Source organism: Burkholderia sp. Bp9012 (assembly GCF_003853825.1).
In the GTDB taxonomy this organism is placed as follows: Bacteria; Pseudomonadota; Gammaproteobacteria; order Burkholderiales; family Burkholderiaceae; genus Burkholderia; species Burkholderia diffusa.
The window spans coordinates 1-57,671 of record NZ_QTQA01000008.1 but is presented as its reverse complement, the minus strand read 5'-3'; the positions used below and the strand labels follow the sequence as shown (position 1 = coordinate 57,671).

The window sequence follows — 57,671 nt, the reverse complement described above, 5'->3', positions numbered from 1 at the left end:
CTGACTCGCTCCATCCTTTCCGCCGCTGCATTCTCGCTTGCCGCCTGTGCGACCGCGCCGTCGATCGCGCAGGACAACCAGGGCAACGACGCGGGCAACGCTGCATTCGCCGAGACCGGTGCACAGGGCCGCCCGGTCAAGGTCATGATCATCACGATGTTCGGTCCGGAAGGCCAGGCATGGCTTGACCGGCTCGGCCCGTGGCGCGACATCACCGTGCCCGGCCTGTCGCCCGACTATCCGGCCGTTCACTGCAACAAGCAGGACGTGTGCGTGGTGACGACCGGCATGGGCTATGCGAACGCCTCCGCGACGATCATGGCGCTCACGTTCTCGCAGCGCTTCGACCTGCGCCGCACGTATTTCCTCGTGTCGGGCATCGCGGGCGTCGACCCCGCGCAAGGCACGGTCGGTTCCGCCGCATGGTCGAGATATCTGGTCGACTTCAGCCTGCAGTGGGAGCTCGATGCGCGCGAGATTCCGGCCGGCTGGAACACCGGCTTTCTCGGCATCAATACCAAGAGCCCGAACGACAAGCCGCCGCTCGACTACCGCACCGAAGTATTCCAGCTCAACCCGCAGCTGACGGACGCCGCCTATGCGCTGTCGCGCAACGTCGTGCTTGCCGACAGCGCGCAGGCCCAGGCCGCGCGCGCGAAGTTCACGTATGCGCCGGCGAACCGGCCGCCGACGGTGATCCAGTGCGACACCTCATCGGGCAATACGTGGTTCTCGGGCACGCTGATCGGCGAGCGCGCGCGTCAGTGGACGAAGATCCTCACCGACGGCAAGGGCACCTACTGTATGACCGCGCAGGAAGACAACGCGACGTATGAAGCGCTCAAACGCGCGGCGAGCGTGAAGCGGGTCGACCTGTCGCGCGTCGCGGTGCTGCGCACGGGCTCCGATTTCGACCGGCCGTATGCGGGGCAGACGAGCGCGGACAACCTGCTGAACTACGCGGACCAGGGCGGCTTCGCGCCGGCGACCGAAAACCTGTATCGCGCCGGCAACCCGCTCGTGCAGGACATCGTTACGCACTGGGGCGAATGGCGCGACGGTGTGCCGCGCCGTTGACGGCCGGACGCTGTCGACGGGACGTCGGCGCGACGGTCAATGCGATTGCGGCGTGGAACGGAACGGCGTCCACACCGGCGTGGTGTCGTCCCAATGATCGAGCGGCGAAGGAAGTTGATCGTTCATCACAGACTCCTGCAACTAACTGACTAATCGAGTGTTCGACGGCGGTATCGCGACGCCGCGCGGCGGATCATCCGCTGCGCGGCGTTGCACGTTGACCGACGTTTAGCGGCCCCCGCCTGCGAGCTGGTTGCTTTCCGGCATCGAGCGATACGGGCCTTCCGCGAGTTCGAGCCCTTGCGGATACGAATTCGCCTTGCGCAGCCAGGCCAGCGTGCCGTCGCGGCGAGCCTGCACGACTTCGGCGCTGACTTCGGCGCGCGTGCGCGGGCCGTTGTTGTGCTGCGTGTACCACGACGTGTTGCCGTAGTCGCCGGCGTGCGGGGTGTTCGTATCGGCGAAGGCCGGTGCGGACACGGCGAGTGCGAGGGCAACGGCGGAGAGAAGATGGCGGCGGTTCATGACGTAACTCCTGTGTTGGTCGGAGTTGGCGCCTGAGCGCTCGCTCCGGCCCCGTCAAACGGGGCTGTTCGATGCGCATCGGGGTGCGCGACAGGGTTTACTCTAGGTATCTGTTCGGACGCGATAAATGCGGCAGACGCGAATTGATTTGTCGTGTTCGAGGAACAATCGCGATTCGCAATGTCGTCAGGGTGACGTCGAAATCGCCCGCAGCCGCCTGCAGCGGGCCTCGCGGCGGTATGCCGCCGCTCGCGCGATGGCGTGCGCGGACGATTGCCGCACGCGGCGCAAAGGTCTGATGCGGATTCGGAAAAGGCGAGGTGCGCGGCGAGGAAGGTGGCACGAAGGTGACACCGAAGCGGCACGAAGGCGGCACGAAGGCGGGACGGCGCGCGGGCCGGACAGCCCGCGCGCCGCGGTTCAGGCGATTACGCGACCCACTCGTTGATGACCGGCGTGTCGAGCGCCGGTGCACGCTCGGCTTCCTCGAACGTGCGCTTGCTGCACGTCGCGTCGAGGCTGCCCTTGCCGCTCAGCAGCGGGCAGCGGTCGAACACTTCGGCGATCCAGTCGACGAACACGCGCACCTTCGGCGACAGGTGCCGGCTGTGCGGATACACGACCGAGATCGGCATCGGCAGCGGTTTCAGGCCGGGCAGCACTTCCTTGAGCCGGCCGTCGCGCAGGTGCGGCAGCACCATGAACAACGGCGGCTGGATCAGGCCGAAGCCTTCGAGCCCGCAGGTCACGTACGCATCGGCGTCGTTGACCGACACGATCGAGTTCATCTTGACCTCGACTTCCTTGCCGTCCGTGAGGAAGGTCCAGTCGATCGTGCGGCCCGTGCGGCTCGAGAAGTAGTTGACGGCCCTGTGGTCGCTCAGGTCCTCGATCGCTTGCGGCTCGCCGTGCTTCTCGAGATACGCGGGCGACGCCACCGACACGCATTCGAACAGGCCGACGCGGCGCGCGACGAGCGACGAGTCCTGCAGCGCACCGACGCGGATCACGCAGTCGACGCCTTCCTGCAGCAGGTCGACCGGTCGGTCGGACAGGCCGAGCTGCAGGTCGATGTCCGGATAGCGCGTGTGGAATTCGCACAGCGACGGGATCACGAGCAGCCGCCCGATCGAGCCCGGCATGTCGATACGCAACTTTCCGTGCGGCTTCCGGTTGTTGTTCTGGAAGCTCGCTTCGGTTTCCTCGACATCGGCGAGGATCCGCACGCAGCGTTCGTAGTATGCGGCGCCGTCGGGCGTCAGCGACAGCCGGCGCGTGGTCCGGTGCATCAGGCGCACGCCGAGGAATGCTTCGAGATTCTGGATGATCGTCGTGACGGACGCCCGCGGCAGGCTGAGCGTTTCTGCTGCCTTGGTGAAGCTGCTCGTATCGACGACGCGCGTAAACACCTGCATGGCCTGAAGCCGGTCCATCACAACCTCCGCAATCTAATTTGCCGCCGGAACAACAAGGCTGCGCCGCTTTGTAGGCGGAGCAGCCTGGGATTGTTCGGGGGTGTTGAATTGTGTTGCCGGATTATAGGCATTTATCCCGATGTCTGCCGGACCCAGAATTCGTTCCATCTCGAAATGGATGCTGCATCGTCATGGACGCTTCTGAATTCAGCAAATTCCTGAAAGCCGCATTGCCTGCCGAAGCCAGAGCCGGCGCGGCATTGACGGTCGCTGAGGTGGAAATCCCCGGCTACGCGCAGGACATCGTTCTGCGCCTCTACCGCCGCCCGGACAAGACCGGGCTGCCAGTAGTGCTTTATTTCCACGGCGGCGGTTTCGTGCGCGGCACGCTCGACGACGCCGACTTCGCCGCGCGCTTTTTAGCAGAACGCTTACCAGCTCTCGTAGTGTCGGTCGATTATTCGCTCGCGCCGGCCTTTCCTTTTCCGGCCGCGCCGGAGGATGCGTATCGCGCCGCCGTATGGGCCGCGACGCGCGCCCGCGCGTTCGGCGGCAATCCGAAGAAGATCGGCGTCGCGGGGCACGACGCGGGCGGCCAGCTCGCGAACTGCCTCGCGTTCATCGCGCGCGATCGCGGTGAAGTGTCGATCGCCGCGCAGGCGCTGTTCGGGCCGATGCTCGACCCGAGCATGACGCGCATCGGCGACGCCGAACGCCTTTCGTCGGACATCACCGCGCGCGAATGCGCGGCCTGTTATCGCGCCTATCTGCCGCAGGCGGCGCAGCGCATGCACCCGTACGCGGCACCGCTCGAATCGGTGCGCCTCGCGGGCCTGCCGCCTACGCTCGTCGTCACCGCGCAGAACGACGTGCTGCACGTCGAAGCGGAGAAATATGCGGGCTGCCTGATTTCATCGGGCGTGCTCACGCAGGTGATCCGCTACCCGGACGTCACGCACGCGGCGCTCGCGATGCACGAAGCCGCGCTCGAGGAAGCAGTGCGCTTCTTCCAGTGCCGCTTCCAGGCGCGCCAGCCGAATCGTTCCGAATAACCACACCAATCCACGCTTATTGGAGATCCACATGGCCATCCTACGCACCTCCCGTTCCCGAATCGCGACAGCGGCGATCGTGACGCTCGCCGTCGTCGGCCTCGGCACGTTCGGCGCGATGCGCGTGAACGCGAACGCACCCGAGAAAGCGGCGGCGCCGCTGCCGGAAGTCGACGTCGCGACCGTCGTGCCGCAGACCGTCACTGATTGGCAAAGCTATTCGGGCCGCCTCGAGGCGGTCGAGAAAGTCGACGTGCGCCCGCAGGTGTCGGGCACGATCGTCGCGGTGAACTTCAAGGACGGCGCGCTCGTGAAGAAGGGCGACGTGCTGTTCGTGATCGACCCGCGCCCGTATCAGGCCGAAACCGACCGCGCGGCCGCGCAGCTCGCCGCAGCGCAGGCCCGCAACGGCTACGCGCAGAGCGACTGGCAGCGCGCGCAGCGGCTGATCGGCGACAACGCGATCGCGAAGCGCGACTACGACGAGAAGCAGAACGCCGCGCGCGAGGCGAGCGCGAACCTGAAGGCCGCCGAAGCCGCGCTGGAAACGGCGCGCATCAACCTTGGCTATACGCGCATCACCGCACCTGTGTCGGGCCGCGTGTCGCGCGCGGAAATCACGCTCGGCAACGTCGTGTCGGCCGGTGCATCGGCCGCGCCGCTGACGACGCTGGTGTCGGTGTCGCCGATCTACGCATCGTTCGACGCGGACGAGCAGACCTACCTGCAATACATCAACGGCGCGCGTAACGGCCGCAAGGTGCCGGTCGAGCTCGGCCTCGCGAATGAAACCGGCTACTCGCGCAGCGGCGAGATCGACTCGGTCGACAACCGGCTCGACACGTCGTCCGGCACGATCCGCGTGCGCGCGCGTTTCGACAACGCGGACGGCGCGCTCGTCCCGGGCCTCTACGCACGCGTGAAGGTGGGCGGCAGCGCGCCGCACCAGGCACTGCTCGTCGACGACGCGGCGATCAACACCGACCAGGACAAGAAGTTCGTGTTCGTCGTCGACCAGCAGGGCCGCGTGTCGTATCGCGAAGTGCAGCAGGGCCTGCAGCACGGCAACCGGCGCGTGATCGTGAGCGGCCTGTCCGCCGGCGACCGCGTGATCGTGAACGGTACGCAGCGCGTGCGGCCGGGCGAGCAGGTGAAACCGCACATGGTCCCGATGACGGGCGGCGATGCGCCGTCCGCGCCGCTCGCGGATAACGCGAAGCCGGCCGCACCGGCGAAGGCGGAATCGTAAGCGGCCCGCCGCTACGGTTTCCGCGTTCAACCAGACAGAGCCACACATGAACATTTCCAAATTCTTTATCGACCGGCCGATCTTTGCAGGAGTCCTATCGGTGATCATCCTGCTCGGCGGGGTGATCGCGATGTTCCTGCTGCCGATTTCGGAATATCCGGAAGTCGTGCCGCCTTCCGTGATCGTGAAGGCGCAGTACCCCGGCGCCAACCCGAAAGTGATCGCCGAGACGGTCGCGTCGCCGCTCGAGGAGCAGATCAACGGCGTCGAGGACATGCTCTACATGCAGTCGCAGGCGAACAGCGACGGCAACATGACGATCACCGTCACGTTCAAGCTGGGCACCGATCCGGACAAGGCCACGCAGCTCGTGCAGAACCGCGTGAACCAGGCGCTGCCGCGCCTGCCGGAAGACGTGCAGCGGCTCGGCATCACGACGGTGAAGAGCTCGCCGACGCTGACGATGGTGGTCCACCTGATCTCGCCGGACAACCGCTACGACATGACCTACCTGCGCAACTACGCGCTGATCAACGTGAAGGATCGCCTGTCGCGGATCCAGGGCGTCGGTCAGGTGCAGCTGTGGGGCTCGGGCGACTATGCGATGCGCGTGTGGCTCGATCCGCAGAAGGTCGCGCAGCGCGGGCTGTCCGCCGAGGACGTCGTGCAGGCGATCCGCGAGCAGAACGTGCAGGTCGCGGCCGGCGTGATCGGCGCGTCGCCGTCGCTGCCCGGCACGCCGCTGCAGCTGTCGGTGAACGCGCGCGGCCGTCTGCAGACGGAAGACGAGTTCGGCGACATCGTCGTGAAGACGACGCCGGACGGCGGCGTCACGCATCTGCGCGATATTGCACGCATCGAACTGGATGCGTCCGAGTACGGGCTTCGCTCGCTGCTCGACAACAAGCCGGCCGTCGCGATGGCGATCAACCAGTCGCCGGGCGCGAACTCGCTGCAGATCTCCGACGAAGTGCGCAAGACGATGGCCGAGCTGAAGCAGGACATGCCGGCCGGCGTCGACTACAAGATCGTCTATGACCCGACGCAGTTCGTGCGCTCGTCGATCAAGGCCGTGGTGCACACGCTGCTCGAAGCGATCGCGCTGGTCGTGCTCGTCGTGATCGTGTTCCTGCAGACCTGGCGCGCATCGCTCATTCCGCTGATCGCGGTGCCGGTGTCGATCATCGGCACGTTCTCGCTGCTGCTTGGTTTCGGTTATTCGATCAACGCGCTGTCGCTGTTCGGGATGGTGCTCGCGATCGGTATCGTGGTCGACGATGCGATCGTGGTCGTCGAGAACGTCGAGCGCAACATCGAAAGCGGGATGAACGCGCGGCAGGCGACCTACAAGGCGATGCAGGAAGTGAGCGGGCCGATCATCGCGATCGCGCTGACGCTCGTCGCCGTGTTCGTGCCGCTCGCGTTCATGTCGGGCCTGACCGGCCAGTTCTACAAGCAGTTCGCGATGACGATCGCGATCTCGACGGTGATCTCGGCGTTCAACTCGCTGACGCTGTCGCCGGCGCTGTCCGCGATCCTGCTGAAGGGCCATGGGGACAAGGAGGACTGGCTCACGCGCGTGATGAACCGCGTGCTCGGCGGCTTCTTCAAGCGCTTCAACAAGGTGTTCCATCGCGGCGCGGAGAACTACGGCCGTGGCGTGCGCGGCGTGCTGTCGCGCAAGACGCTGATGCTCGGCGTATACCTCGTGCTGGTGGGCGCGACCGTGCTCGTGTCGAAGATCGTGCCGGGCGGCTTCGTGCCCGCGCAGGACAAGGAATACCTGATCGCGTTCGCGCAGCTGCCGAACGGCGCGTCGCTCGATCGCACCGAGAAGGTGATCCGCGACATGGGCTCGATCGCGCTGAAGCAGCCGGGCGTCGAGAGCGCGGTCGCGTTCCCGGGGCTGTCGGTGAACGGCTTCACGAACAGCTCGAGCGCGGGCATCGTGTTCGTCACGCTGAAGCCGTTCTCGGAGCGGCACGGCAAGGCGCTGTCGGCCGGTGCGATCGCGGGTGCGCTGAACCAGCAGTACGGTGCGATCAAGGACTCGTTCGTCGCGGTGTTCCCGCCGCCGCCGGTGCTCGGCCTCGGCACGCTCGGCGGGTTCAAGATGCAGATCGAGGATCGCGGCGCGGTCGGCTACGCGAAGCTGTCGGATGCGACCAACGACTTCATCAAGCGCGCGCAGCAGGCGCCGGAACTCGGCCCGCTGTTCACGAGCTACCAGATCAACGTGCCGCAGCTCAACGTCGACCTCGATCGCGTGAAGGCGAAGCAGCTCGGCGTGCCGGTCACCGACGTGTTCAACACGATGCAGGTGTATCTCGGCTCGCTGTACGTGAACGACTTCAACCGCTTCGGGCGTGTGTACCAGGTACGCGTGCAGGCCGATGCGCCGTTCCGCCAGCGCGCGGACGACATCCTGCAGCTGAAGACGCGCAACGACCGTGGCGAGATGGTGCCGCTGTCGTCGCTCGTCACGGTGACGCCGACGTTCGGTCCGGAAATGGTCGTGCGCTACAACGGCTACACGGCGGCCGACATCAACGGCGGCCCGGCGCCGGGCTTCTCGTCGGGTCAGGCGCAGGCCGCGATCGAGCGCATCGCGCATGAAACGCTGCCGCGTGGCGTGCGGTTCGAATGGACCGACCTCACGTACCAGCAGATTCTTGCTGGCGATTCAGCGATGTATGTGTTCCCGATCAGCGTGCTGCTCGTGTTCCTCGTGCTCGCCGCACTGTATGAAAGCCTGACGCTGCCGCTCGCGGTGATCCTGATCGTGCCGATGAGCATTCTGTCGGCGCTGACGGGCGTGTGGCTCACGCAGGGCGACAACAACATCTTCACGCAGATCGGCTTGATGGTGCTGGTGGGGTTGTCGGCGAAGAACGCGATCCTGATCGTCGAATTCGCACGCGAACTGGAGCATGACGGCAGGACGCCGCTCGAGGCCGCGATCGAGGCCAGCCGGCTGCGGCTGCGCCCGATCCTGATGACGTCGATCGCGTTCATCATGGGCGTCGTGCCACTCGTCATGTCGACGGGCGCGGGCTCCGAGATGCGGCATGCGATGGGTGTCGCGGTGTTCTTCGGGATGCTCGGCGTGACGCTGTTCGGGCTGATGCTGACGCCGGTGTTCTACGTCGTGCTGCGTACGCTCGCGGGCGGCAAGATCCACGTCGCGGGCAAGGACTCGGCCGGTTACGGCGTGACGGCCCCGGGCGTGCCGGCATCGGATGCTTGAGGAAAACAAGATGGACAACATGCACAACACGAATGGCCTGATGCGCTTCGCGAAGGTGGCGGCCGCGAGCACCCTGCTCGCGACGCTGCTCGCCGCGTGCGCGGTGGGGCCCGACTACAAGCGCCCGGACGTGTCGACGCCCGCGGCGTTCAAGGAAGCGCCGACGCTCGCGGCCGGCGAACAGGCCGGCACGTGGAAGACCGCCGAACCGGCGGACGGCGAGCATCGCGGCGAATGGTGGAAGGTGTTCGGCGATCCGGTGCTCGACTCGCTCGAGTCGCAGGCGCTCGCCGCGAACCAGAACCTGAAGGCCGCGGCGGCGCGAGTCGAGGAAGCGCGCGCGGCGACCCGCACCGCGCGCTCGCAGTGGTTCCCGCAGGTCGGCGCCGGGTTCGGGCCGACGCGGGAAGGACTGTCGTCGGCGTCGCAGTTCCAGCCGCAGGGCACGGGCCCGACCAACGCGACGCTGTGGCGCGCGCAAGGCACGGTGTCGTACGAGGCCGACCTGTTCGGCCGCGTGAGCCGCAACGTCGAGGCGTCGCGTGCCGACCAGGCGCAGAGCGAAGCGCTGTTCCGTTCGGTGCAGCTCGCGCTGCAGGCGGACGTCGCGCAGAACTACTTCGAACTGCGCCAGCTCGACGCGGATCAGGACCTGTACCGCCGCACGGTCGAACTGCGCGACCAGGCGCTGAAGCTCGTGCAGCGCCGCTTCAACGAAGGCGACATCAGCGAGCTCGACGTGTCGCGCGCGAAGAACGAACTGGCGAGCGCGCAGGCCGATGCGGTCGGCGTCGCGCGCCGGCGCGCGGCGTCCGAGCATGCGCTCGCGATCCTGCTCGGCAAGGCGCCCGCGGACTTCGCGTTCAAGGAGACGCCGATCGTGCCGGTCGCGGTGAAGGTCCCCGCGGGCCTGCCGTCCGCGCTGCTCGAACGCCGCCCGGACGTGTCGGCTGCGGAACGCGCGATGGCGGCCGCGAACGCGCGGATCGGTCTCGCGAAGTCGGCGTATTTCCCGAAGCTCGATATCACGGGCGCGTTCGGCTATGAAGCGTCGACGCTCGGCAACCTGTTCCTGTGGTCGAGCCGCACGTTCCTGCTCGGGCCGTTCGCCGGCACCGCGCTGACGCTGCCGCTGTTCGACGGCGGGCGCCGTGCGGCCGGCGTGCAGCAGGCGCGCGCGCAGTATGACGAGCAGGTCGCGAACTACCGGCAGCAGGTGCTCGTCGCGTTCCGCGAGGTCGAGGACAATCTCGCCGATCTGCGTCTGCTCGACGACCAGATTCGCGCGCAGGATGCGGCCGTCAATGCGTCGCGTCGTGCGGCGACACTGTCGCGTACGCAGTATCAGGAAGGCGAGGTCGCGTATCTCGACGTGATCGACAGCGAGCGGTCGGTGTTGCAGTCGCAATTGCAGGCGAACCAGCTGACCGGTGCGCAGGCCGTGTCGACCGTCAACCTGATCCGCGCGCTCGGCGGCGGGTGGGGCGCGGCGCCGACGGCGGTCGGCGATGCGGCGACGGCCAAGCAGGAAGTCGCCGTGCGTTGAGGCGTCGGTGCGCGTGGCGGTTCGCCATGCGTCACCGAAACCGGTGTTTGGTCGACGATCGAAAAAAACGATCCGCGGCGACGCGGATCGGTCGATCAACGGGGCAACGACGATGCGTTGATTGCAACTAACGGTCGAGCCGCCGCGCGTTGACCCACGGTGCGGCGATGATTCGCCGCACCGTTCAGCTGCGACTGTCTTCAGCCCGCAGCGCCCGCACCAGTTCGCTGGCCGCCTTGCCGAGCCCCGTGTGCTTCGGCCGGCGCAGGTACACGGGCAGCCGCAGCCCGTTGCGGATGTTCGCGAACACGAGCGGCGCCAGTTCGCCGTCGGCGACATACCGGCCGATCACCGAGTCGGGCAGGTTCGCCCAGCCGTGCCCGGCCTTCACGAGCGCGATCGCGGTGGCCATGTCCGTCACCTTCCACGTGCGGTTGCCGATCACGGGGCGCACGTCGGTGAGCGGCCGATCCGGGTCCGCAATCACGATCTGCCGGAATCCCGACAGCCGCTCGATCGCCTCGGGATGCGCGGCTTCGGCGATCGTCGGATGACCGGGCGCGGCGACGGCGATCAGCGTTTCGGTCCACAGCGCGTGGATCTGTTCCTGCGGATGAAGATCGAGCCCGCCGTACGCGACGCAGAGATCGACCGCGCCGCGATGCAATGCGTCGACGATCGCGTCCTGCGGCGCGGTGACGATGCTGATCGCGAGCGCCGGATATTTTGCGGCGACGGCGGTGAGTGCGCGCGCAACGGGCGCGCCGTCGAGCTCCGCCGCGAGGCCGAGCCGCAGCGTGTCCTCGACGCCTTCCGACAGATGCTGCGCATGCGCGCGCAATGCCTGCAACCGTTCGGCGATCGACCGCGCATCGGGCAGCAGCGCGGCCATCGCGGCCGTCGGCGTCGGCTCGCGCGTGCCGCGGTCGAACAGCACGAGGTCCAGCTCGGCCTCGAGGTTCGCGATCGCCATGCTGACCGCCGACGGCGTGCGGCCGAGCGCGCGCGCGGCCGCCGAGAACGAGCCCTTGTCGATGATCGTCAGCAGCATGTCGATATGGTCGCTGGTCAGCATCGGCGGCCTCCTGTCAGAAAAATTGAAAGGACCTGACTTTTGCGGGCGAAGTGCCCGCTGTAGTCTCGCCACCTCGTTCGACAGGAAGGTGGTGGGTCATGCAAGGATGGAAGAGACGCATAGTCTACGTCGTGATGTTCGAGGTGCTCGGCATCCTCGTCGCGTCGTCGGTGCTCGGCATGCTGAGCGGCGCGAGCGCGCCGACGAGCGGCCTGCTCGGCGTGATGATCTCGACGACGGGCGTCATCGTCAATTTTCTGTACAACCTGGGATTCGAGGCGTGGGAGCGGCGGCGTGCGGAAACGACGCGCACCGTCGCGCGGCGCGTCGTGCATGCGATCGGTTTTCAGGTCGCGCTGGTGACGTTCCTGATCCCGCTGATCGCGTGGTGGCTCGACGTGTCGCTGCTGCAGGCGTTCCTGTACGACGCGGTGCTGATCGTGTTTTTTCCGATCTTCACGTTCGCGTACAACTGGTCGTTCGACAGCGTGTTCGGGTTGCCTGATGCGGTGACGCGCAAGCCCGAACCGATCATGTGACGCCGAGGCGGACGAAGCGATGCGATGCAGGCAGTCCGCATCGCATCGCTTCGAATGAGAAAGGGGAGCCGCGGGCGGCGCGCATGCCGCCCACGAGCGTTACGCGGCGACGAACTCGTGCACGTAACGGTTGAACACCGCGGGGCTGGCCGCGTTCATCCCGTGCGACGCACCGGCGACGGTCTGCCGTTGCGCAGCGCCGATCCACTGCGACAGCGTGTCGACGTTGTTGCGGAACATCTTCGGGCTGCGCTGGCCGTCGATCAGCAGCGTGCGGCACGCGATGTCCGACGCCGTGTGCTGCGAATACGCGGGCAGCGGATCCTGAAGCTGCTTCGGCAGCGTACTCGCGTTGTCGATCGCCATCGTGCGAAAGCGCGACGTGCTCTTCTTCCATGCGCCGGGCAGGCTGACCGAATCGACGAACATCTCGAGGCCGGCTTCGACTTCGCCTTGCCCGATCAGGTTCACGGCCTTCGTGCGCAGTGCGATCGCGGCGGCCGGCAGCGCGGCTTCGCGCACGCCCGGCTGCTGCAGCGGGCCGCCCGGGTCGGCGAGCGTGAGTGTGTCGACGAGCTGCGGATGCTGGCGGGCGACGTTGAACGCGACGCTGCCGCCTCGCGAGTGGCCGACGAGATGCACGGGACCGAGGTCGAGTGCGTCGATGAATTCGGCGAGTTCGTCGACGTGGTTCTGCCAGTTGAAGTCATCCTGGATGCCCGCTTCGACGGCCGGCCAGTAGTGGCTGAGGCTCGGCGCGATGCAGCGGTAGTGGGCCGACAGCGACGCGAGTTGCGGATCCCAGTAACGGTAGTCGCACAACGATCCGTGGACGAACACCATCGGCGCGCCGCTCCCCCGCTCGACATACGGCAGGCTGATGCCCGACGAAAGCGTCGCAAATTGCAGGTCGGGGTTCGCGAGCACCGACGGCTCGATTCGCATGTTCATGACTGAAAACTCAATGGGTGCGTCATCACGTCGCAACTATGCCTCACGGCAAGCTGCAAGGAAAACGCATAATTTTCATCGTCACGATCAATTTTATTGATGGCTGGGCTGAAAACCCTTGTCGCAGCGTGGGGATGTGTCGGATCTTTTAATCGTATGACGATTGATTGCGCGGCTGAAAGCACGTGCCGACGCCTGCGCACGCGCGCATCGGAACGGGGAAAAGCGGGGGGAAGGGCCGCCGAATGCGGCCCGCGCGTTACCGCACCGCCAGCGCGGGCGCGGTCTGAAGCTCGACGGGAAGATCGTTGTCGGCGGCGAACTGCATCGCGAAGTCGAACGCGTCGGCGCATACGTCGCGCAATTCGTCCGACACGAACAGGCATTTGACGCCGCCGTCGACGATCGGCATCGCGAGTCGCGACAGCGCGCAGGGATAGCCGGGCCGCCGCTCGCCGACGAACAGCGTGATGACGCCCGCGAGCCGTTCGGGCCAGTCGCTCGGGCGGAAGGTCTTCTGCGCGCGCGTGACGCCGCGGATCAGGTGGCCGCGGGTTTGGCCAATGAGGCGGCCGTGTTCGGTGATGTCGATGCGATCCATGCCGGTGTGCGTATCCTCGTTCGCGTCACTCGCCGCCGTCGGCAGCCGCGTCGCCGCGCGCGGGAATCCGCAGGTTGCGCAGCTTGTGATAAAGCGTCTTCTTCGGCATGCCGAGCGCGACGCTTGCGTCCGCCACGTTGCCGTGGTGACGCTGCAGCGCGTCCTCGATCAGCATCCGCTCGAAATACGCCATCTGCTCGGCAAGCGTGCCGCCTGCCGCCGGTTCGCCGCCGGACGACAGCAGGCTGTCGCCGGTCAGCCCGAGCACGAAGCGGTCGGCCACGTTCTGCAGTTCTCGCACGTTGCCGGGCCACGCGTGCGTCATCAGTTCGGACACCTGCGCAGCGGTGACGACCGGCGCCGGCTGCCCGAAGCGCCGCGCGGCCGCGAGCACGAAATGCTCGAACAGCAGCGGCACGTCCTCGCGCCGCTCGCGCAGCGGCGGCAGCTCGATCTGTGCGACGTTGAGCCGATACAGCAAGTCCGCGCGGAAGCGCCCGTCGGCCGCGAGTTCGGCGAGATCGGCCTTCGACGCGGCGACGACGCGGCAATCGACCGGAATCAGTTCGTTCGCGCCGAGCCGCTCGACCACGCGCTCCTGCAGCACGCGCAGCATCTTGATCTGCAGCTGGATCGGCATCGTCTCGATCTCGTCGAGGAACAGCGTGCCGCCGTGCGCCCATTCGATCTTGCCGATGCGCTTCTTGATCGCGCCGGTGAACGCGCCGGCCTCGTGGCCGAACAACTCGCTCTCGAACACCTGCTCGGGCAGGCCGCCGCAATTCAGCGCAACGAAATGCGCATCGCGCCGGCCGCCGAAGTCGTGCAGGCTGCGCGCGATCAGCTCCTTGCCGGTGCCTGTCTCGCCGGTGATCAGCACCGACACCGACGTATCGGCGAGGCGCAGGATCTTCTTGCGCACGTCGGCCATCGCGGGCGACTTGCCGAGCACGAACGCCTCGATGCCCTGCCAGTTGTTGAGCGCCGCGCGCAGCCCCTGCACCTCGAGCGTGAGCCTGCGCTTCTCGACCGCGCGCGCGACGCGGCCGGCGATCACGTCCGACGAGAACGGCTTCTCGATGAAGTCGTATGCGCCGTCGTGCATCGCGCCGACGGCCGTCGAAATGTCGGCGTGGCCGCTGATCAGCACGACCGGAATCTGCGTATCGACGGCCATCACGCGTTCGAGCAGCTGCAGCCCGTCGATGCCCGGCATCCGCACGTCCGACACGATCACGACGGGTGCGCCGGGCGCGACGTGCGCGAGTGCGTCGGCCGCCGACGCGAATGCGTCGACCGGGAACCCGGCGAGCGCGACGGCCTGCTCGACGCCGATCCGGACGTTTTCATCGTCCTCGACGACCAGCACGCGAATCTCATCTTCCATGCTCTGTCCTTTGTTGCGGCGTGACCGCCGCGAATTCGATGGTGAACTGCGCGCCGCCGGCGTCGCGGTTCGTCGCGGCGATCTTCGCGCCGAACGCCTCGACGATGCGCGACGTGATCGCGAGGCCGAGGCCGAGGCCCTGGCCGCGCGGCTTGGTGGTGACGAACGGCTCGAACAGGTGCGGCAGCACCTCGGGCGCGATGCCGGCGCCGCTGTCGGCGACCGTGAAGCGCACGCGGCCGCCTTCGTCCGCATCGTCCGCATCGTCGGCTTTGGCGGCTTCGATCACGATGCGCCGCACGGGCGCGTCATGCACCGCGTCAAGCGCGTTGCCGAGCAGGTTCACGATCACCTGCTGCAACTGGCTCGACTCCGCGGACACCGTCGTGCCAGGCGCGATGTTCACCTCGAGCTGCACGCCTTCGTCGCGGATCCGCGCATCGTAGATGAGCCGCGCGTGCGCGACGGCTTCGTTCAGCGACACGGCGACACGCTCGACGTCGGGCTTGCGCGCGAAGGTCTTCAGCTCGCCGGTGAGCACGGCCATGCTGTCGACCAGCTTGCCAACCCGTTCGAGATTGGCGTACGCCGGTGCCGGCTGGCCGCGCTCGAAGAACGTGCGCGCGTTGTCGCACAGCGTGCGGATCGCGACGAGCGGCTGGTTCAGCTCGTGCGTGAGGCCGGCGGCCATCTGCCCGAGCACCGCGAGCTTGCCGGCGTGCACGACTTCCTGCTGCGAATCGCGCAGCCGCTGCTCGGTGCGTTCGCGTTCCACGATCTCGCGCTGCATCCGCTCGTTCGCGGCCGTCAGCGCGGCCGTGCGCTGCGCGACGGTCAGTTCGAGCTGGTCGTTCGCGCGGCGCAGCGCGTCCTGCGCGTTCAACCGCGCGACGATCGCCCGGCGGCGCTGGATCGCGTAGCCGACCAGCAGCGCGGCGATCAGGAACGCGCCGGTGACGAACACGAACGCGGTCTGCTGCTGGCGCCGCGCGCCGGCGATGTCGAGCAGCACCATCAGCGAATCGCCGGCCTGCGGCGCGGGCCGCGACATCACGAGATAGCGTGTGCTGCGGCCGGTGTGACGCGGATCGGGGAACGTGCCGAACCAGGCGGCGGCGCTGCGGTCGCCGATGTGGCGGTACGGCAGCACGTCGACCGTGCGCCCCGCGTATTGCCGCGACGCCTGGATGTCGCGCTGCTGCTGCGCGGTGATCGGACGCAGCGCGGTGAACTTCCACGCCGGCTCGGTCGAGATCACGACCACGCCGTTGCCGTCGACCACCATCGCGGCGACGCCCGGCGCGCGCCACGCGGACTCGAGCGGGTCGACGCTGATCTTCACGGCCGTCGCGCCGATCGGCACGCCGTCGTCGCGCACCGCGCTCGCGAAGTAGACGCCGGGCACGCCGGTGTTGGTGCCGATTCCGAAGAAGCGGCCGCTGCCGTGTGCCAGGGCATCCTTGAAGTACGGCCGGTACGACACGTTGGTACCGACGAAGCTGATCGTCTCGTTCCAGTTGCTGGCGGCGATCACTTCGCCCTGCAAGTCGATCACGTCGACGGCACCGCTGCCCGCGTCGCGGTTCACGGCTTCGAGATACGTGTTCACGGTGTGCGTGAGCGCGGGCCGGTCTCGCGGCGCGGCCCGCAGCAGCGCGCGCACGCCGTCCTGACGGGCGACCAGGCCGGGCAGGATCTCGAAGCGGCCGAGTTCGCTCTTCAGGCTCGATGCATACAGGTCGAGCCGATGCGCGCCGGTTTCCTCGAGCGCGTCGATCGCGCGTTCCCACGCGAAATCGACGGCCGCGCCCGCCACGCCGACATACAACACGGCGGCCGACGCCCAGCCCCACCACGGGATTCCCTTGAAGCTCTTCTGCACGTTCGCCCTCATCGAAGCCCGCAACCGGTCGTCCGCAACCGGCCGTCCGCGACCGGCCGCCCGGAGCGACGCCCCGAACGACGCGCGCCGCGCACCGGCAAGGCCGGCGGCGGCGCGTGCGAAGCAGCCTGCGCGACGGTGCGCGCAGCGGCGCGTCATCCGAAGTGCGCGACCAGGATCAGCGTCACCGTGACGACGATCGCGCCGCCGATGCGCGTCGCGATCTGCGCGAACGGCATCAACTGCATCCGGTTCGCGGCGGTCAGGATCGCGACGTCGCCGGTGCCGCCTTGCCCGCTGTGGCAGGCGTTCACGATTGCGGTGTCGATAGGGTACATCTTCAGCAGGCGGCCGACCACGAAACCCGTGCCCATCAGCGTCGCGACGGTCGACACGATCGTGACGACGTTGACGATCGTGAAGGCGGCGGTCAGCTTGTCCCACGGCGTCATCGCGACGCCGATCGCGAACAGCAGCGGATACGTGACGGCGGTCGAGAAGAACTTGTAGACGACGAACGCGCCTTCCTGCAGCGGCGGCGACACCGCGCGCGCGAGCTTCACCAGCACCGCGAGGAACAGCATCGCGACCGGCGCGGGCAGGCCGAACAGCTTGTGCGCCATCAGGCCGACGAGGTACAGCGTGATCGCCGTGATGCCGGCGCCCGCGATGTGCGTGACGTCGACGTGGCCGCGGATTTCCTCGTTCTCGGGCGTCATGTCGCCCGATTCGCCGACCTGCAGGCGGCCGTTGCCGGTCAGGTGCGGCAGGCGCTTGCCGAGCATGTCGAGCGCGCCCGACAGGATGATCGCGGTCAGGCTGCCGAGCATCACCGGCGGCAGCACCATCGCGAACATCTCGCCCTGCGGCAGGTGCATCAGTTCCGAATAGCCGATCGACAGCGGAATCGCGCCTTCGCCGACGCCGCCGGCCATGATCGGCACGACGATGTACAGGAGCGTGTGGCGCGCGCCGAGGCCGAGCGCGGTGCCGACCGCCGTGCCGACGATCGCGGCCGCGACCGAACCGGCGGCGAGCGGAATGAAGATCTTCACGAAGCCCTGGATCAGCACGCGCCGGTCCATGCTCAGGATGCTGCCGACGATGATCGACGCGATGAACAGGTACAGGAAGTTCGTCGACTTCGTGAACTCGACGGTGAGGTTCAGCACCGGCTTCGGCAGCACGTGGTAGTAGGTGAGCGCCGACGGCACGAAGGTCGCGAAGATCGCGGCCGCGCCGATGTTGCGCAAGAGCGGCAGGCGCTTGCCGAGTTCCGCGCAGGTGAAGCCGAAGAATGCGAGCACGGCGATCGCCATCGAGATCTCGCCGGGCACCTTGCCCGTCACCGCGAAGCCGACGATCAGCCCGAACAGGATCACGTAGACCGGCAGCGGGATGATGCCGATACGGATTTCCATCAGCTTCCACCAGCCTTCCGGCCAGAAGCGCTCGCGCGTGGCGGGACCGGCTGCGGCAATCGGCTCGGGTTGGGACGGGGTATGGATAGAGGTCTGCAAGACGTGTCTCCTGATGTTTGGAATGCCTGCATCGCTTCGCGGCATCGTGTGCCGTCTATTACGCAACCCCCGTGCCAGGATTCCGGTCTGCCGGAATATTTTCAATGCATTGATTCATAAGGGATTTGTTTCGTCTGCGGAAAGGGTTTGCCAGGCGGGATGGCCGAGATTTCGGAATCGGCGCGGCGGGCAGGCCGAAATTTCGGCCTGGCGGCGGCCCGGGCAGCCGGCCATGTCCGCCGCCCGCCATATCGCCGCACGCGATTTTCTTCGCACAATCGCTTCGTAGACCGCCCTCCCGCCGCTCTCTATCATCGGCTGATCTTTTTCCGATGCGACGACGACTGTCCGGAGAACGCCCGCGCGTTCGCCGCGGCGCCGCTCATCCGTCGATACCGTCTTTGGACAGGAGAGTGGTTTCCATGCTGCATCCCGTTTTTTCCGCCCGCTTTTCCGCCGGCCGTGTGGCCAGCCTGGTCCGCCTGCTGGCGGCCGCGCTGCTCGGTGTCGCGCTGCTGAACGGCGCGCGCGCCGACTCCGCGCCGCTGAAGGTCGGCATCTCGACGAGCCCGCAGATCGAGGCGCTGAAGATTGCCGCCAAGGAGGCGAAGGAGCAGGGCCTGGACGTGAAGATCGTCGAATTCACCGACTGGAATACGCCGAACGCGGCACTCGCGAACAAGGACATCGACGTCAACTACTTCCAGCACATCCCGTTTCTCGAGAACGCGAAGAAGCAGGGCGGCTACAACTTCATCTCGATCGCGCCCGGCACGATCATGAAGATCGGCCTCTATTCGAAGAAGGTGAAGCGCTTCGACGAGCTGAAGGACGGCGCGCGCGTCGCGATCGCGAACGATCCGGTGAACGGCGGGCGCGGGCTGTTGCTGCTGCAGCGCGCGGGCCTCATCACGCTGAAGCCGGGCGCCGACTACCGCGCGACGACGCACGACATCGTGTCCAACCCGAAGCACCTGAAGATCATCCCGCTGGAAGCGTCGCAGCTCGCGCGCTCGCTCGACGACGTCGACCTCGCGCAGGGCTACCCGAGCTTCATCAAGCTCGCCGGCACGACCGACCCGAACAGCGCGCTGTTGTTCGACGGCACCGAGAACAAGAACTTCGCGATCCAGTGGGTCGTGCGGCCGGAGAGCGCGAACGACGCGCGCATCCGCAAGTTCATCGCGATCTACCAGCACTCGCCGGCGGTGCGCCGGGCGCTCGACAACGCATTCGGCTCGCTGTACGCGATCGCATGGTGACGGAGGCGACATGACGACGGCGAACCGCAAAAAGATCCTGCTCAACGCGTTCAACATGAACTGCGTCGGGCACATCAACCACGGGCTGTGGACGCATCCGCGCGACCGCTCCGCGCACTACACCGATCTCGATTACTGGGCCGATCTCGCGAGGACGCTCGAACGCGGCAAGTTCGACGGGATCTTTCTCGCGGACATCGTCGGCGTATACGACGTGTTCGGCGGCGGCCCGGACGCCGCGCTGCGCGAATCCGTGCAGGTGCCCGTCAACGATCCGCTGCTGCTCGTGCCCGCGATGGCGCAGGTCACGCAACATCTCGGCTTCGGCGTGACCGCGAACCTGACCTATGAGCCGCCTTACCTGTTCGCGCGCCGCATGTCGACGCTCGACCACCTGACGAAGGGGCGCATCGGCTGGAACATCGTGACCGGCTACCTCGACAGCGCCGCGCGCGGGATGGGCCTCGCGCAGCAGATCGGCCACGACGACCGCTACGAACGCGCGGACGATTACATGGAGGTCGTCTACAAGCTGTGGGAACAGAGCTGGGACGACGACGCGGTGATCCGCGATGCGCACGCGCGCGTGTTCGCGCAGCCGGGAAAGGTGCGGCGCGTGAAGCACGACGGGCCGTTCTATTCGGTTGACGCGATTCACCTGAGCGAGCCGTCGCTGCAGCGCACGCCGGTGCTGTACCAGGCCGGCTCGTCCGCGCGCGGCGTCGAGTTCGCGGGGCGACATGCGGAATGCGTGTTCGTGAACGGGCAGAGCAAGGCCGCCGCGCGCGCGGCCGCGCTCGACATTCGCGCGGCTGCCGCACGGCAGGGCCGCGACCCGGCGTCGATCAGGATTTTCGCCGGCGTGAGCGTCGTCACGGCCGAGACCGAACTTCTCGCGCGCGAGAAGTTCGACGAATACCGGCGCTACGCGAGCCCGGAAGCCGGCCTTGCGCATTTCGCGAGCTCGACCGGCATCGACTTCGCGAAGTACGGCCTCGACGAGCCGATCTCGTACGTGAAGACCGACTCGATCCAGTCGGCCGTCGACGCGATCTCGCGCAAGAGCACGACCGGCACGTGGACCGTGCGCCGGATGCTCGAACAGATGTCGCTCGGCGGTCGCTATGCGCCGATCGTCGGTTCGCCATCGCAGGTCGCGGATGAACTGCAGTCGTGGATCGACGAGACGGGCATCGACGGTTTCAATTTGACGCGCACCGTGATGCCCGAGTCGTTCGAGGATTTCGTCGACTGGGTCGTGCCGGAACTGCAGAACCGCGGCATCTACAAGGAAGACTACGATCCCGCCCCGACGCTGCGCGAGAAGCTGTTCGGCGCGGGTGCGCGCCTGCCGGCGTGGCACACCGGCGCGCAGCATCGGCCGGCCGCCGTGCCCGAACCCGCGCATCCCGCGCATGCCTGAACGTGACGGAGCGAAGCGATGACGCAATTGTTCGATACGCTGGGTTTCATCGAGGCTTCGGCCGTGCGGGCCGGCGCTGGCGCGCACGCACATGGGGCGCTTGACGAAGCGGCCGGACGTGCTGACGGAGTCGCCGTGTCGCTCGCGCACGTCGGCAAGATGTTCGCGACGCCGCGCGGCCAGGCCGCCGCGCTGCGCGACGTGACGCTCGACGTGCGGCGCGGCGAGGTGTTCGGGATCATCGGCCGCAGCGGTGCAGGCAAGTCGACGTTGCTGCGGCTCATGAACGGCCTCGAACGGCCGAGTTCGGGCCGCGTGTGCGTGCAGGGCGTCGATGTCGGCGCGCTCGACGAGGATGGGCTCGTCGCGCTGCGGCGTCGCACCGGCATGGTGTTCCAGCATTTCAACCTGCTGTCCGCGAAGACGGTGTTCGAGAACGTCGCGCTGCCGCTGAAGATCGCCGGCGTGCCGAAGGCCGAGCGCGTGCGCAAGGTCGAGGCGCTGCTCGAACTCGTCGGGCTGACCGCGAAGCGCGACGCATATCCTGCCAGCCTGTCGGGCGGGCAGAAGCAGCGCGTTGGCATTGCCCGTTCGCTCGTGCACGATCCCGAGGTGCTGCTGTGCGACGAGGCGACGTCGGCGCTCGATCCGGAGACGACGCAGTCGATCCTCGCGCTGCTTGCCGACATCAACCGCCGCCTCGGGCTGACGATCGTGCTGATCACGCACGAGATGGAAGTGATCCGCGCGGTGTGCGACACGGTCGCGGTGATCGAACAGGGGGAGGTCGTCGAAACGGGCCCCGTGTGGCGCGTGTTCGGCGATCCGCGCCACGGCGCGACCCGTGCGCTGCTCAGCACGATCGTGCACGACCTGCCGGCCGAACTGGCCGCGCGCGTGCGGCCGTTGCCCGAGCAGGCCGCATTGCCGGACGGCGCGCAGGTGGTGCTCGACGTCCGCTATACGGGCGAGAGCGGCGGCGAGCCGGACGTCGGCGCGCTCGCGGCGGCGCTCGGCGGCTCGGTGCGTTTCCTGCACGGCGGGATCGACCGGATCCAGGGGCATGCGCAGGGGCGGCTCGTGATCGCGGCCACACCGCGCGCGGATGACGCCGGCCAGTCGTCGGCTCGCGGCGGCGCGGTCGCGGCACTGCTCGAACGCGCGCGCCGCCACGCGAACCACGCGGAGGTGCTCGGCTATGTTTGAACTCTGGTGGCCCGAACTGCTCGACGCGATCCGCGACACGCTGTCGATGGTCGCCGCGTCGGCCGCGATCGCCGCGCTGATCGGCATCCCGCTCGCGGTGATCCTGGTGACGACCGCGCCCGGCGGCATCTACGCGCGGCGCGGCGTGAACGCGGTGCTCGGCGCGCTCGTCAACGTGTTCCGCTCGACGCCGTTCATCATCCTGCTCGTCGCGCTGCTGCCGTTCACGCGCGTGCTGATCGGCACGACCATCGGCGTGTGGGCGGCCGTCGTGCCGCTGTCGATCGCCGCGATTCCGTTCTTCGCGCGGATTGCCGAGGTGAGCCTGCGCGAAGTCGATCGCGGGCTGATCGAGGCCGCGCTCGCGATGGGCGCGAAACGCCGTCACATCGTGTGGCACGTGCTGCTGCCGGAGGCGCTGCCCGGCATGCTCGGCGGCTTCACGATCACCGTCGTCGCGCTGATCGGCTCGACCGCGATGGCGGGCGCCGTCGGCGCGGGCGGGCTCGGCGATCTCGCGATCCGCTATGGCTATCAGCGCTTCGACACCACCGTCATGGTGACCGTGATCGTGATCCTGATCGCACTCGTTTCGGCCGTGCAAATCACGGGCGACCGCCTGGTCCGACGCGTGACCCGGCGTACCTGAGCGGCGCCACGAGCGCCGGCTCTTTTCATTGAAGACCCTGAGAGAACGATACCCATGACCTTACCCACCGGCGCGCCGCGCGAATGGAACGGACAATTCGAGGAAGCGCTGTTTCTGGACGTCGCGCGACGTCATCGTTCCGCCTTCCCGGACAAGCTGGCGACACCGCCGCGCGAGCCGCGCGATGAAGACGAACTGGCCGCCGTCGCCGACTACTACACGAAGATGGCGTCGCACGACCTGTTCATCGTTCAGGTCGTCGCGAAGGCGATCGACACGCTGTTCCGCGACGACCCGCACTTCCAGCTGATCCTGTCGCGTCAGCTCGGCGACGACGGCGCGCACGCCGTGATTGGTCGCGAACGCGTGACCCAACTGACCGGCCGCGATCCGCTGCCGGAAGTCGAGCGGCTCGTCGCTGCGCACTGGGAACGCATCGGCGATATCGCGGTGCGCGATGTCGCGGGCTTTCTCGCGTTCGAATGGCATTACGAACTGCACATCCTCGCGAAGCTGTGGATCCAGCGCAAGACAGGCCGCATCGCCGACGGCGCGATGCGCGAGCATGGCGAGAGCCGGATTCGCCCGGACGAGGAGTGGCATCGCGTGCAGATCGTCCAGTGGTGGTTCGACAGGTTGAAGACGCTGCCGGCCGCCGAGCGCGAGGTGCTGATCGATCGCGTGATCGCGGCCGACGAGGAAACGCAGGCACGGCTCGACGGTTATCTGCACGACGAATACGCGCATACCGCGCACGTGTTCGGTGCCGATATCGCCGAATACCGCGCGATCTACGACGACTGGCGGCGCGAGATCCTGTCGCGGCTGACCGGCCGTGAGCTTGGCGCGCTGGTGCCGCTGTCGAACGACGCCGTTGCGCACGCATCGCTTGCACAGGAAGCCGTCGCATGAACGATCCTGGCAACCTGGCGAAGCTGGCGCCGGACGCCGACGCACGCGCGATCAACGCCGATGCGCTGGCGCGTGCGATCGACGCGCTGCGTGCGACGGCCGTCGCGCGCGACCGCGCTGGCGGTCATGCGGTCGACGAGAAGCAGCGGCTCGCCGACGCAGGCCTGCTGACGCTCGCGGTCCCGCGCGAATTCGGCGGACAGGAAGCCGAGTGGCCCGCGATCTACGACGCGATTCGGCAGGTCGCGCGCGTCGACAGCGCGCTCGCGCATCTGGTCGGGTTCCAGATCCTGCAGGTGGTGAGCGTCGACGTGTGGGGCAGTGCGGCGCAGCGCGAACGCTTTCTGCGCGGCACGGTCGAGCATCGCTGGTGGTGGGGCAATGCGGTGAACCCGCTCGACACGCGGCTGGTGGCGACCGCGACGCCGGACGGCGGCTACCGGCTCGACGGCGTGAAGGGATTCTGCTCGGGCACGCGCGGCTCGCAGCGGATGACCGTCTCCGCGCACGATCCGGAAACGGGCCGCGCCGTATTCGGCGTCGTGTCGACCGATCGCGACGGAATCACGGTCAACGAGGACTGGGATCCGGTCGGTCAGCGCCAGACCGACAGCGGCAGCGTGCGCTTCGACGGCGTGACGCTCGCGCCGGACGACGTGCTGCACCGGTCCGAGACGCCGCCGACGCCGCGCGCGACGCTGCGCACGCTGGTGTCGCAGCTCGTATTGACGAACCTGTTCGTCGGGCTTGCGGAGGGCGCGCTGGCCGAGGCGCGCGCATACGTGCTGGCGCACGGCCGGCCGTGGATCAACTCGGGCGTCGCGCAGGCGGGCGACGATCCCTATACGCTGCAGCGCTTCGGCAACATGCGCGTGCAGGCGGTTGCGGCGGCGTCGCTGGCCGATCGCGCGGCTGTCGCGTTGCAGCGCGCATGGACGCGGCGCGACGCGCTGACGGCCGACGAACGTGCCGAAGTGGCGCTCGCGGTGTCGGAAGCGAAGATCGTCGCGCAGCGCGCGGCGCTCGACAATGGCGAGGCGCTGTTCGATGCGTGCGGCGCGCGCGCGACGGCCGCGTCGCTCGGCCTCGACCGCTTCTGGCGCAACGCGCGCACGCATACGCTGCACGATCCGCTCGACTACCGGCTGCGCGACGTCGGCCGGTTCGCGTTGACGGGGGAATTGCCGCAGGCGTCGCTGTATACGTGACGACGGTCAGCCATCTGCGCCGTGGCGCCGATGGCTGACCGCCCGGCGTCAGGAACAGCGTCCTGACGCGTCGCGGCCGCAGCCCGATTACCAGCGGTAGCCGACGCCCGCGCCGGCGCCGAACGAGCCGTGACCCGATACCGCCGTCGTGACCGAGCCTTTGACGAGCCATTTCGTCGTCGCAACGGACAAGCCGACCGCCATGGCGCTTTGACCGCCGTACGTGCCGCCGCCGAGCGCGACGACCTTCTCGCCAGGCAGCACGGCTTGCGGCAGGTTCGCCATCGCGATCGCGCTCGCCGTGCCCGCGTTCGCGTCCTTGCGGTACTTCGACATTTCCTCGCGCACCGAGTTGATCGCCCCGTTCAATTGGCGCACGTTCACGCCATCCGTCGGCGCGGTGCCGTCCGCCACGTTGGTCAACTGACGCTCGGCACCGGGCGAACCGATCGACACCGTGTTGTCCCGATCGGCAACCGAATTCGCGCCCAGCGCCACCGCGTTGTTCGCCGTGGCCCGGCTGTTCGTGCCGATGGCGGTCGAGTCCGTGCCGGACACATTCGAGCCCGTGCCGATTGCCGTTCCGTTTGCCGCCGTGACCTTCGAATTCGTACCAATGGCCGTTCCGTTCGTTGCGGTGACCGTGGAATTGACGCCGACAGCAGTACCGTTGTCGCCCGAGACGTTCGAGCCGTTGCCGACCGCGGTGCCGTTCGCCGCGGTGACCGACGTATTCGGGCCGATCGCGGTGTCCGTCGGGTCCGTCACCGAGCCGCTCGGGACGCTGGACGAGATCTTGCCGACGGTCGTCGTGAGATTGGCCAGGTCCGTCGTCAGCGTCGACACCTGATTGGCGATCGAGAAGAGCTGCGAGCCGTTCACCGCATCCGTGCTGGTCGCGCTGATTGCCCCGGCCGCGACGTTGACGATCTGACGCTCGGCGCCCGCGCTGCCGACGCTGACCACGCCCACCGGCGTGCCCGCGAAGTCGCTGTAGGTCACGCCGTTGAGCGCCACGCTGTTGACGGTCGTATAGGCGCGCGTGGTCGCATTCGAACCCAGTGCGACGGAATTCGCGTCGGCGGCGTTCGCCCCTTCGCCGATGGCGACCGCGTTCACGGCGGAGGCCGTCGCACGGGCAATGGCGACGCTGCCCGTCGCGGATGCCGAGCTGTCGACACCGAGCGCGACCGCATCGGCCGCGCCGGCATTTGCCTGGAAGCCGAGGGCCGTACCGCCCGCTGCAATGCTGCCCTTGCCGACGGCGGTCGAGAACGTCGTGGTGGCGCTCGCGCTTTGGCCGACCGCTGTCGACTGGTCGACGGCGAATGCGCCCTGACCGAAGGCGGACGCCGTCGCGCCGTTCGCGATCGCGCCGTTACCGACCGCCGTGGCCTGGGTGCCAACCGCGCCCGAAGCCGTCCCGATCGCCGTCGCCTGGTCCCCGGTTGCCACGGCGTTTCCGCCGACGGCCGTCGCGAACGTCCCGGTCGCGGCCGCCATGCGGCCGATCGCGACGGTCTCGCTATAGGCGCCGGTCGACGAGCCCGAATTCGCGACGGCCGCCGTGCCGATCGCGATGTTGTCGCAGCCGGTTGCCGCGGCCGGATACGTGCTGCTGCCCGAAATGGCTATGTTGCCGACGCAGCCCGCCGACGTTTCGGTCGACGTGCCGTTCTGCACATAGTCGGCTCGCGCGGGCGCGGAAACGGCGAATGCGGCCATGGCTGCGCTGACCGTGACGGCAAGCGCGACCTTCGACTTGCGCGGTGCGCGTTGTACGGAATTTCCCAACCCTCGTTGATGCTTGTTCATTTGTTTTCCTGAGCTCGATGTAAAAATCGTGTTGCGGTTTGCATGGCTCCGCTCGCGATATCCCGGTCGCATCGATTCGTTCGTGTCTCTTTCGTGACAGGCATCGATTTTTCGATCTGTAAAAATGAAAGGTCTACTAACAAAATTGAAAATTCGTCGGTCTCGACGCGACGGGAGCCGGGCACGGATTGCGGTTACTTGCTTGCTTTCGTCACGGCTACGTCAAAAACTTCGCGAATCCGAAGCTCGGGTCGCGACGACGCATTTTGATGGGTTTGAGTGGCGCACATGTTTGCCGCAGCCGCTGAACGCTATGTTTCGGCGGACATTCGTTCGGGGGTGTGCATGAGTAAACGGCAAGGGATTCCCCGCGCCGAGCAGCCGGTTGCCCGATGATCACGGGCGGGCCGGTGACGAGGAGAGGGCGACGCTGCCCGAACGCATTTGCTCACGCGACCGGCGGCATCGACCTTCGCTTGCAGGCCGTCCACTCGACGCAGGTATCCGTGCGTCGAAACCGCCTGGTCTGTGTTGTCGTGGCGTTACTGCGCCGGCAGCGCGTCCGCCAGCGCCCGCATCGCATCCACCGTCTCCGGATTCGCCGGGAAAAACGCCTCGATCGCGAGTTCCGACAGTGTCACGTCGACCGGCGTGCCGAACACCGTCGTCGTGCTGAAGAACGTCAGCTCGCCGCTCGCCGAGCGCAGCCGAAGCGGCACGGCGATATCCGCGAAATCGGTGCGCGCGTGCAAATCGTCGGGCTGGCCGGCCGGAGCCGGATAGGCGGCGAGCTCGTCGCGCAGCGCGTGCAGCGTGCGGTCGCCGCTCGCGTCGATTTGCCGTTGCAGCCGGTGCAGGATATGCGCGCGCCATTCGTGCCAGTTGACGATCTGCGGCGCAAGGCCGTCAGGATGCAGACTCAGGCGCAGCACGTTGACGGGCGGCTGCAGGAGCGCCGGATCGGCCTGCGCGACCAGCGCGCCGAGCATCCGGTTCGCGGCGAGCAGCGTCCAGTGGCGATCCACCGCGAGTGCCGGGTAAGGCTCGTGGCCGCGCAGCACGGCTTCGACCGCGTGGCGCGCCGCATCGAGCTGCGGATCGGAGAAGGGCCGCTCGCGAAACAGCGGCGCATAGCCGGCCGCGACGAGCAGCGCATTGCGCTCGCGCAGCGGCACGTCGAGGCGCTCGGCGAGATGCAGCACCATCTCCCGGCTCGGCTGTGCCCGCCCCGATTCGACGAAGCTCAGGTGCCGCGCGGACACCTCGGCCTCCAGCGCGAGGGCCATCTGGCTAAGGCGCCGGCGTTGACGCCAGGTGCGCAGCAGCGAGCCGATGCCGGACGCGCGGCCGGCTGACGGGGGGAGCGATTGAAGGGCAGCGGTCGAGTTCATGACGAGGATGATAGGCAATCCCGCGCGCCCCGGACATTACCTGCGACGTAAGCATTCCGGATCGATGTGTATCGGGTGTGCATCGCCGACTCCGCTCGCGGCCGCCCGCGGCGTCCTTCCGCCCCCGCATTTCGTGCCCGGCGCGGCCCCGACGCTGCGATACCATAGCCCCCGTGCCACCTGAGAGGCGGTGCCGGACCCGCGACCACAACGCCCCGGGCCGGATGCCGCGCACATTCACAACAAGGCATTCCAGGGGAATCCAACAATGAAAAAACTCGCCGTCCGCGTCGCCTGCGTGGCGATGCTCGTGCTCGCCGCAACCAGCGGCCATGCGCAGACCGAAGCCGCGCAGGTCGAAATGAGGGCCGCCGCCGCGGCCGCCAACAAAGCCGTCGTGAACGGGCCGGCCGATATCGACGTCAAGCACGAAGCCGTGCTGAAGCTGAAGGAAGGCGAATCGTTCGTGCCGGCCGCCGAAGCCGGCCGCTACCTGCGCTCGATGGGCAACTCGATCGACGAATCGAAGCTGGTCGGCCTCGTGCTGCCCGAGGACCCGGACGCCGACTGGATCTCGGTCGTGTCCTTCGAGCCGAGCGGCTACATCCGCGACGACGACGCGAAGGACTGGAAACCCGACGAATTGCTGAAGAGCCTGCAGGCCGGTACCGAGGAAAACAACCCGGCGCGCAAGGAGCGCGGGCTGCCCGAGACCGAGGTGGTCGGCTGGGCGCAGGCGCCCGCGTACGACGCCGCCACGCACCGGCTCGTGTGGTCCGCGATCATCCGCGACAAGGGCGCGGCCGCGAACGCGGAGAGCGACGGCGTGAACTACCGGACGCTCGTGCTCGGCCGCGACGGCTACCTGTCGCTGACGATGGCGTCGACGCTCGCCGATCTGCCGAAGTACAAGGCCTCGGCCGACGGCCTGCTCGCGAACATCCGCTTCAACGACGGCAAGCGCTATGCCGATTTCAACAAGTCGACCGACCACGTCGCCGAGTACGGGCTCGCGGCGCTGATCGTCGGCGTCGGCGCGAAGAAGCTCGGGCTGCTCGCGCTGATCGGCGCGTTCGCCGTGAAGTTCTTCAAGATCGGCGCGGTCGCGCTGCTGGCGGGCGGCGCGGCGCTGAAGCGCTTCTTCGGGCGCAAGCCGAAGCCGGCCGCCGTGCCGGTCGTCGCCGATGCAACCGACGCAGCCGCCGTGTCCGGCACGGAGCGCAAGGAATGACGAAGCTGCTGCTGCTGATCTTCGGCGGCCTGAAGCTCGGCAAGGTGCTCATGTCGGCGGGCACCATGCTGGCGTCGATCGCCGTCTACGCGCTGTTCTACGGGTGGCGCTTCGCGGCCGGTTTCGTCGCGCTGCTGCTGGTCCACGAAGCCGGTCACTACGTGGCCGCGCAGCGGCGCGGGCTCGACGTCGGGCTGCCGACGTTCATTCCGTTCGTCGGCGCGTGGATCCAGCTGAAGGAGATGCCGCACGACGCCGAAACCGAAGCGTACGTCGGGCTGGCCGGGCCGTTCGTCGGCACGCTCGGCGCGCTGGCCTGCTACGCGGCCGCGCGGCACTACGACAGCAATCTGCTGCTCGCGCTCGCCTATACGGGCTTCTTCCTGAACCTGTTCAACATGATTCCGCTGTCGCCGTTCGACGGCGGGCGCATCACGGCGGTGCTGTCGCCGCGCATCTGGTTCGCGGGCGTGCCCGTGCTGATCGCGCTGTTCGCGTATCGGCCGAGCCCGCTCCTGATCGTGATGGCGATCCTCGCGCTGCCGCAGTTGAAACGTGCCTGGCGCTACGATCCCGACGCGCCGGAGAACCGCGCGTACTACACGACGTCGGTGGAGACGAAGACGACCTACGCGCTTTTCTACGTCGGCCTGCTCGCGTTTCTCGCGCTGATGACGTCCGGCGTGCATGACATGCTGCGCGTCGCCCATTCTGCAGCCTGAGCGATGTAAGAACGGCGGCCGCTCATGCGCGGCCGCCGTCGTTTTCCCGCCATTCCCGCCGAAGGTCACGCGTCGCGATGACGCAGCTCGACGCGCTTGATGTCCTTCACGATCACGAGATAGCTGAGCACCGTGACGAGCGCGTTCAGCCCGACGAACACGAGCGCGCCGTTGAACGAGCCGCTCGCGCCGACCAGGTAGCCGATCGCGATCGGCGCGACGATGCCGGCCGTGTTGCCGAACATGTTGAACAGGCTGCCCGACAGGCCGATTGCTTCCTTCGGCGCGGTGTCCGCGACGACGGCCCAGCCGAGCGAACCGATTCCCTTGCCGAAGAATGACACGGCCATCAGCACGATCACCAGCGCTTCGCTGTCGACGTAATTGCAGCCGATGATGACCATCGACAGCAGCATTCCGCCGACGATCGGGATCTTGCGCGCGAGCGTCAGCGACACGCCGCGGCGGATCAGCATGTCCGACAGCATCCCGCCGAGCACGCCGCCGAGGAACCCGCAGATCGCCGGCAGCGACGTCATGAAGCCGGCCTTCAGCAGCGACATTCCGCGCGCCTGTACGAGGTAGATGGGGAACCACGTCAGGAAGAAATACGTGAGCACGTTCACGCAGTACTGGCCGAGATAGACGCCGAGCAGCATCCGGTTCGACAGCAGCTGGCGCACGTAGTACCAGCCCGCGACGCGGCGGCCTCCGGATGCCGATCCCGCGCCGGCGCCGCGCGCCCCGGTCGATCGGTCCGTGGTGCGCACGAGGCCGCCGCCTTGCTCGATGTGCTCGAGTTCCGCGCGGTTCACCGCCGGATGGTCGACCGGATCCTTCATCACGCGCAGCCACAGGAACGCGAGCGCGATGCCGGCGAGGCCGAGCCACAGGTACACGTGGTGCCAGCCGTACGCATGCGTGAGCCATGCCATCAGCGGCGAGAACACCACCGCCGCGAAATACTGCGCGGCATTGAAGATCGCCGACGCCGTGCCGCGCTCGGCGGTCGGGAACCAGCTCGCGACGACCTTCGCGTTCGCGGGAAACGCGGGCGCCTCGGCGATGCCGACCGCGAAGCGCATCACGAACAGCGCGGTCACCGCGAACGCGGCGCTGCCGCCGAGGCCGATCGTGCTTTGCAGCAGCGTGAACGCCGACCACAGGAAGATGCTGGTCGCATACACGCGGCGCGCGCCGAAGCGGTCGAGCAGCCAGCCGCTCGGCAATTGCGCGAGCACGTACGCCCAGCTGAACGCCGAGAAGATGTAGCCCATCGTCACCGGATCGATGCCGAAAGCCTTGCGGATCGGCGTGCCGGTGATCGACAGCGTCGCGCGGTCCGCATAGTTGAGCGTCGTGACGACGAACAGCATCGCCAGGATCCAGTAGCGCACGGCGGTGCGGCGCGCGGTGCGCGCAAGGTCGATCGGAAGATCGCGAGGAGCGGTTTGATTGGGCACTTTAATGTACGTCGTCGTATAACATGGGTGGAAGTTTATGAGGGTTGGTCGCGCTCAGAAACCTCGGGTTTTCCCTTGAGGCGCCATGCAAATTGGTCAAAATGTGGGCAAAAGCTGAATCAATAAGGGATTCATGCATGGTGTGGCAAGATCGACGGGCGGCACGATTTATGAAATGCTGTCAGCAGACATCGTATCTGTTGAGCTACAATGAACCATCATTCCCGAAACACGGAGCACACCCCATGCAACTGACTGGAGAGATGCTGATCGGCGCCGAAGCGGTAGCCGGCTCGGCCGGTACCTTGCACGCGTTCGACCCGACGAAGGGCGCACCGATCGATGCGCCGGCCTTCGGCGTCGCGACGCAGGCCGACGTCGAGCGCGCGTGCGAACTCGCACGCGACGCCTTCGATGCGTACCGCGCGCAGCCGCTCGCGGCCCGCGCGGCGTTTCTCGAAGCGATCGCCGACCAGATCGTCGCGCTCGGCGACGCGCTGATCGAGCGCGCACACGCCGAAACGGGGCTGCCCGCCGCGCGGCTGCAGGGCGAGCGCGGCCGCACCGTCGGCCAGCTCCGGCTGTTCGCGCGCGTCGTGCGCGACGGGCGCTTCCTCGCCGCGTCGATCGATCCCGCGCAGCCCGCACGCACGCCGCTGCCGCGTTCGGACCTGCGGCTGCAGAAGGTCGGCCTCGGGCCCGTCGCGGTGTTCGGCGCGAGCAACTTCCCGCTTGCGTTCTCGGTGGCCGGCGGCGATACCGCGTCGGCCCTCGCGGCCGGCTGCCCGGTGATCGTGAAGGCCCATGAGGCGCACCTCGGCACGTCCGAGCTGGTCGGCCGCGCAATTCGCGCCGCGGTGGCGCAATGCGGGATGCCGGCCGGCGTGTTCTCGTTGCTGATCGGCCCCGGCCGTGTGATCGGCGCGGCGCTCGTCAGCCATCCGGCGGTGCAGGCCGTCGGCTTCACCGGGTCGCGGCAGGGCGGCATGGCGCTCGTGCAGCTCGCGAACGCGCGCCCGCAGCCGATTCCTGTTTATGCGGAAATGAGCAGCATCAACCCGGTCGTGCTGTTCCCGGCCGCGCTGGCCGCGCGCGGCGACGCGATCGCGACCGGCTTCGTCGATTCGCTGACGCTCGGCACCGGCCAGTTCTGCACGAACCCGGGCCTCGTGCTGGCGGTCGACGGTCCCGACCTCGACCGCTTCGAGTCCGTCGCCGCGCAGGCGCTCGCGAAGAAGCCTGCCGGTGTGATGCTGACGCGCGGCATCGCCGACGCGTATCGCAATGGCAGCGCCAAGCTGGCCGAACTGCCGGGCGTGCGCGAAATCGGCGCGGGCGAGGCGGCGCAGACCGAATGCCAGGCAGGCGGCGCGCTGTACGAAGTCGCCGCGCAGGCGTTCCTGGCCGAGCCGGCGTTCAGCCACGAAGTGTTCGGGCCGGCATCGCTGATCGTGCGCTGCCGTGATCTCGACGAAGTCGCACGCGTGCTCGACGCACTCGAGGGCCAGCTGACGGCCACGCTTCAGATGGACGCCGACGACAAGCCGCTCGCTCGCCGCCTGCTGCCGATCCTCGAGCGCAAGGCCGGGCGCCTGCTCGTCAACGGCTATCCGACCGGCGTCGAAGTGTGCGACGCGATGGTGCACGGCGGGCCGTTCCCGGCGACGTCGAACCCGGCCGTCACGTCGGTCGGCGCGACCGCGATCGAGCGTTTCCTGCGGCCCGTGTGCTATCAGGATTTCCCGGACGACCTGCTGCCGGAGGGGTTGCAGGAAAGCAATCCGCTCGGCATTCCGCGGCTGCGAGACGGGAAGGCGGAGTGACGGTGCGGCGGCGCGGCGCGAAGCCGGGCCGCATGCTGAAGGAATGAAAGCGGGGGCGGCCGGCTGGCTGCCTCCGCTTTTTTCATGATGGCTTCCGCGTCACCGGAATTTCTCCTACAGTAGCGGGGCCTCGGGCCGCACGGCCCGCAGGCGGGCCTGAGAGATCACAACATTCCAAGCGGGAACCATCCGATGAACATCAGCAAGCGCGGCGACCACCTGTTCGCCGCCGGATTGTGGAAGGCGATCGGCGACGTTGCGCATTCGGTGCGCAGCCGGATCGGCCAGTACAGCGAAGGGCGCGTGCTCGCGAATGCGTTGCTGGAATTCCAGCGCGACCTGGGCGGCAGCGAATTCGACGTGACCATCAACCAGGGGCGGCCCGTTACCGGCTCCGACGCGCATTCGCTCATGTTCGGCCTCGCCGTGCGCCGTTTCCGACAGGACATGGAAGCGCTGGTGTTCGCGCTCGAGCATCGCCGCGGCATCGACGAACACGACCAGGGCCTGCGCACCGAAGCGCTGATGCAGGCCAACAGCGCGCTTCTGACCGCGAAGCAGTCGGCAACGATCACGGTCGGCCGGTTCTTCGATGCGGTCGTCGATCGCGACGTGCTGGGGCAGATTCTCGGTGACGAGTCGAACGCACGCGTGCGTGCGGGCGCGCAAGGGCAGATCGAGGCGACCCGGATCAAGCTCGGCAACGTGCGTCACCGGATCATCGGCGTCATCGCGCAGATGTGACCGCGCGCATCGCGACGACGGGATGCGTGGCATGGCCGCCGCTGCAAACGACCGCGGCCGGCAGGTGCCGGCCGCGATGCAACACGGGCAACAAACCGGTCGCGGTGCCATTGAAGACGCCGCGCCGGCCGTACGCGCTTACTGCGGGCCCATCTTCTTGATCAGCACGTCCAGTTCGGCCATTTCGGCGTCGGTGAGGTCGACGAGCGGCGCGCGCACCGGGCCAGCGTCATGGCCGACGAGCTTCGCGCCCGCCTTCACGATGCTGACCGCGTAGCCCGCGCGACGGTTGCGGATATTCAGGTACGGCAGGAAGAATTCGTCGATCAGGCGGCCGACCGTTGCGTGGTCGTCCTTCGCGATCGCTTCATAGAACGCCATCGCCGTCTTGGGGATGAAGTTGAACACGGCCGACGAGTACACCGGCACGCCGAGCGCCTTGTACGCGGCTGCGTAGACTTCGGCCGTCGGCAGGCCGCCGAGATACGCGAAGCGGTCGCCGAGGCGGCGGCGGATCGTGACCATGCTCTCGATTTCGCCGACGCCGTCCTTGAAGCCGATCAGGTTCGGGCAGCGATCGGCGAGGCGCTCGAGCATGTCGGCGTTCAGCTTCGAATTCGCGCGGTTGTACACCACGACGCCGATCTTCAGCGCGCGGCACACCTGCTCGACGTGTTCGGCGATGCCTTCCTGGCTGGCTTCCGTCAGGTAGTGCGGCATCAGCAGCACGCCGCTCGCGCCGAGGCGCTCGGCTTCCTGCGCGTATTCGATCGCGACGCGCGTCGCGCCGCCGGCGCCGGCCAGGATCGGCACCTTGCCCTTGCAGGTTTCCGTCGCGACGCGGATCACGTCCGAATACTCGCGCTGCGTGAGCGAGAAGAATTCACCGGTGCCGCCGGCCGCGAACAGCGCGGTCGCGCCATACGGTGCCAGCCATTCCAGACGCTCGGCATAGGTGGTCGGGCGGAAGCTGCCGTCCGCGTCGAAGTCCGTCAGCGGAAACGACAGCAGGCCGTGGGAGATGATCTGTTTGAGTTCTTGCGGTGAAGTCATGGTTGGGTCGTCCGTCTAGCGCGAGTGCTGGGTTCGTCGGGTACGGCATCCGAGCCATATTGGCGATGTCGTTGTATGTCATCGTACAACGAGGCAAAAGGTGACGCAAGCGATTTGCTGGCGGGCGGGGGTTAGGGTCTTTCCGGATAAGGGTTTACTCAGCATCCCGGTTGGTGTTGAATGTCGTATGATGACTAACGATTTGACTGGTGGCCTTCCAGGAATTCCGATGACTGCTTCCCCGCTTTATATCCGCGTGCATCCCGACGACAACGTCGCGATCGTCGTCAACGACGGCGGCCTGCCCGAGGGCGCGACGTTCGCCGACGGCCTGACCCTGCGCGAAGGCGTGCCGCAAGGGCACAAGGTCGCGCTGGTCGACCTTGCGGCCGGCGACCCGATCGTCCGCTACAACGTCGTGATCGGCTACGCGCTCACCGAGCTGCGCCGCGGCAGCTGGGTCAACGAGCGCACGATGCGCATGCCCGAGCCGCCGGGGCTGGACAACCTGCCGCTCGCCACCCGTGCCGCGCCGCCGCTGGCGCCGCTCGAAGGCTATACGTTCGAGGGCTTCCGCAATCCGGACGGTTCGGTAGGCACGCGCAACATCCTTGCGATCACGACGACCGTGCAGTGCGTGTCGGGCGTCGTCGAGCATGCGGTGAAGCGGATCAAGGACGAACTGCTGCCGCGTTACCCGAATGTCGACGACGTGGTCGGGCTCGAGCACACGTATGGCTGCGGCGTCGCGATCGATGCGCCCGATGCCGACATCCCGATCCGCACGCTGCGCAACATCAGCCTGAACCCGAACTTCGGCGGCGAGGTGATGACGGTGAGCCTCGGCTGCGAGAAGCTGCAGCCCGAGCGCCTGCTGCCACCCGGCGCGATTCCGCTGGCGGCCGACGGCGCGACGGACAACGGCGGCGTGGTGTGCCTGCAGGATGCCGCGCACGTCGGCTTCAACTCGATGATCGACTCGATCATGAAGATGGCCGAATCGCACCTCGAGCGGCTGAACCGCCGCCGTCGCGAGACGTGCCCGGCGTCCGATCTCGTCGTCGGCGTGCAGTGCGGCGGCAGCGACGCGTTCTCGGGGCTCACCGCGAATCCGGCGGTCGGCTTCGCGGCCGACCTGCTCGTGCGCGCGGGCGCGACGATCATGTTCTCGGAAGTGACGGAAGTGCGCGACGGCGTCGCGCAGCTCACGTCGCGCGCGGCGAACGAGGACGTCGCCCGCGAAATCATCCGCGAGATGGACTGGTACGACCGCTACCTGCAGCGCGGCCGCGTCGATCGCAGCGCGAACACGACGCCCGGCAACAAGAAGGGTGGCCTGTCGAACATCGTCGAGAAGGCGATGGGTTCGATCGTGAAGTCGGGCAGCGCGCCGATCGCCGGCGTCGTGCGGCCCGGCGATCGGGCGCGGCAGAAGGGGCTGCTGTACGCGGCGACGCCCGCGAGCGATTTCATCTGCGGCACGCTGCAGCTCGCGGCGGGGATGAACCTGCACGTGTTCACGACCGGCCGCGGCACGCCATACGGCCTCGCGCAGGTGCCGGTGATCAAGGTCGCGACGCGCAGCGATCTCGCGCGCCGCTGGCACGACCTGATGGATCTCGACGCGGGGCAGATCGCGACCGGCGCGGCCTCGATCGAGGACGTGGGCTGGGAGCTGTTCCGGCTGATGCTCGATGTCGCGAGCGGCAAGCGCCGCACCTGGGCCGAGCAATGGAAGCTCGCGAATGCGCTGACGCTGTTCAACCCGGCGCCGGTGACCTGACACGCGCGGTTGCGATGGCAGACGATGCGGGCGCCTTCGAGCGCCCGTTCTTGATTGCGGCGGCGCGATTTCCTTACCTCGAACGTAATCGACCGCCCATGCGAGGCAGGTGACGATGACGGCACGCGAACACGAAACGTCCGCGGCGCTGTCCTTCCTTCATCCAGACCAGGAGCCTCGCATGAACACCGCCCAAACCGTCCAGTCCGCTCACGCCGACCTGATCGACCGCTATTTCGACGCCTGGAACGAGCCCGACGTCGCACGCCGGCGCGCGCTGATCGATGCGACCTACGCGAGCGACGCGGCCTATCGCGATCCGCTGATGGCCGGCGACGGCCACGCGGGCATCGACACGATGATCGCCGCGGTGCAGGCGCGCTTCCCCGCGTTCCGGTTCCGCCGCACGACCGACGTCGACGGCTTCGGCCAGCACCTGCGCTTCTCGTGGGCGCTCGTGTCGCCCGACGGCGCGGCGATCGTGAAGGGTTCGGATTTCGGCACCGTCGATGCGTCGGGCCGCCTGAAGTCGGTCACGGGTTTCATCGACGAAATGCCGGCCGCGGCATCGTGACGTGAGCGATGCACGCCCGGTGGTCGCCGGGATCGGGTAACTTATGCAATTCGTTCCCGATCCCGGAGATTTGCCCACATGCTGAAGAATCTCGATCCTCTGCTGCACGCCGACATCCTGCACACGCTGCGCGCGATGGGCCACGGAGATGAAGTGGCGATTTGCGATGCGAATTTTCCCGCGGAGTCCGTCGCCGAGCACACGGTGGTCGGCCGCGCGCTGCGCATCGACGGCGCCGACTCGGCGCGCGTCGCGCGCGCGGTGCTGTCCGTGCTGCCGCTCGACACGTTCGTCGATACGCCCGCGTGGCGGATGGAAGTGGTCGGCGACCCCGCCGCGGTGCCGCCCGTGCAGCGCGAAGTGCAGGCCGAAATCGATCGCGCGGAAGGGCGCGCCGTGCCGCTCGCGGGCGTCGATCGATTCGCGTTCTACGAGCGCGCGCAGCAGGCGTATGCGGTGATCGTCACCGGCGAACTGCGCGGCTACGGCTGCTTCCTGTTCAAGAAAGGCGTGCTGTTGAGCGACGCCGGTTAGGGCCTGTTCCCTTTATTCGCGGCGACGGCCGGGCGTCGTTCTTCATGGCGCCGTCATGCTTGCGTCGCCGCCGCAGCGTAAAGATTTGCTACAACCTTTTTCTTGGACACCGCGAAAAGACCCTCTATGCTGGCCCATTTGCCGCGGGCCCGACAGGGCCGCGCGGCGCCGAACCGCACGGGCACGCCCCGCGCGGACGGCCGAACTGCATACGAGGAGAGAGGCATGACGCGTTCCGTCGATTCCGGCGTCATTTTTTTCGCACGCCTGGCGCTGGCGGCGTTGTTCTTGTGGGGCGGCGTGATGAAGCTGCTCGGCTACAGCGATTTCATCGGTTATCTGCATGGGCTGAACGTGCCCTATCCGCAGGTGATGGGCCCGGTCGTCGTCACGATCGAGGCACTCGGCGGCCTGCTGCTGATCGTCGGCTACAAGGTGAAGCCGCTCGCGTTGCTGATGGCGTTCTATACGATCGCGACCGCGATGGTGGGACACAATTTCTGGGATGCGACGGACGCCGCGGTCCAGCACGACATGGTGATCCACTTCTGGAAGAACGTTGCGATCGCCGGCGGGTTCCTGCTGCTGTTCGTGACCGGTGCGGGCGGCGCGAGCATCGACGCGCTGCGCCGGCCGAGTTCGTCGTACGGCGCGCTGCGCTGAGTCGAACCGGGCTGAACGGCGCGACGCACGCACGTCGCGCGCTGCGCTGAAGCAAAACAAAAGGGCCGAATCCCGCACGCAGCGGGATTCGGCCCTTTGTTCATCCGGCCGACGCGTGCGCGCCGGCGTTCAGCGTGCGTCCTTCAGGTCCTTCGCATCCTTCGAGAACTGCACGGCGATCGCGCCGAGCACGCAGATCGTCGCGACGTACACGACCGGCGCGAGCGGGTTCGACTTCATCATCAGCGACACGATTACCGGCGTCAGGCCGCCGAAGATCGCATACGCGACGTTGTACGAGAACGAGATGCCCGAGAAGCGCACGACCGCGGGGAAGCTCTTGACCATCACGAACGGCACCGCACCGATCGTGCCGACCGTGAAGCCGGCAATCCCGTAGTACAGCGGCAGTGTCGACGCGTCGGCCGCGACCTGCGCGAACAGCAGGTAGTAGCACGCGGCCAGCACGAGGCCGCCGATGCCGAGCACGCGCTTCGCGCCGATCCAGCCCGCGAGCGAGCCGGCGGTGATGCAGCCGGCCGTCAGGCACAGCGTTGCGATGCTGTTCGCGAACAGCGTGGTCGCGGGCGTCAGGTGAAACTGCTTCTGCAGCAGCGCGGGCGTCATCAGGATCACGACGACGATCGCCGCCGACAGCATCCACGTGAGCAGCATCGACACGATCACCGCGCGGCCGTGGTCGCGCAGCACGGCCTTCAGCGGAATCTCGGCCGCGAGCGCCTTCTTCGCCTTCATCTCGGCGAACACCGGCGTCTCGTGCAGCCAGCGGCGCAGGTAGACGGAGAACAGGCCGAACACGCCGCCGAGCAGGAACGGAATGCGCCAGGCGAATGCGGTGACTTCGGCGCCCGAGTAACGGCTGTTGATGCCGGCGGCGACCAGCGAGCCGAGCAGGATGCCGGCCGTGAGGCCCGCGGTCAGCGTGCCGCACGCATAGCCGATGTGGCGCGACGGCACGTGCTCCGACACGAATACCCATGCGCCCGGCACTTCGCCGCCGACCGCCGCGCCCTGCAGCACGCGGAACAGCAGCAGCAACACCGGCGCGAGGATGCCGATCGAGTCGTAGGTCGGCAGCAGGCCCATGAGCAGCGTCGGCACCGACATCATCAGCACGCTCAGCGTGAACATCCGCTTGCGGCCGAACAGGTCGCCGAAGTGCGCCATGATCACGCCGCCGAGCGGACGCGCGAGATAACCGGCCGCGAAGATGCCGAAAGTCTGCAGCTGGCGCAGCCAGTCGGGAATGTCGTGCGGGAAGAACAGCTGTCCGATCGCGGGTGCGAAGAACACGAAGATGATGAAGTCGTAGAACTCGAGGGCGCCGCCGAGTGCGGCAAGGCCAAGAGTTTTATAGTCGCTGCGCGTGAGCGCGCGTTCGGCGGCGCGAGGCACGCCGCTCAATTCGGAAGCTTGCATGGTCAGGACGATCGGTTTTCGAATGTTGTTGTCGGTGCTGCGTCTCCAGAACCCGCTATCGGCATGGACTGGCAAGGCGCGGCTTGCGTCGTCGAGCGTGTGCCGAGCGCCGGATGGGGCACGCGACACGCACCGTCGCACCGGGATGGGGCACGACGCAGACGAAGCGTCAAAGCGGGTGGGGGGATTCTACAGGAGCGCGAAATGCGCGCGCGCGGTGCCGCGCCGAGGAATGCTTCGGACTTCGTCGAACCGAAACGCACGCGGCGCGGCAGACGGGTGACCCGCATGCCGCGCCGCGCGTGACAGGGACTGCGCGATCAGTTGCCGGCGATGGTATCGACCGGCTTGAACGCGCCGTGCTCGACCTTGTAGATCGTCACCGGCGCATCCTTCAGGTCGCCCTTCGCGTCGTATGCGATGCTCGGCGCCGACACGCCCTTGATCGACACCTTGCCGAGATACGGCGTATAGATCTTCGGGTCGGTCGAGTTCGCGTTCTTCATCGCGGTAAGCAGCGCGATCGTGCCGTCGTACGAGTAGGGCGAATAGGTGATGACGTCCTCATTGAAGCGTGCCTTGTAGCGCGATGCGTAGCCGGCGAAGCCCGGCATCTTTTCCTTCGGCAGCCCGCCCATGTAGACGATCGCGCCTTCGGCCGCGTCGCCGCCGACCTTCAGGAACGTCGGCGAGCGCGACATCTCGCCGGTCACGAAGGCGGACTTCATCCCGAGCTGGCGCATCTTGCGGATCATCGGCGAAGACTGCGCGTCGCCGCCGCCGTAGAAGATCGCGTCGGGGTTGATGCCCTTCAGGTTGGTCAGGATCGCCGAGAAGTCGAGCGCCTTGTCGTTCGTGAAGTCGCGCTTGACGATCGTGCCGCCCGCGGCCTGTACGGCCTTCGCGAATTCGTCGGCGATGCCCTGGCCGTAGGCCGTGCGGTCGTCGATGATCGCGATGCGCTTGAAGCGCAGCGTCTTCACCGCGTACGAGCCGACGATGCGGCCGGCCTGCGCGTCGCTCGTCAGCAACCGGTAGGTCGTCTTGTAGCCGCGCGCCGTGTATTGCGGCGACGTCGCCATCGAGATTTGCGGTAGCCCCGCGCGATCGTACAGGTCGGACGCCGGAATGCTCGTGCCCGAGTTGAAATGGCCGATGACGCCGCGGACGTTGTCGTCGATCAGCCGCTGCGCGACCGTCGTGCCGGTGCGCGGGTCGGCCTGGTCGTCCTGCGAGTCGAGCTGGAACGTGACCGGCTGTCCACCGATCGTCGGATGCGTCGCGTTGAAATCGGCGATCGCGAGTTGCACGCCCTTCTGCATGTCCGTGCCGTAGTTCGACTGCGGCCCCGTCAGCGGTGCGGCGAAACCGATCTTGACGACGTCGGCGGCGATGGCGTGTGCGCCCGACAGTGCGCAGGCAGCGGCCAGCGCGACGTGCGATACCTTCAGCTTCACTTTCACTTCCCCTTGATGGCGTGGTTGGGCCGCCGCCGGCCAGCGGGCCGGTGCGGTAAACCGGGCGAGACGTATCGGTCTGCAGGCCTTTGCGACAGCCGTGCGGGGTGTGCCATGCGCCGCGCGGGTTATGCCGGAATCGGCGTGCGTGGTGTTGGCGGGATATCGTCTCGTTACCGTTGATCGAAGTCTAGGTAGCGAAAATGCGCGCGTCTTGCGCGTTCGGTGCGCGACCGGCGACGATTTCGGCATATCGTCGATAACCCTGATATATGCCGAAATCGTCATGTAGAACGCGTAATCGCGCCAAGACGTGACGCGCCGGCATTTCTAGGATGGCGGGTCCGGGCGCAGGTTGTCTCGGCGTCAGTTGGGTGCATCGATATCGCCGACGTTGCCGACCGATGCCCGGCGCCATGCAGCGGGCCGATGCGTATTCGACGCCGCCCGGCAAGCGCGCGGCGCAGTGGTTGCGCGCACAACAGCACGGCGTACGATGCGCCGACGCATGCGGCCACCCGATCGTCGCCAATCGTCGCCGATCGGCGGCGCGTTGCGCGGACCGCCGTTCGCCGAGCCGCCCGATCGCTTGCCCGAGATCGCCACGACGTGTTCTCGGGCGCGCTCCTATAATCGACGCCATCAGCCACTCCCTTCGCAGATGCCGGGATGACGACCTTCCTTGCCGCACCGCCCATGAGCCTGTCCGACACGCTGCGCTACCAGCCCGACAACGCCGATCTCGGCGCGATGCTCGCGCACTTCCGCCTGCTCGAGCCGGTGTTCGACGCGCTGCCCGACGTTGCATTCTTCGTGAAGGACGCGAACGGCCGCTACGCGCTCGTCAACCGCACGCTGGCGATGCGCTGCGGCTACAAGGACAAGCGCGACCTGCTCGGCAAGACGACCGACGAAGTGTTTCCGCGCCGCTTCGGCCGGACCTATTTCGAGCAGGACATGGCGACGATCACCGCCGGCCAGCAGCTGATGGACCAGCTCGAGCTGCATCTGTATCCGGGCCGCCAGCCGGGCTGGTGCCTGACCTGCAAGGAGCCGCTGCGCGACGCGGCCGGCAAGGTGGTCGGTCTCGCGGGCATCTCGCGCGACCTGAAGGCGCACGAGGGGTCGCATCCGGCCTACAGCAAGCTCGCCGACGTGGTGCAGCACATCCAGGATCACTACGTGCAGCCGCTGAACCTGAAGCAGCTAGCGCAGATGGCCGGGATGTCGGTCGCGCAGCTCGAACGCTACTTCCACAAGGTGTTTCACCTGACACCGCGCCAGGTGCTGCTGAAAACGCGGCTCGACGCGGCCACGGCGCTGCTCGTCACGCACGACAAGGTGACCGACGTCGCGGCGCTATGCGGTTATACGGATCACAGCGCGTTCACGCGCCAGTTCAAGGCGACGGTCGGCATGACGCCGACGGAATATCGGCTGATGCTGCAGGATCGGGCAGGGTGAAGTGTCGCGCCGGGCGGGCCGGCGGGTCTGAAGGATCGGGGCGATGCGGGGAAGCGGTGAAAACCGTGGCTCAGCGGTAGCCGAGCCCTTTCAGGACGGCCGTGCCGTCTTCGGTCAGCCGGAAGCTGGGGGCCGTATCGGGGTCGAGCCTGACCATCTCGACGAGACCGGCTTCCTGCAGCGCAGGCAATTCGGCTTTGGCGTTCGCGCCGATCGGCGCATGCAGCAGCACGAGCAACGTCGCGATTTCGTGATGACTGAGCAGGCGGCGCAGCATCGTCTTCTTTGCAGGGGGCGCGGCCGGGCGGCCCGCGGGTGCTTCTACGGCGCTCATCGCTGTCCTCCTTTTCGAGATAACCATCGGGTACTGGCTGCGGATGGTGCCGTCGAAGACTTAAGTGATTCTTAAAACCGCGGTGGCCGAGCGGATGCTGCAGTGCGGCGTGCGTTACGGGATGTAACCCCAGCCGGGCGGCCGCTTCCGGCCCCGTTTCCGGCCCCGAGCGGCCTGCCTTGCCGGGCGGGGCGCCGCCGAGGCATTCACCACGACGGTGCGTCCGCGCGACGCCCGTCGCGGGGTCGTCGTGGTTTTCTCGTTCGATTCGCCCCTGCGCGAAATTCGCTTGCCCCCTTATTTCCTGCGCTGGGCCTGCGCGGCGAGCCGCACGGCCGCGTTGGCCGCGCCGTAGCCGTCGTAGCCGCCGCGCCGCTCGACGATTTCGAGCGAGAAGCGGTTGTCGACCAGTTCCGTATACGCATGCAGGAATTCGCCGCCGTTTTCGTCGCGGTCGTACAGCAGATGGTGAGCGCTCAGCGTGTCGATCAGCTCGTCCGGCAGCGCGTAGCGCGCGGCGAGATCGTCGTAATAGTTCGGCGGGATCCGCAGGAACGGCACGCCGTCGGCCGCGAACGTGGCGACCGTCTGCACGATGTCGTCGGTCCGGAACGCGACGTGGTTCAGCCCCGTGCCGTGATAGCGTTCGAGCGATTCGGCGACGGCCGTATGGCGGTCGACCGACGCATTCAGCGCGATCCGCACCGAGCCGTCGGCGCTGCGCACCGCGCGGCTGCGCATCAGGCCGTACGGATCGGGCACGAGCCAGCTGCGCTCGGCCTCGAAGCCGAAGGCGGTCTTGAAGAACAGGATCCACGTATCGAGCGCGTCGGCCGGCAGCGCGAGGCAGACGTGATCGATGCCCGTCAGCGGGCCGACCTCGGTCGGGCCGTCGATGTCGGTCAGCACGAAATCCGACTCATATAGCGTTGGCGCGTTCGGCGTCTCGTCGACGAAGTATTCGAGGCTGCCGTCCGGCGCCTGCACGCCCGGCAGCACGCGCTCGTTCGGGCCGACGCGCCCGGAAAACGGCGCGTAGCCGAAGCCGGCCGCGCGTTCGAATGCCACTTTCGCATCGTCGACGCGGAACGCCGACGCGCACAGCGACAACCCGTGCTGCTGGAAGAACGCGTCGGCGAACGAGTCGCGCTCGGCGTTCAGCACGATCGATGCGGCGCCGTGCTGGAACAGCGTCACGTCCTTCGATCGATGACGGCCCGCGAGCCGGAACCGCATCCGGCCGAGCCATTCGCCGACGGTGGCCGCCGCCTGCGCGTCGACCGCGAATTCAATGAACTGGAACCCGACGTGCGCGGGCGGCGCCGGCGGCGCGAACAGTGGCTGGCCGGCGGCGGGCGCGCGGCCGTCCTGTGCGAGCCGCGCGCGCGTCAGCTCTTCCAGATAAAGCAGCGAGCGGTGGCCGTCGGCGGCCGTGATCGCGGTCGGCGCGGCGCGGAAGCCGTCGTTGAAGATCTCGAGCGAAAGCGGCCCCGTATAACCGGACTCGATCACGCGGGCCGTGAAGCGCGCGAGGTCGAAGTCGCCCTGGCCGGGGAACGAGCGGAAGTGGCGGCTCCATTCGATCACGTCCATCGCGAGCTTCGGCGCGTCGGCGATCTGCACGAACGCGATCCGGTCGCCGGGGATGTCGGCGATCGCGTCCGGCGAATCGTCGAGCGACAGCGTATGGAAGCTGTCGAGCGCGAGGCCGAGATGCGGGCTGTTCACCGCGTTCACGAGCTGCCATGCGTGGCTGTACCGGTTCACGACGCGGCCCCACGCGAGCGCCTCGTACGCGGCAACCACGCCGGCCTGCCGCGCGGCTTCGGCGAGCGCGCCGAGCTGGTCGACCAGCAAAGCATCGTCCGCGATCGTGTCGGGCGACACGTTGCTGCACACCAGGATGCGGTCGGTGCCGAGCGCGTGCATCACGTCGAACTTGCGGCGGATGCGGTCGAGATTGCGGGCGAGCTGGGCCGGGCTCACGCCCTCGAAGTCGCGAAACGGCTGGAACAGCACGATGTCGAGGCCGAGATCGGCGGCCATGCGCCGCACGTCGGCGGGCGATCCGTCGAAGTAGACGAGGTCGTTCTCGAAGATTTCGACGCCGTCGAAGCCGGCGGCCTGGATGGCGGCGAGCTTCTCGGCGAGCGTGCCGGACAGTGACACGGTGGCGATCGAGCGCTGCATGGGCGAATCCTGCGGATGAGCGGGGCGTGGCGTCGGCCGGATCGGGCCGGAATGAACCAGTCGTTGAATTACCTGCGGGCGCCACATCCCGAATTTACTATGGGAGTATGGGGAATTATACAAACTAACTAGATGGTACAAATTAGCGAAAACCCGAAAAGACATTGCGCTTGCGCAAGCGCACACTAGCGCCAAATCTTGACGTCAAGGGGCGCAGTCGGCTAGCGATTCGCCCCTGTTTTAGGAGCAGAAACACCATGAGCAAGCACAAGGTGCTGGTGCTGAACGGCCCGAACCTGAATCTGCTGGGGACCCGCGAGCCCCATATCTACGGCGCGGAAACCCTTGCCGACGTCGAGCAGCGTTGCCGCACGGCGGCCGAAGGGCTCGGGCTGGAGATCGACTTCCGCCAGTCGAACGCCGAGCATCAGCTGATCGACTGGCTGCATGCCGCGCGTCACGATACGCACGGCATCGTGATCAACCCGGCCGCGTATACGCATACGTCGGTCGCGCTGGCCGACGCGTTGTCCGCGATCGCGAAACCCGTGATCGAGGTGCATATCTCGAACGTGCATCGTCGCGAGGCATTCCGTCACCACTCTTATGTGTCGGCGGTGGCCGAAGCCGTGATCTGCGGCTGTGGCACCGAAGGCTACGTATTCGCGCTGCAGCGCCTGTCGACCCTTTTTGCGCAGGGAGCTGCACGATGAGCCGCCCGTCTTTTCTGATCGGCCTGATCGGCCAGGGCATCGGCGGGTCGCTGTCGCCCGCGATGCATGAGGAAGAAGGCTTCCGCCAGGGTTTCGGCTACGTGTACCGGCGCATCGATCTCGACGTGCTCGGCGTGACCGCCGACGCGCTGCCGGAACTGCTCGATGCCGCGCAGCGCATGGGCTACAACGGGCTCAACATCACGCATCCGTGCAAGCAGCGCGTGATCGAGCACCTCGACTCGCTGTCGGACGACGCGCGCGCGCTCGGCGCGGTGAACACCGTGCTGTTCAAGGACGGCAAGCGGATCGGCCACAACACCGACTGGTCGGGTTTCGCGAAGTCGTTCCGCCGCGGGTTGCCCGATGTGTCGCTCGAGCGTGTCGTGCAGCTGGGCGCGGGCGGCGCGGGTGCGGCCGTCGCGCATGCTGCGCTGCAGATGGGCGCCGCCGAACTGACGATCTTCGACGTCGACGGCACGCGTGCCGCCACGCTCGCGGGCGAACTGCAGCAGCGCTTCCCGGCCGCCCGGGTTACACCGGGCAGCGATCTCGCGGCCGCGATGCATGTCGCGACTGGCCTGATCCACGCCACGCCGACCGGCATGACCAAGCATCCGGGCCTGCCGCTGCCGGCCGAGCTGCTCCGCGCGGGAATGTGGGTTGCCGACATCGTGTATTTCCCGCTCGAAACCGAACTGATCCGCGCCGCGCGCGCGGCCGGCTGCGCGACGCTGCCGGGTGGCGGGATGGCCGTGTACCAGGCCGTCGATGCGTTCGAGATCTTCACCGGACGCACGCCGGACGACGAGCGAATGTTCGAACACTTTCAGTCGCTCGTCGCGCGCTGACCTTTTACCGACTAGCTGAAAAAGAGACCAGGAGACGACCATGCAGCACACCACCCACACGAACGCCGCGCCCGCGGCGGCCGGCACGGTCCGGCGGACCTCGGCGCGCTACAAGATCCTCGCGCTGCTCGCGATCGGCACGATGATCAACTATCTCGACCGTACCGTGCTGGGGGTGGCTGCGCCGCAGCTCACCAAGGAGCTTGGCATCAACGCGGCGGTGATGGGCATCATGTTCTCGGCATTCTCGTGGACGTACGTCGCGATGCAGGTGCCCGGCGGGCTGTTCCTCGACCGCTTCGGCAGCAAGATCACCTATTACTGGTCCATGACGTTGTGGTCGCTGTGCACGTTGCTGCAGGGCTTCGTGCCCGGTGTCGGGACGTTGCTCGCATGCCGGCTCGGCCTCGGCGTGACGGAAGCGCCGTGTTTCCCGACCAACAGCCGGGTCGTCGCGACGTGGTTCCCGCAGAACGAGCGCGCGATGGCGACCGGCACCTACACCGTGGGCGAGTACATCGGTCTCGCGTTCTTCAGCCCCGTGCTGTTCGCGCTGATGGGTGCGTTCGGCTGGCGCTCGCTGTTCTGGGTCGTCGGCACGATCGGCATCGTGTTTGGTCTGGTCTGGTGGAAGTTCTATCACGAGCCGCGCAACCATCCGGCCGCCAATTCGGAAGAACTCGCGTACATCGAAGCGGGCGGCGGTCTCGTGCACGGCGCGCGCAAGGACGGGGACAAGAGCGGCAAGCCCGCACAGGCCAAGTTCAGCTGGTCGATGGCCGGCCGGCTGCTGAAGAAGCGTCAGCTCGCGGGTATCTGCCTCGGCCAGTTCGCCGGCAACTCGACGCTCGTGTTCTTCCTGACCTGGTTCCCGACCTATCTCGCGACCGAGCGCCATATGGGCTGGCTGAAGATCGGCTTCTTCGCGGTGATGCCGTTCATCGCCGCGTCGGTCGGTGTGATGTTCGGCGGGATCTTCTCCGACTGGCTGCTGCGCCGCGGCAAGTCCGCGAACCTCGCGCGCAAGCTGCCGATCATCGCGGGCCTGCTGCTCGCGTCGACGATCATTCTCGCGAACTACGTGAAGAGCAACGAAGCCGTGATCGCGATCATGTCGGTCGCATTCTTCGCGCAGGGGATGGCGGCGCTCGGCTGGACGCTCGTGTCCGACATCGCGCCGGACGGCCTGCTGGGCGTGACCGGCGGCATCTTCAACTTCGCGGCGAACCTCGCCGGCATCATCACGCCGCTCGTCGTCGGCTTCATCGTCGCATCGACCGGATCGTTCGTCGGCGCACTCGTGTTCATCGGCGTGATCGCGCTGATCGGTGCGCTGTCGTATATCTTCGTCGTCGGCGACATCAAGCGGATCGAACTGTAAGTACCGGCTCCACGCGCACTCGGTGCGTTCGCCCGGCGACCTGTGGGTCGCCGGGCTTTTTTGTTTCTGCCGTCCCCGCTTGCGGGCCGGGGCATGCGTCAGCGCTCACGCGCGCTGCATGGCAATCCCGAGCGATTCGACCGCCTGCGCGATCGCCGCGACCGCACGCCGGATGTCGCCGGCATCGATCGCGCCGATGCAGCCGACGCGGAACGTCTCGAGTTGCGTTAGTTTGCCCGGATACAGGATGAAGCCCGCGTCGCGCACTGCGTCGTAGAAGCGGCGGAAATCGTAAGCCGGATGGTCGGGCGCATGAAACGTGACGATCACCGGCGCCTGCACGCTTGCGTCGAGGAACGGCGTGAAGCCGAGCGCGCGCATCGACTCGATCAAGGTCCGGCAGTTCTCCGCATAGCGCGCACCGCGCGCCGGCTGGCCGCCTTCGGCCAGGTACTGGTCGAGCGCGGCGCGCAGCGCGGCGATCACGTGGGTCGGCGGCGTGAAGCGCCACTGGCCCGTCTTGCGCAGGTATGCGTGCTGATCATGCAAGTCGAGCGCGAGCGACGGCGAGTTGCCTTCGCTCGCGTCGAGTACATCGTGCCGCACGATCGCGAACCCCATCCCTGGCACACCTTCCAGGCATTTCCCGCTTGCCGAGATCAGCGCATCGATTCCGCTGTCCGCCAGCGCGATCGGCAACGCGCCGAATGAACTCATCGCGTCGACGATCAGCCGCTTGCCGTGCCGTCGGCACGCGGCCGCGATCGCGTCGAGCGGATTCAGGATGCCGGCGCTCGTTTCCAGGTGCACCAGCGCGACGTGCGTAATGCCTGGCTCGCGCGCGAACGCGGCTTCGATCGCCGCCGGGTCGACCGCGGCGTCCTCATCGAACGGCAGCGCGATCGCCGCGATGCCGAGCCGGCCGAGGATCTTCAGGATGCGCGCGCAATACGCGCCGTTGTCCGGCACCAGCACGACGCCGTCGCGCGGCACGAGCGTGCCCAGCGCGGCCTCGACCGAAAACGTGCCGCTGCCTTGCATCGGCACGCACACGTATTCGTTGCCGCCGCGCGCGATCGCGACGAGATCCGCGCAGACACCGGCCGTCAGTTGATTGAAAGCGGCGTCCCACGAGCCCCAGTCATGTTGCATTGCGTGGCGTGTTGTGGCGGACGTGGTGAGCGGACCGGGCGTGAGCAGAATCGGGTCGGGCATGGCTTTTTCTCCAGCAAAGGTCGGGCGAAACGCCGGGGCGGCATTTCTGGGTGATTTGCATGATATTGGCAAAATGTGTCATTTTTTGGAAATTGTGGCACTCGTCACGGCGTTGTCATCGAACGCTGTGATCCTTCGGTTGCCGCGCGAGACCACCCGCAGCGCGGCAGCGAGGCAGGCCGGTTGTCGGTCTGTCCGACTGAAAGGAGCCGGATCGTGCCCCGGCCGTTTGGTGTTCCGCCTACGGAGAAGTGAGATGACACTGCAGAATTCCTCGCGCGCCGCTGCCGGCGCGTTCCGCAAGCTCGCGCTGGCCGCCTGCGCCGCCGGTCTGCTGCAAGGTGCCGCGATGCCCGCACATGCGGCAAACGCGGTCGTGCTGTATACGGCGGACGGTCTCGAGAATCTCTATCGCGATGTGCTGCCGGCCTTCGAGAAGAAGGAAGGCGTCAAGGTCAACATCGTGACGGCGGGCAGCGGCGAGGTCGTCAACCGCGCGAACATCGAGAAGAATTCCCCGAAGGCCGACGTGATCGTCACGCTGCCGCCGTTCATTCAGCAAGCCGGCCAGATGGGCCTGCTGCAGCCGTACCAGAGCGTGAACTACAAGAACGTGCCGGCGATCGCAAAGGCCGAGGACGGCACGTGGGCGACGTTCGTGAACAACTACTTCTCGTTCGCGATCAACCCGGACGTCGTGAAGAACCAGCCGAAGACGTTCGCCGACCTGCTGTCGCCGGCCTACGCGGGCAAGGTCGCGTACTCGAACCCGGCCACGGCCGGCGACGGGATGGCCGTGCTGATCCTGACGACCTCGCTGATGGGCGAGGACAAGGCGTTCGACTACTTGGCGAAGCTGTCGCAGAGCGTGAAGTTCCACACGAAGGGCACGGGCTACCTGAACGTGCTGCTGTCGCGCAACGAGATCAGCGTCGCGAACGGCGACCTGCAGATGGACCTCGACGACGCCGAACACGGCGCGCTGTCCGTCAAGCCGATCTTCCTGTCCGCGAAGGACGGCGACCAGCCGACCACGTTCCAGCTGCCGTACGGCATCGGCCTGATCAAGAGCGGCCCGAACCAGGACGCCGGCAAGAAGCTGATCGACTACCTGATGTCGACGGAAGTGCAGTCGAAGGTGCCGGACATGTACGGCATCCCGGGCCGCACCGACGTGCCGCTGGCCGGCAAGAACGGCGAAGCGGTCAAGAAGGCGATCGCGGGCGTGAAGCTGATCCCGGTCGACTGGACCCAGGTGATGGCGAAGAAGCCGGTGTGGATCGAGCGCTGGAAGAAGGACGTGATCGGCAGCTCGGGCAAGCAGCTCGACGTCGTCAAGCCGAAGTGATCGGCACACGCCGCCTGTATTAGCGAGCAAGAGGATGAACCCGGTGGAAACCACCCTGACCCATCCCGGCGCATTCGGCGCCGCCGAACCGCACGCCACGCTGCGGTCCGGCGCGCCGGGCGGCGTGCAGATCGAACACCTGAGCGTGCGCTATGGCGCACGTACTGTGCTGGAAGATCTGTCGCTGTCGATCGGCGCCGGTGAATTTCTGACCGTGCTCGGCAAGAGCGGCTGCGGCAAGACCACGCTGCTGCGCTTCATCGCCGGGTTCGTGAAGGCCGATGGCCTGACCGGCACGCTGACCGTGGCCGGACGCGACCTGACCCATGCGCCGCCGCACAAGCGCAATCTCGGTCTGTTGTTCCAGAATTACGCGCTGTTCCCGCACCTGTCGGTGTTCGAGAACGTCGCATTCGGGCTGCGCGCCCGCGGGATGGCCTCGTCCGAAGTGACGCGTCGCGTCGCCGACGCGCTGAAGCTCGTGCAGCTCGGCGATGCGGGCCACCACCTGCCCGCGCAACTGTCGGGCGGGATGCAGCAGCGCGTTGCGCTGGCCCGCGCGCTCGTGATCGAGCCGGACGTGCTGCTGCTTGACGAACCGCTGTCGGCGCTCGACGCCAACCTGCGCGCGTCGGTGCGCAGCGAGCTGAAGGCGCTGCACGAGCGCCTGCCGAACCTGACCGTCGTCTGCGTGACGCACGACCGCGACGACGCGCTCGTGCTGTCCGACCGCGCGCTGCTGATGCGCGACGGCCGCATCGCGCAGCTCGGCACGCCGCAACAACTGTACGACGCGCCGCAGGACGGCTACGTCGCGCGCTATCTCGGCCCGGCGAACCTGCTGCCGCCGCGCGTGATCTTTCCGCTCGGCGATCCGCGTCACGAAGTGCGCGACAAGGTCGCGTGCGTGCGCCCCGAGCGCCTGACCGTGATGCCGCTCGCGGCGGGCGGCCTGCACGGCACGGTGTCTTCCGTCGAATGGCAGGGCGCGGACCTGTCGATCGCGGTCGTGATCGATGCGGCGCCCGACGAACCCGTGCGCGTGACGATGCAACGCGGCCGCGGCGCGGCCCCCGAGCGCGGGGCGCGCGTTTCCCTGCATTGCGAGGCAGACGATGTCGTCCTTATCGAGCCCTGAAGCCGGCCTGCCGCCGCATGTGCTCGCGTCGGCCGCCGCGCATGCAGCTGCCGCGCGGCGCCGCAAGCGCATGGGCGACCTGCACCTCGCCGTGCTCGCGATCGTCGTGCTCGGCCCGCTCGTCGTCTATCCGCTGGTGCGGCTCGTGCTGCTGAGCGTATCGGGCGATCACGGGCTGAGCTTTGCCGCCTACCGGACGTTCTTCGGCAACCCCGATACGCGCAACGTGCTGCTGACGACGCTCGGCGTGCTGTTCGCGAGTGCCGGCACCGCATCGGTGCTCGGCGTGCTGCTGGCCGCGCTGCTGTTCTTCAAGCCGTTTCCGGGCGCGTCGCTCGTCACGCGCTTCCTGGAACTGTACGTCGCGTTCCCGTCGTTCCTCGTCGCGTTCACGCTGATCTTCCTGTACGGCTCGCAAGGCTCGATCAGCATCGCGCTGCAGCACCTGTTCCATCTCGAGAGCCCGCCGCTCGATTTCCTGTTCGGCATCGGCGGCGTGATTCTCGCGCAGACCGTGTTCTATACGCCGTTCGTCGTGCGGCCGACGCTCGCGTCGTTCGCGACGCTCGACCTGCGCCTGATCGAGGCCGCGCGCAGCCTCGGCGCGTCGGGCTGGATGCTTGCACGTCGCGTCGTGCTGCCGATCGCGTGGCCGGGCATCGCCGCCGGCACCGTGCTGTGCTTCCTGCTGACGCTGAACGAATTCGGGATTCTGCTCGTGCTCGGCAGCGCGCGGCTCGTGACGCTGCCGGTCGCGATCTACAGCAGCGCAACCGTCGACCTCGACCTGCCGACCGCGTCGGCCGGCGCGGTCGTGATGCTCGCGCTGTCGCTGGCGCTTTATGCGGTTTATCGCCGGGTAAACCGGCGTGCGACGGGAGGAAACGATGTCCGCTGAATTCCGTATCGGGCAAGCCGTGCCGCGCCATCAGATCGGCTGGGGCGACACGCTGCTCAAGCATGCGTCGCGCGCGGCGCTCGCGCTGGCCGCGTTCGCCTGCTTCTGGCTGTTCGTGCTGCCGGTCATCGTCGTTGCACTGTCGAGCGTGTCGACGCAGTGGTCGGGCACGATCCTGCCGGCCGGCTACAGCCTGCGCTGGTTCGAGCGGCTCGGTTCGCCGGAATACGACGCGCTGCTGACGAGCCTCGAGATCGGCTTCGGCGTGTCGGCGATCGGCACGATCCTCGGGCTGTGGCTCGCACTCGCGCTCGAAGGGCGCGACCGGCGCGGCCTCGGCGCTATTGTCGATGCGCTCGTGATGGTGCCGAATGGCGTGCCGAGCGTTGTGCTCGGACTCGCGGTGCTGATCGCGTATCACCAGAAGCCGCTCGACCTGTCGAGTTCCGCCGCGATCGTCGTGCTCGTGCAGCTCGCGCTGATTCTGCCGTTCTGCTACCGCTGCGCGGCCGCCGCGCTGCGCCCGGAGCTGACCGTGCTGCGCGAAGCTGCGGCGAGCCTCGGTGCGCCGCCCGCGATGGTGCTGCGCCGCGTACTGTTGCCGCAGCTCGTGCCGGCGCTGCGTGCGAGCCTCGCGCTTGGCTTCGCGCTGTCGCTCGGCGAGCTCGGCGCGACGCTGACCGTCTACCCGCCGGGTTTCGCGACCGTGCCGATCGTCGTGATCGGCCAGGTCGAGCGCGGCTACTACCTTCCGGCATCGGCGCTGTCGCTGCTGATGCTCGGCGCGTCGCTCGCGGCGCTGCTGCTGATCGCCGCGCGGGTGCCGCGCGGCAAGCGGGCGGCATCATGAACGCCGCGTTTGCATTGCGCCATCCGGGTGAAGCGTCGGCGAGCGGCGCATCGCCGAATCTCGCGGGACGCTCCGTCGACGTCAACGGCCGGCGCTACCGGCTGCCGGTCGAGCCGACCGTGGTCGTCTGTGTCGACGGCTGCGAGTACGACTATCTCGAACGTGCGGTGGAAGCGGGCGTTGCGCCGTTCATCGGCCGGATGATCGCGGAAGGCACGGCGTGGCGCGCCGATTGCGTCGTGCCGACCTTCACCAACCCGAACAACCTGTCGATCGTCTGTGGCGCGCCGCCGTCGGTCCACGGGATCTGCGGCAACTATTTCTGGGATCCGGCCGCCGACGGCGGGCGCGGCGCCGAAGTGATGATGAACGACCCGGCCTATCTGCGTGCCGGCACGCTGCTCGCGGCGGCGTCCGACGCCGGCGCGCGGGTGGCCGTCGTCACGGCGAAGGACAAGCTGCGCCGGTTGCTAGGCTGGCAGATGAACGGCATCTGCTTTTCCGCAGAGAAGGCCGCGCAGGCGAATCTCGCGGAAAACGGCATCGTCGACGTACTCGACTGGGTTGGCCTGCCGTCGCCGGATGTCTATAGCGCGGCGCTTTCCGAATTCGTGTTCGCGACCGGCGTGCGGCTTGCGCAGACGCGGCAGGTCGACCTGATGTACCTGTCGACCACCGATTACGTGCAGCACAAGTGCGAGCCGGGCAGTGCCGGCGCAAACGCATTCTACGCAATGATGGACGGCTATCTCGCGCAGCTCGACGCGCTCGGCTGGGCAATCGGGCTCACGGCCGACCACGGGATGAACGCGAAGCACGATCCCGCGACCGGTCGCCCGAACGTCATCTATCTGCAGGATGCGTTCGACGGCTGGTACGGCGCGCAGGCCGCGCGCGTGATCCTGCCGATCACCGATCCGTACGTCGTACACCACGGCGCGCTTGGCTCGTTCGCGACCGTCTACCTGGCACCCGGCGTCGACCGGACCGAAGCGATGTGGCGCGTCGGCGGGATCGACGGCGTCGAGCTCGTGCTCGACAACGCGGAAGCCGCCGCGCGCTTCGAATTGCCGGCCGACCGGATCGGCGACCTCGTCGTGATCGCGCGGCGGGACATGACGCTCGGCACGCGCGAACGCGAACACGACCTGTCCGGCCTGACCGTGCCGCTGCGTTCGCATGGCGGCGTGTCCGAGCAGGAAGTGCCGTTGCTGTTCAACCGTCGGATCGAGCGGGGCGATCCTGCACGTCGTCCGCGCAATTTCGACGTCTTCGATTTCGTGCTGAACCGGGTCGCGTCATGATGGCTCATCCCCGACAGGATCACCTCGCCTTTCGCGCCGAGGCGCTGCGCTGGTGCGGCACGCGTGCGACGCGGGATCGTGTTCTCGACGTTACCGATCCGTACACCGGCACGCGTGTCGGCACGGTGCCGCTGGCGAGCGTCGACGACGTGCGCGCCGCGTTCGACTACGCGATGGCGTACCGGCCTGCGCTCAACCGTTACGAGCGTTCGCAGATTCTCGAACGCGCGGCGGCGCTGCTGCGCGAGCGCACCGAGGAAGCGTCCGACCTGATCACGCTCGAATCGGGGCTGTCAAAACAGGATTCGCGCTACGAGATCGGCCGCGTTGCCGACGTGCTGAAGTTCGCGGCGGTCGAGGCGCTGCGCGACGACGCGCAAAGTTTCTCCTGCGACCTGACGCCCCACGGCAAGGCGCGCCGCGTGTTTTCGCAGCGACAGCCGCTCGACGGCGTAATCGTCGCGATCACGCCGTTCAATCATCCGATGAATCAGGTCGCGCACAAGATCGCGCCGGCGATCGCGACCAACAACCGCGTGATCGTGAAACCGTCGGAGAAGGTGCCGCTGTCGGCGTTCTATCTGGCGGACCTGCTCTACGAGGCCGGCCTGCCCGAGCCGATGCTGCAGGTGCTGACCGGCGACCCGCGCGAAATCGCGGATGAGCTCGTCACGCATCCGCACGCATCGTTGATTACCTTCACGGGCGGCGTGTCGATCGGCAAGGCGATCGCTGCGCGGGCCGGCTACCGGCGCATCGTGCTGGAGCTCGGCGGCAACGATCCGTTGATCGTCCTTGACGATGCCGATCTGGAGCGTGCCGCATCGCTGGCCGTGCTCGGCTCGTACCGGAATTCGGGGCAGCGCTGCACGGCCGTCAAGCGGATCCTGGTACAGCGCTCGATCGCGCCGGCATTCACCGAGTTGCTCGTCGAGAAGACGCGTGCATGGAAATATGGCGATCCATTCGATCCCGCGAACGAAATGGGCACGGTGATCGACGGCGCGGCGGCGCGGCTTTTCGAGGCGCGGGTCCGCGAGGCGGTCGCACAGGGTGCGCGCTTGCTGATCGGGAACGTGCGTCGGGGGGCGCTCTATTCGCCGACCGTGCTCGACAACGTCGATCCGTCGATGACGATCGTGCGCGAGGAGACCTTCGGCCCCGTATCGCCCGTCATTGCGTTCGACACGATCGACGACGCGATCCGGATCAGCAACGGGACGGCATTCGGGCTGTCGTCGGGTGTCTGTACGGACAGCACGGCGGCCGTCGTGCGCTTCGTGAACGAGCTGAACGTCGGGACAGTGAATGTATGGGAAGTGCCCGGATACCGGATCGAGCTTTCTCCGTTCGGCGGGATCAAGGATTCGGGGCTCGGTTACAAGGAAGGCGTTCAGGAGGCGATGAAGAGCTTCACGAACCTGAAGACGTTTTCGTTGCCTTGGGAGTGAGCGGATGGCACTGACTGTGGAAGAGATTCACGGGCTGTATCGCGAGCACGGCCATGTGGCCTATAGCGGTGAACCTGTCACGCAGCTCGAGCATGCGTTGCAAAGCGGATTGCTGGCGGAAGAGGCGGGCGCGGACGAAGCGCTGGTTGCGGCCGCGTTCCTGCACGACCTGGGGCATCTGCTGAATCGCCAGGGCGAGACGCCGAGTGCGCGCGGTATCGACGATCTGCATCAGTATTTCGTGCTGCCGTTCCTGCGGCCGCTGTTTTCGGACGCGGTACTGGAACCGATCCGGCTGCATGTCGACGCGAAGCGTTGCCTGTGCCGCACGGACGTCGGCTACTTCGAGAGCCTGTCGCCGGATTCGGTGCGTAGCCTCGCGCTGCAGGGCGGTATCTTCAGTGAAGATGAGACGGTGGCATTCCTGCAGCGCCCGTTTGCGGAGGACGCGCTGCGTCTGCGCCGCTGGGACGATACCGCGAAGGAAGAGGGCAAGGTGACGCCTGGTCTCGATCACTATATGGAGATAGTGGCGCGCCAAGTGCGTGTGGCCTGACGATTCGGCTGCTTCTATATAAGGCCCCGTACGCGGCAGCGTGCGGGGCCTTATATTTTTTACGAAACCCCTTGCGCGATTGCCGGGAGCTGCTTAGAATCACGCCTCTTTCGCGCTAACGGAAACGCGGCGCGGAGGAAGAAGAGAAGTGGTGCGATGGAGGGTCGGTTGTCGAGCCCCGGCGCACATGAAGTTGAACCCAGTGGTCGCAACGAAGCAGTTCAAAAAGTTGTTGACTGACTGAAAAAGACGGTTCATAATCTCGCTTCTCTGCTGCTGAAAACGCAGCGCTGCTGAGAAACTCCAGGTTTCTCGCAGAAATGCTCTTTAAAAATTAACAGCCGATAAGTGTGGGCGCTTGATGGAAGCGAGCTGATCTTCGGATCAGATAGCGAAAGTATCAAGAGTCTCACACTAAAGTAAGTCAGGTTTATGAAGCAATTCATATTCCTGTCAGCTTTGAGTGAGCGACCGGTTCGAAAGAACCGAAAACAGTAACAGGTTTAAACTGAAGAGTTTGATCCTGGCTCAGATTGAACGCTGGCGGCATGCCTTACAC

Annotated in this window: 48 protein-coding genes (1 of these 48 running past the window's edge); 31 read left to right on the top strand and 17 right to left on the bottom strand. The window is 67.2% G+C overall.

The features are described 5' to 3' along the window. Positions 1-1,077, top strand: partial view of a purine nucleoside permease gene (locus tag DIE11_RS12715; RefSeq protein WP_124624255.1) — the 3' portion only. The gene continues 3 nt to the left of window position 1, outside the view; 1,077 of the gene's 1,080 nt are visible here — the last part of the coding sequence; its start codon lies beyond the left edge, outside the window; it ends in the stop codon at positions 1,075-1,077. A gap of 228 nt (positions 1,078-1,305) precedes the next feature. Here the strand turns inward: DIE11_RS12715 and DIE11_RS12710 are convergent, their stop codons facing one another. Continuing rightward, positions 1,306-1,602, bottom strand: a complete 297-nt coding sequence (locus tag DIE11_RS12710) for a DUF4148 domain-containing protein (RefSeq protein ID WP_124624253.1) — start codon at positions 1,600-1,602, stop codon at positions 1,306-1,308. A 428-nt stretch (positions 1,603-2,030) separates the two neighbouring features. Beyond that, positions 2,031-3,035, bottom strand: coding sequence for a putative multidrug efflux transcriptional regulator CeoR (gene ceoR / locus DIE11_RS12705; protein WP_124624250.1), 1,005 nt, complete (start codon positions 3,033-3,035; stop codon positions 2,031-2,033). 173 nt (positions 3,036-3,208) lie between these two features. Here ceoR and DIE11_RS12700 point away from each other — a divergent pair, with 173 nt between their 5' ends. From DIE11_RS12700 to opcM, 4 genes are read left to right on the top strand one after another with little or no spacing between them, the layout of a single operon-like run. After that, positions 3,209-4,069, top strand: a complete 861-nt coding sequence (locus DIE11_RS12700) for an alpha/beta hydrolase (RefSeq protein WP_059599086.1) — start codon at positions 3,209-3,211, stop codon at positions 4,067-4,069. 31 nt (positions 4,070-4,100) lie between these two features. Continuing rightward, a complete protein-coding gene (ceoA, locus tag DIE11_RS12695; protein ID WP_059528484.1) occupies positions 4,101-5,318 on the top strand; it encodes a multidrug efflux RND transporter periplasmic adaptor subunit CeoA in 1,218 nt (405 codons plus the stop codon). A 46-nt stretch (positions 5,319-5,364) separates the two neighbouring features. Next, complete coding sequence (gene ceoB / locus DIE11_RS12690; protein WP_124624247.1) at positions 5,365-8,565, top strand: multidrug efflux RND transporter permease subunit CeoB; 3,201 nt, start codon at positions 5,365-5,367, stop codon at positions 8,563-8,565. A 10-nt stretch (positions 8,566-8,575) separates the two neighbouring features. Further along, entirely contained in the window at positions 8,576-10,111 is a 1,536-nt protein-coding gene (opcM, locus tag DIE11_RS12685; RefSeq protein WP_124624244.1) for a multidrug efflux transporter outer membrane subunit OpcM, read from the top strand. Between the two features lie 184 nt (positions 10,112-10,295). Here the strand turns inward: opcM and DIE11_RS12680 are convergent, their stop codons facing one another. Beyond that, complete coding sequence (locus DIE11_RS12680; RefSeq protein ID WP_124624241.1) at positions 10,296-11,186, bottom strand: LysR family transcriptional regulator; 891 nt, start codon at positions 11,184-11,186, stop codon at positions 10,296-10,298. A 98-nt stretch (positions 11,187-11,284) separates the two neighbouring features. Here DIE11_RS12680 and DIE11_RS12675 point away from each other — a divergent pair, with 98 nt between their 5' ends. After that, a complete protein-coding gene (locus tag DIE11_RS12675) occupies positions 11,285-11,725 on the top strand; it encodes a PACE efflux transporter (RefSeq protein ID WP_124624238.1) in 441 nt (146 codons plus the stop codon). Between the two features lie 99 nt (positions 11,726-11,824). On the opposite strand, the gene DIE11_RS12670 is transcribed toward DIE11_RS12675, so the two are convergent. The 5 genes from DIE11_RS12670 to DIE11_RS12650 all read right to left on the bottom strand — a co-directional run bounded on the left by DIE11_RS12670 (position 11,825) and on the right by DIE11_RS12650 (position 18,066). Further along, the gene (locus tag DIE11_RS12670) at positions 11,825-12,676 is read right to left on the bottom strand and encodes an alpha/beta fold hydrolase (RefSeq protein ID WP_124624235.1); all 852 of its coding nucleotides are present in this window, start codon (positions 12,674-12,676) and stop codon (positions 11,825-11,827) included. Positions 12,677-12,935: 259 nt separating this feature from the next. Beyond that, the gene (locus DIE11_RS12665; protein ID WP_059599091.1) at positions 12,936-13,277 is read right to left on the bottom strand and encodes a DUF3579 domain-containing protein; all 342 of its coding nucleotides are present in this window, start codon (positions 13,275-13,277) and stop codon (positions 12,936-12,938) included. A 25-nt stretch (positions 13,278-13,302) separates the two neighbouring features. After that, on the bottom strand, positions 13,303-14,664 hold the full coding sequence (locus DIE11_RS12660) for a sigma-54 dependent transcriptional regulator (RefSeq protein ID WP_124624231.1): 1,362 nt from the start codon (positions 14,662-14,664) through the stop codon (positions 13,303-13,305). Then, complete coding sequence (locus DIE11_RS12655; protein ID WP_124624228.1) at positions 14,654-16,558, bottom strand: ATP-binding protein; 1,905 nt, start codon at positions 16,556-16,558, stop codon at positions 14,654-14,656. The genes DIE11_RS12660 and DIE11_RS12655 overlap by 11 nt, the downstream gene beginning before the upstream one ends. A 143-nt stretch (positions 16,559-16,701) precedes the next feature. Beyond that, positions 16,702-18,066, bottom strand: a complete 1,365-nt coding sequence (locus tag DIE11_RS12650; protein WP_124624225.1) for a 2-hydroxycarboxylate transporter family protein — start codon at positions 18,064-18,066, stop codon at positions 16,702-16,704. Positions 18,067-18,488: 422 nt separating this feature from the next. Here DIE11_RS12650 and DIE11_RS12645 point away from each other — a divergent pair, with 422 nt between their 5' ends. The 6 genes from DIE11_RS12645 to DIE11_RS12620 are packed head-to-tail and all read left to right on the top strand — an operon-like array spanning position 18,489 to position 24,726. Further along, complete coding sequence (locus tag DIE11_RS12645) at positions 18,489-19,328, top strand: MetQ/NlpA family ABC transporter substrate-binding protein (protein ID WP_124624222.1); 840 nt, start codon at positions 18,489-18,491, stop codon at positions 19,326-19,328. A gap of 10 nt (positions 19,329-19,338) precedes the next feature. Further along, complete coding sequence (locus DIE11_RS12640) at positions 19,339-20,751, top strand: LLM class flavin-dependent oxidoreductase (protein WP_059599096.1); 1,413 nt, start codon at positions 19,339-19,341, stop codon at positions 20,749-20,751. Positions 20,752-20,769: 18 nt separating this feature from the next. After that, positions 20,770-21,957 (top strand): methionine ABC transporter ATP-binding protein, encoded by a 1,188-nt coding sequence (locus tag DIE11_RS12635; RefSeq protein ID WP_124624219.1) that lies wholly within the window; start codon positions 20,770-20,772, stop codon positions 21,955-21,957. Then, a complete protein-coding gene (locus DIE11_RS12630; RefSeq protein WP_047902352.1) occupies positions 21,950-22,606 on the top strand; it encodes a methionine ABC transporter permease in 657 nt (218 codons plus the stop codon). The genes DIE11_RS12635 and DIE11_RS12630 overlap by 8 nt, the downstream gene beginning before the upstream one ends. Positions 22,607-22,660: 54 nt before the next feature. After that, complete coding sequence (locus DIE11_RS12625; RefSeq protein WP_124624216.1) at positions 22,661-23,518, top strand: hypothetical protein; 858 nt, start codon at positions 22,661-22,663, stop codon at positions 23,516-23,518. Next, positions 23,515-24,726, top strand: a complete 1,212-nt coding sequence (locus DIE11_RS12620) for an acyl-CoA dehydrogenase family protein (RefSeq protein ID WP_124624213.1) — start codon at positions 23,515-23,517, stop codon at positions 24,724-24,726. The genes DIE11_RS12625 and DIE11_RS12620 overlap by 4 nt, the downstream gene beginning before the upstream one ends. 87 nt (positions 24,727-24,813) lie before the next feature. On the opposite strand, the gene DIE11_RS12615 is transcribed toward DIE11_RS12620, so the two are convergent. Continuing rightward, on the bottom strand, positions 24,814-26,541 hold the full coding sequence (locus DIE11_RS12615) for a YadA family autotransporter adhesin (RefSeq protein ID WP_124624210.1): 1,728 nt from the start codon (positions 26,539-26,541) through the stop codon (positions 24,814-24,816). Positions 26,542-27,083: 542 nt separating this feature from the next. Then, positions 27,084-27,932: a helix-turn-helix domain-containing protein gene (locus tag DIE11_RS12610; protein WP_124624207.1), complete on the bottom strand. Its 849-nt coding sequence runs from the start codon at positions 27,930-27,932 to the stop codon at positions 27,084-27,086. A 268-nt stretch (positions 27,933-28,200) separates the two neighbouring features. Between DIE11_RS12610 and DIE11_RS12605 the strand changes: the two genes are divergently transcribed. Next, the gene (locus tag DIE11_RS12605) at positions 28,201-29,163 is read left to right on the top strand and encodes a DUF2167 domain-containing protein (RefSeq protein WP_124624204.1); all 963 of its coding nucleotides are present in this window, start codon (positions 28,201-28,203) and stop codon (positions 29,161-29,163) included. After that, on the top strand, positions 29,160-29,885 hold the full coding sequence (locus DIE11_RS12600; RefSeq protein WP_059508586.1) for a site-2 protease family protein: 726 nt from the start codon (positions 29,160-29,162) through the stop codon (positions 29,883-29,885). Before DIE11_RS12605 ends, DIE11_RS12600 begins: the two co-directional genes overlap by 4 nt. 65 nt (positions 29,886-29,950) lie before the next feature. On the opposite strand, the gene DIE11_RS12595 is transcribed toward DIE11_RS12600, so the two are convergent. Next, positions 29,951-31,348 carry an MFS transporter gene (locus DIE11_RS12595; RefSeq protein ID WP_124624201.1) on the bottom strand — a complete coding sequence of 466 codons (1,398 nt, stop codon included), beginning with the start codon at positions 31,346-31,348 and terminating at the stop codon, positions 29,951-29,953. Positions 31,349-31,593: 245 nt separating this feature from the next. Here DIE11_RS12595 and DIE11_RS12590 point away from each other — a divergent pair, with 245 nt between their 5' ends. Beyond that, entirely contained in the window at positions 31,594-33,171 is a 1,578-nt protein-coding gene (locus DIE11_RS12590; protein WP_124624198.1) for an aldehyde dehydrogenase (NADP(+)), read from the top strand. Positions 33,172-33,363: 192 nt separating this feature from the next. Further along, complete coding sequence (locus tag DIE11_RS12585; RefSeq protein ID WP_124624195.1) at positions 33,364-33,915, top strand: hypothetical protein; 552 nt, start codon at positions 33,364-33,366, stop codon at positions 33,913-33,915. A gap of 138 nt (positions 33,916-34,053) precedes the next feature. Here the strand turns inward: DIE11_RS12585 and kdgD are convergent, their stop codons facing one another. Then, on the bottom strand, positions 34,054-34,968 hold the full coding sequence (gene kdgD, locus DIE11_RS12580) for a 5-dehydro-4-deoxyglucarate dehydratase (protein WP_059680382.1): 915 nt from the start codon (positions 34,966-34,968) through the stop codon (positions 34,054-34,056). Positions 34,969-35,197: 229 nt separating this feature from the next. Between kdgD and garD the strand changes: the two genes are divergently transcribed. The 4 genes from garD to DIE11_RS12560 all read left to right on the top strand — a co-directional run bounded on the left by garD (position 35,198) and on the right by DIE11_RS12560 (position 38,522). Next, the gene (gene garD / locus DIE11_RS12575; protein WP_059599109.1) at positions 35,198-36,751 is read left to right on the top strand and encodes a galactarate dehydratase; all 1,554 of its coding nucleotides are present in this window, start codon (positions 35,198-35,200) and stop codon (positions 36,749-36,751) included. 181 nt (positions 36,752-36,932) lie between these two features. Continuing rightward, positions 36,933-37,325, top strand: coding sequence for a nuclear transport factor 2 family protein (locus DIE11_RS12570; protein ID WP_124624192.1), 393 nt, complete (start codon positions 36,933-36,935; stop codon positions 37,323-37,325). Between the two features lie 78 nt (positions 37,326-37,403). Further along, complete coding sequence (locus DIE11_RS12565; protein WP_124624189.1) at positions 37,404-37,859, top strand: RbsD/FucU family protein; 456 nt, start codon at positions 37,404-37,406, stop codon at positions 37,857-37,859. Positions 37,860-38,084: 225 nt separating this feature from the next. Further along, on the top strand, positions 38,085-38,522 hold the full coding sequence (locus tag DIE11_RS12560; RefSeq protein ID WP_124497162.1) for a DoxX family protein: 438 nt from the start codon (positions 38,085-38,087) through the stop codon (positions 38,520-38,522). 129 nt (positions 38,523-38,651) lie between these two features. On the opposite strand, the gene DIE11_RS12555 is transcribed toward DIE11_RS12560, so the two are convergent. Beyond that, entirely contained in the window at positions 38,652-39,962 is a 1,311-nt protein-coding gene (locus tag DIE11_RS12555; protein ID WP_124624186.1) for an MFS transporter, read from the bottom strand. 320 nt (positions 39,963-40,282) lie between these two features. After that, positions 40,283-41,419, bottom strand: coding sequence for a branched-chain amino acid ABC transporter substrate-binding protein (locus DIE11_RS12550; protein WP_124624182.1), 1,137 nt, complete (start codon positions 41,417-41,419; stop codon positions 40,283-40,285). 669 nt (positions 41,420-42,088) lie between these two features. Here DIE11_RS12550 and DIE11_RS12540 point away from each other — a divergent pair. After that, positions 42,089-42,883, top strand: a complete 795-nt coding sequence (locus DIE11_RS12540) for an AraC family transcriptional regulator (RefSeq protein WP_059528381.1) — start codon at positions 42,089-42,091, stop codon at positions 42,881-42,883. A gap of 70 nt (positions 42,884-42,953) precedes the next feature. Here the strand turns inward: DIE11_RS12540 and DIE11_RS12535 are convergent, their stop codons facing one another. Further along, entirely contained in the window at positions 42,954-43,217 is a 264-nt protein-coding gene (locus DIE11_RS12535) for a hypothetical protein (protein ID WP_059599117.1), read from the bottom strand. A gap of 297 nt (positions 43,218-43,514) precedes the next feature. Next, complete coding sequence (locus tag DIE11_RS12530) at positions 43,515-45,407, bottom strand: bifunctional sugar phosphate isomerase/epimerase/4-hydroxyphenylpyruvate dioxygenase family protein (RefSeq protein ID WP_124624176.1); 1,893 nt, start codon at positions 45,405-45,407, stop codon at positions 43,515-43,517. A 257-nt stretch (positions 45,408-45,664) separates the two neighbouring features. Here DIE11_RS12530 and aroQ point away from each other — a divergent pair, with 257 nt between their 5' ends. From aroQ to DIE11_RS12515, 3 genes are read left to right on the top strand one after another with little or no spacing between them, the layout of a single operon-like run. After that, positions 45,665-46,120: a type II 3-dehydroquinate dehydratase gene (gene aroQ, locus DIE11_RS12525; protein ID WP_059528374.1), complete on the top strand. Its 456-nt coding sequence runs from the start codon at positions 45,665-45,667 to the stop codon at positions 46,118-46,120. Next, positions 46,117-46,971 carry a shikimate dehydrogenase gene (locus DIE11_RS12520; protein WP_059599120.1) on the top strand — a complete coding sequence of 285 codons (855 nt, stop codon included), beginning with the start codon at positions 46,117-46,119 and terminating at the stop codon, positions 46,969-46,971. The genes aroQ and DIE11_RS12520 overlap by 4 nt, the downstream gene beginning before the upstream one ends. A gap of 40 nt (positions 46,972-47,011) precedes the next feature. Continuing rightward, positions 47,012-48,352: an MFS transporter gene (locus tag DIE11_RS12515; protein ID WP_124624172.1), complete on the top strand. Its 1,341-nt coding sequence runs from the start codon at positions 47,012-47,014 to the stop codon at positions 48,350-48,352. A 105-nt stretch (positions 48,353-48,457) separates the two neighbouring features. Here DIE11_RS12515 and DIE11_RS12510 read toward each other — a convergent pair whose 3' ends face one another. Then, positions 48,458-49,567 carry a 2-aminoethylphosphonate--pyruvate transaminase gene (locus DIE11_RS12510; RefSeq protein WP_124624170.1) on the bottom strand — a complete coding sequence of 370 codons (1,110 nt, stop codon included), beginning with the start codon at positions 49,565-49,567 and terminating at the stop codon, positions 48,458-48,460. 256 nt (positions 49,568-49,823) lie between these two features. Here DIE11_RS12510 and phnS point away from each other — a divergent pair, with 256 nt between their 5' ends. The 7 genes from phnS to DIE11_RS12470 are packed head-to-tail and all read left to right on the top strand — an operon-like array spanning position 49,824 to position 57,112. After that, positions 49,824-50,915, top strand: coding sequence for a 2-aminoethylphosphonate ABC transporter substrate-binding protein (gene phnS, locus DIE11_RS12500; RefSeq protein ID WP_059599123.1), 1,092 nt, complete (start codon positions 49,824-49,826; stop codon positions 50,913-50,915). A 34-nt stretch (positions 50,916-50,949) separates the two neighbouring features. Next, entirely contained in the window at positions 50,950-52,053 is a 1,104-nt protein-coding gene (gene phnT / locus DIE11_RS12495; RefSeq protein WP_059680396.1) for a 2-aminoethylphosphonate ABC transport system ATP-binding subunit PhnT, read from the top strand. Next, complete coding sequence (gene phnU, locus DIE11_RS12490; protein ID WP_059599125.1) at positions 52,031-52,951, top strand: 2-aminoethylphosphonate ABC transporter permease subunit; 921 nt, start codon at positions 52,031-52,033, stop codon at positions 52,949-52,951. The genes phnT and phnU overlap by 23 nt, the downstream gene beginning before the upstream one ends. Continuing rightward, entirely contained in the window at positions 52,941-53,801 is an 861-nt protein-coding gene (phnV, locus tag DIE11_RS12485) for a 2-aminoethylphosphonate ABC transport system, membrane component PhnV (RefSeq protein WP_124624167.1), read from the top strand. The genes phnU and phnV overlap by 11 nt, the downstream gene beginning before the upstream one ends. After that, positions 53,798-55,105 (top strand): phosphonoacetate hydrolase, encoded by a 1,308-nt coding sequence (gene phnA / locus DIE11_RS12480; protein WP_124624164.1) that lies wholly within the window; start codon positions 53,798-53,800, stop codon positions 55,103-55,105. Before phnV ends, phnA begins: the two co-directional genes overlap by 4 nt. Further along, positions 55,102-56,556: a phosphonoacetaldehyde dehydrogenase gene (phnY, locus tag DIE11_RS12475; protein ID WP_124624161.1), complete on the top strand. Its 1,455-nt coding sequence runs from the start codon at positions 55,102-55,104 to the stop codon at positions 56,554-56,556. Before phnA ends, phnY begins: the two co-directional genes overlap by 4 nt. Before the next feature lie 4 nt (positions 56,557-56,560). Beyond that, positions 56,561-57,112, top strand: coding sequence for a phosphonate degradation HD-domain oxygenase (locus DIE11_RS12470; RefSeq protein WP_124624158.1), 552 nt, complete (start codon positions 56,561-56,563; stop codon positions 57,110-57,112). Positions 57,113-57,671: the final 559 nt, after the last annotated feature.

Bases quoted from the DNA above. Each gene is read 5' to 3' on its own strand.
- DIE11_RS12710 (WP_124624253.1), bottom strand. From the start codon at position 1,602: ATGAACCGCCGCCATCTTCTCTCCGCCGTTGCCCTCGCACTCGCCGTG.
- ceoR (WP_124624250.1), bottom strand. From the start codon at position 3,035: ATGGACCGGCTTCAGGCCATGCAGGTGTTTACGCGCGTCGTCGATACG.
- DIE11_RS12700 (WP_059599086.1), top strand. From the start codon at position 3,209: ATGGACGCTTCTGAATTCAGCAAATTCCTGAAAGCCGCATTGCCTGCC.
- ceoA (WP_059528484.1), top strand. From the start codon at position 4,101: ATGGCCATCCTACGCACCTCCCGTTCCCGAATCGCGACAGCGGCGATC.
- ceoB (WP_124624247.1), top strand. From the start codon at position 5,365: ATGAACATTTCCAAATTCTTTATCGACCGGCCGATCTTTGCAGGAGTC.
- opcM (WP_124624244.1), top strand. From the start codon at position 8,576: ATGGACAACATGCACAACACGAATGGCCTGATGCGCTTCGCGAAGGTG.
- DIE11_RS12680 (WP_124624241.1), bottom strand. From the start codon at position 11,186: ATGCTGACCAGCGACCATATCGACATGCTGCTGACGATCATCGACAAG.
- DIE11_RS12675 (WP_124624238.1), top strand. From the start codon at position 11,285: ATGCAAGGATGGAAGAGACGCATAGTCTACGTCGTGATGTTCGAGGTG.
- DIE11_RS12670 (WP_124624235.1), bottom strand. From the start codon at position 12,676: ATGAACATGCGAATCGAGCCGTCGGTGCTCGCGAACCCCGACCTGCAA.
- DIE11_RS12665 (WP_059599091.1), bottom strand. From the start codon at position 13,277: ATGGATCGCATCGACATCACCGAACACGGCCGCCTCATTGGCCAAACC.
- DIE11_RS12660 (WP_124624231.1), bottom strand. From the start codon at position 14,664: ATGGAAGATGAGATTCGCGTGCTGGTCGTCGAGGACGATGAAAACGTC.
- DIE11_RS12655 (WP_124624228.1), bottom strand. From the start codon at position 16,558: ATGAGGGCGAACGTGCAGAAGAGCTTCAAGGGAATCCCGTGGTGGGGC.
- DIE11_RS12645 (WP_124624222.1), top strand. From the start codon at position 18,489: ATGCTGCATCCCGTTTTTTCCGCCCGCTTTTCCGCCGGCCGTGTGGCC.
- DIE11_RS12640 (WP_059599096.1), top strand. From the start codon at position 19,339: ATGACGACGGCGAACCGCAAAAAGATCCTGCTCAACGCGTTCAACATG.
- DIE11_RS12635 (WP_124624219.1), top strand. From the start codon at position 20,770: ATGACGCAATTGTTCGATACGCTGGGTTTCATCGAGGCTTCGGCCGTG.
- DIE11_RS12630 (WP_047902352.1), top strand. From the start codon at position 21,950: ATGTTTGAACTCTGGTGGCCCGAACTGCTCGACGCGATCCGCGACACG.
- DIE11_RS12625 (WP_124624216.1), top strand. From the start codon at position 22,661: ATGACCTTACCCACCGGCGCGCCGCGCGAATGGAACGGACAATTCGAG.
- DIE11_RS12620 (WP_124624213.1), top strand. From the start codon at position 23,515: ATGAACGATCCTGGCAACCTGGCGAAGCTGGCGCCGGACGCCGACGCA.
- DIE11_RS12615 (WP_124624210.1), bottom strand. From the start codon at position 26,541: ATGAACAAGCATCAACGAGGGTTGGGAAATTCCGTACAACGCGCACCG.
- DIE11_RS12610 (WP_124624207.1), bottom strand. From the start codon at position 27,932: ATGAACTCGACCGCTGCCCTTCAATCGCTCCCCCCGTCAGCCGGCCGC.
- DIE11_RS12605 (WP_124624204.1), top strand. From the start codon at position 28,201: ATGAAAAAACTCGCCGTCCGCGTCGCCTGCGTGGCGATGCTCGTGCTC.
- DIE11_RS12600 (WP_059508586.1), top strand. From the start codon at position 29,160: ATGACGAAGCTGCTGCTGCTGATCTTCGGCGGCCTGAAGCTCGGCAAG.
- DIE11_RS12590 (WP_124624198.1), top strand. From the start codon at position 31,594: ATGCAACTGACTGGAGAGATGCTGATCGGCGCCGAAGCGGTAGCCGGC.
- DIE11_RS12585 (WP_124624195.1), top strand. From the start codon at position 33,364: ATGAACATCAGCAAGCGCGGCGACCACCTGTTCGCCGCCGGATTGTGG.
- kdgD (WP_059680382.1), bottom strand. From the start codon at position 34,968: ATGACTTCACCGCAAGAACTCAAACAGATCATCTCCCACGGCCTGCTG.
- garD (WP_059599109.1), top strand. From the start codon at position 35,198: ATGACTGCTTCCCCGCTTTATATCCGCGTGCATCCCGACGACAACGTC.
- DIE11_RS12570 (WP_124624192.1), top strand. From the start codon at position 36,933: ATGAACACCGCCCAAACCGTCCAGTCCGCTCACGCCGACCTGATCGAC.
- DIE11_RS12565 (WP_124624189.1), top strand. From the start codon at position 37,404: ATGCTGAAGAATCTCGATCCTCTGCTGCACGCCGACATCCTGCACACG.
- DIE11_RS12560 (WP_124497162.1), top strand. From the start codon at position 38,085: ATGACGCGTTCCGTCGATTCCGGCGTCATTTTTTTCGCACGCCTGGCG.
- DIE11_RS12555 (WP_124624186.1), bottom strand. From the start codon at position 39,962: ATGCAAGCTTCCGAATTGAGCGGCGTGCCTCGCGCCGCCGAACGCGCG.
- DIE11_RS12540 (WP_059528381.1), top strand. From the start codon at position 42,089: ATGACGACCTTCCTTGCCGCACCGCCCATGAGCCTGTCCGACACGCTG.
- DIE11_RS12535 (WP_059599117.1), bottom strand. From the start codon at position 43,217: ATGAGCGCCGTAGAAGCACCCGCGGGCCGCCCGGCCGCGCCCCCTGCA.
- DIE11_RS12530 (WP_124624176.1), bottom strand. From the start codon at position 45,407: ATGCAGCGCTCGATCGCCACCGTGTCACTGTCCGGCACGCTCGCCGAG.
- aroQ (WP_059528374.1), top strand. From the start codon at position 45,665: ATGAGCAAGCACAAGGTGCTGGTGCTGAACGGCCCGAACCTGAATCTG.
- DIE11_RS12520 (WP_059599120.1), top strand. From the start codon at position 46,117: ATGAGCCGCCCGTCTTTTCTGATCGGCCTGATCGGCCAGGGCATCGGC.
- DIE11_RS12515 (WP_124624172.1), top strand. From the start codon at position 47,012: ATGCAGCACACCACCCACACGAACGCCGCGCCCGCGGCGGCCGGCACG.
- DIE11_RS12510 (WP_124624170.1), bottom strand. From the start codon at position 49,567: ATGCCCGACCCGATTCTGCTCACGCCCGGTCCGCTCACCACGTCCGCC.
- phnS (WP_059599123.1), top strand. From the start codon at position 49,824: ATGACACTGCAGAATTCCTCGCGCGCCGCTGCCGGCGCGTTCCGCAAG.
- phnT (WP_059680396.1), top strand. From the start codon at position 50,950: ATGAACCCGGTGGAAACCACCCTGACCCATCCCGGCGCATTCGGCGCC.
- phnU (WP_059599125.1), top strand. From the start codon at position 52,031: ATGTCGTCCTTATCGAGCCCTGAAGCCGGCCTGCCGCCGCATGTGCTC.
- phnV (WP_124624167.1), top strand. From the start codon at position 52,941: ATGTCCGCTGAATTCCGTATCGGGCAAGCCGTGCCGCGCCATCAGATC.
- phnA (WP_124624164.1), top strand. From the start codon at position 53,798: ATGAACGCCGCGTTTGCATTGCGCCATCCGGGTGAAGCGTCGGCGAGC.
- phnY (WP_124624161.1), top strand. From the start codon at position 55,102: ATGATGGCTCATCCCCGACAGGATCACCTCGCCTTTCGCGCCGAGGCG.
- DIE11_RS12470 (WP_124624158.1), top strand. From the start codon at position 56,561: ATGGCACTGACTGTGGAAGAGATTCACGGGCTGTATCGCGAGCACGGC.